This window comes from Kribbella sp. WER1, assembly GCF_054189145.1.
In genome coordinates, this window is record NZ_CM135186.1 from 7681287 (window position 1) to 7738157 (window position 56871).

Annotated in this window: 49 protein-coding genes and 1 pseudogene (2 of these 50 running past the window's edge); 34 read left to right on the forward strand and 16 right to left on the reverse strand. The window is 69.2% G+C overall.

Annotated features, from left to right (window positions below; translation table 11 throughout):
• The 13 genes from ACXJJ3_RS37595 to ACXJJ3_RS37655 all read left to right on the forward strand — a co-directional run.
• A protein-coding gene (locus ACXJJ3_RS37595) for a LacI family DNA-binding transcriptional regulator (RefSeq protein WP_458166699.1) crosses the window boundary here: on the forward strand, positions 1-479 show its end. The gene continues 508 nt to the left of window position 1, outside the view; 479 of the gene's 987 nt are visible here — the last part of the coding sequence; its start codon lies off the left edge, out of view; its stop codon occupies positions 477-479.
• The gene (locus ACXJJ3_RS37600) at positions 476-1393 is read left to right on the forward strand and encodes a carbohydrate ABC transporter permease (protein WP_458166701.1); all 918 of its coding nucleotides are present in this window, start codon (positions 476-478) and stop codon (positions 1391-1393) included. The genes ACXJJ3_RS37595 and ACXJJ3_RS37600 overlap by 4 nt, the downstream gene beginning before the upstream one ends.
• Positions 1390-2223, forward strand: a complete 834-nt coding sequence (locus ACXJJ3_RS37605) for a carbohydrate ABC transporter permease (RefSeq protein WP_458166703.1) — start codon at positions 1390-1392, stop codon at positions 2221-2223. The genes ACXJJ3_RS37600 and ACXJJ3_RS37605 overlap by 4 nt, the downstream gene beginning before the upstream one ends.
• A gap of 8 nt (positions 2224-2231) precedes the next feature.
• Positions 2232-3509 carry an ABC transporter substrate-binding protein gene (locus ACXJJ3_RS37610; protein WP_458166704.1) on the forward strand — a complete coding sequence of 426 codons (1278 nt, stop codon included), beginning with the start codon at positions 2232-2234 and terminating at the stop codon, positions 3507-3509.
• Entirely contained in the window at positions 3509-4645 is a 1137-nt protein-coding gene (locus ACXJJ3_RS37615) for an ADP-ribosylglycohydrolase family protein (protein ID WP_458166705.1), read from the forward strand. Before ACXJJ3_RS37610 ends, ACXJJ3_RS37615 begins: the two co-directional genes overlap by 1 nt.
• Positions 4642-5937, forward strand: coding sequence for an ADP-ribosylglycohydrolase family protein (locus ACXJJ3_RS37620; protein WP_458166706.1), 1296 nt, complete (start codon positions 4642-4644; stop codon positions 5935-5937). Before ACXJJ3_RS37615 ends, ACXJJ3_RS37620 begins: the two co-directional genes overlap by 4 nt.
• A 10-nt stretch (positions 5938-5947) precedes the next feature.
• Positions 5948-6820: a ribokinase gene (locus tag ACXJJ3_RS37625; protein ID WP_458166707.1), complete on the forward strand. Its 873-nt coding sequence runs from the start codon at positions 5948-5950 to the stop codon at positions 6818-6820.
• A complete protein-coding gene (locus tag ACXJJ3_RS37630) occupies positions 6817-8799 on the forward strand; it encodes an SUMF1/EgtB/PvdO family nonheme iron enzyme (protein ID WP_458166708.1) in 1983 nt (660 codons plus the stop codon). The genes ACXJJ3_RS37625 and ACXJJ3_RS37630 overlap by 4 nt, the downstream gene beginning before the upstream one ends.
• Positions 8796-9983, forward strand: a complete 1188-nt coding sequence (locus tag ACXJJ3_RS37635) for a CaiB/BaiF CoA transferase family protein (protein WP_458166709.1) — start codon at positions 8796-8798, stop codon at positions 9981-9983. The genes ACXJJ3_RS37630 and ACXJJ3_RS37635 overlap by 4 nt, the downstream gene beginning before the upstream one ends.
• A gap of 112 nt (positions 9984-10095) precedes the next feature.
• The gene (locus ACXJJ3_RS37640; protein ID WP_458166711.1) at positions 10096-10923 is read left to right on the forward strand and encodes an HpcH/HpaI aldolase/citrate lyase family protein; all 828 of its coding nucleotides are present in this window, start codon (positions 10096-10098) and stop codon (positions 10921-10923) included.
• Positions 10924-10933: 10 nt separating this feature from the next.
• Positions 10934-12526: a phytoene desaturase family protein gene (locus ACXJJ3_RS37645; RefSeq protein ID WP_458166712.1), complete on the forward strand. Its 1593-nt coding sequence runs from the start codon at positions 10934-10936 to the stop codon at positions 12524-12526.
• 20 nt (positions 12527-12546) lie between these two features.
• Complete coding sequence (locus tag ACXJJ3_RS37650) at positions 12547-12972, forward strand: TIGR03668 family PPOX class F420-dependent oxidoreductase (RefSeq protein WP_458166713.1); 426 nt, start codon at positions 12547-12549, stop codon at positions 12970-12972.
• A gap of 21 nt (positions 12973-12993) precedes the next feature.
• Positions 12994-14220, forward strand: a complete 1227-nt coding sequence (locus tag ACXJJ3_RS37655) for an RNA polymerase sigma factor (protein WP_458166714.1) — start codon at positions 12994-12996, stop codon at positions 14218-14220.
• On the opposite strand, the gene ACXJJ3_RS37660 is transcribed toward ACXJJ3_RS37655, so the two are convergent.
• The 3 genes from ACXJJ3_RS37660 to ACXJJ3_RS37670 all read right to left on the reverse strand — a co-directional run bounded on the left by ACXJJ3_RS37660 (position 14217) and on the right by ACXJJ3_RS37670 (position 17229).
• On the reverse strand, positions 14217-15179 hold the full coding sequence (locus ACXJJ3_RS37660) for a Gfo/Idh/MocA family protein (protein WP_458166715.1): 963 nt from the start codon (positions 15177-15179) through the stop codon (positions 14217-14219). The two genes, ACXJJ3_RS37655 and ACXJJ3_RS37660, sit on opposite strands and share 4 nt — an antisense overlap.
• Entirely contained in the window at positions 15176-16183 is a 1008-nt protein-coding gene (locus ACXJJ3_RS37665; RefSeq protein ID WP_458166717.1) for an alcohol dehydrogenase catalytic domain-containing protein, read from the reverse strand. Before ACXJJ3_RS37665 ends, ACXJJ3_RS37660 begins: the two co-directional genes overlap by 4 nt.
• A 62-nt stretch (positions 16184-16245) precedes the next feature.
• Positions 16246-17229, reverse strand: a complete 984-nt coding sequence (locus tag ACXJJ3_RS37670; protein WP_458166718.1) for a LacI family DNA-binding transcriptional regulator — start codon at positions 17227-17229, stop codon at positions 16246-16248.
• A 63-nt stretch (positions 17230-17292) separates the two neighbouring features.
• Between ACXJJ3_RS37670 and ACXJJ3_RS37675 the strand changes: the two genes are divergently transcribed.
• Both ACXJJ3_RS37675 and ACXJJ3_RS37680 read left to right on the forward strand, forming a co-directional pair.
• Positions 17293-18597: an acyl-CoA dehydrogenase family protein gene (locus ACXJJ3_RS37675; RefSeq protein ID WP_458166719.1), complete on the forward strand. Its 1305-nt coding sequence runs from the start codon at positions 17293-17295 to the stop codon at positions 18595-18597.
• The gene (locus ACXJJ3_RS37680) at positions 18597-19799 is read left to right on the forward strand and encodes an acyl-CoA dehydrogenase family protein (protein ID WP_458166720.1); all 1203 of its coding nucleotides are present in this window, start codon (positions 18597-18599) and stop codon (positions 19797-19799) included. Before ACXJJ3_RS37675 ends, ACXJJ3_RS37680 begins: the two co-directional genes overlap by 1 nt.
• Before the next feature lie 382 nt (positions 19800-20181).
• Here the strand turns inward: ACXJJ3_RS37680 and ACXJJ3_RS37685 are convergent, their stop codons facing one another.
• Positions 20182-21243: a cation diffusion facilitator family transporter gene (locus tag ACXJJ3_RS37685; RefSeq protein ID WP_458166721.1), complete on the reverse strand. Its 1062-nt coding sequence runs from the start codon at positions 21241-21243 to the stop codon at positions 20182-20184.
• 22 nt (positions 21244-21265) lie between these two features.
• Positions 21266-21652 carry an ArsR/SmtB family transcription factor gene (locus ACXJJ3_RS37690; protein WP_458166722.1) on the reverse strand — a complete coding sequence of 129 codons (387 nt, stop codon included), beginning with the start codon at positions 21650-21652 and terminating at the stop codon, positions 21266-21268.
• Positions 21653-21769: 117 nt separating this feature from the next.
• On the opposite strand from ACXJJ3_RS37690, the pseudogene ACXJJ3_RS37695 reads away from it, so the two are divergent.
• A pseudogene (locus ACXJJ3_RS37695) lies at positions 21770-21925 on the forward strand (PLP-dependent transferase); the annotation flags it as partial.
• A 60-nt stretch (positions 21926-21985) separates the two neighbouring features.
• Here ACXJJ3_RS37695 and ACXJJ3_RS37700 read toward each other — a convergent pair.
• Positions 21986-23941, reverse strand: a complete 1956-nt coding sequence (locus ACXJJ3_RS37700) for a heavy metal translocating P-type ATPase (protein WP_458166723.1) — start codon at positions 23939-23941, stop codon at positions 21986-21988.
• Positions 23942-24005: 64 nt separating this feature from the next.
• Here ACXJJ3_RS37700 and ACXJJ3_RS37705 point away from each other — a divergent pair, with 64 nt between their 5' ends.
• From ACXJJ3_RS37705 to ACXJJ3_RS37735, 7 genes are all read left to right on the forward strand, one after another.
• Entirely contained in the window at positions 24006-24356 is a 351-nt protein-coding gene (locus ACXJJ3_RS37705) for an ArsR/SmtB family transcription factor (protein ID WP_458166724.1), read from the forward strand.
• Positions 24357-24438: 82 nt separating this feature from the next.
• The gene (locus ACXJJ3_RS37710) at positions 24439-24822 is read left to right on the forward strand and encodes a hypothetical protein (protein ID WP_458166725.1); all 384 of its coding nucleotides are present in this window, start codon (positions 24439-24441) and stop codon (positions 24820-24822) included.
• A gap of 16 nt (positions 24823-24838) precedes the next feature.
• The gene (locus ACXJJ3_RS37715; protein WP_458166726.1) at positions 24839-25849 is read left to right on the forward strand and encodes a LacI family DNA-binding transcriptional regulator; all 1011 of its coding nucleotides are present in this window, start codon (positions 24839-24841) and stop codon (positions 25847-25849) included.
• Positions 25850-25968: 119 nt separating this feature from the next.
• Complete coding sequence (locus ACXJJ3_RS37720) at positions 25969-26901, forward strand: carbohydrate ABC transporter permease (RefSeq protein WP_458166727.1); 933 nt, start codon at positions 25969-25971, stop codon at positions 26899-26901.
• A 74-nt stretch (positions 26902-26975) separates the two neighbouring features.
• Positions 26976-27770, forward strand: a complete 795-nt coding sequence (locus ACXJJ3_RS37725) for a carbohydrate ABC transporter permease (RefSeq protein ID WP_458166728.1) — start codon at positions 26976-26978, stop codon at positions 27768-27770.
• Between the two features lie 75 nt (positions 27771-27845).
• The gene (locus ACXJJ3_RS37730; protein WP_458166729.1) at positions 27846-29267 is read left to right on the forward strand and encodes an ABC transporter substrate-binding protein; all 1422 of its coding nucleotides are present in this window, start codon (positions 27846-27848) and stop codon (positions 29265-29267) included.
• Positions 29264-32221, forward strand: coding sequence for a DUF5722 domain-containing protein (locus ACXJJ3_RS37735; RefSeq protein WP_458166730.1), 2958 nt, complete (start codon positions 29264-29266; stop codon positions 32219-32221). The genes ACXJJ3_RS37730 and ACXJJ3_RS37735 overlap by 4 nt, the downstream gene beginning before the upstream one ends.
• 21 nt (positions 32222-32242) lie before the next feature.
• On the opposite strand, the gene ACXJJ3_RS37740 is transcribed toward ACXJJ3_RS37735, so the two are convergent.
• Both ACXJJ3_RS37740 and ACXJJ3_RS37745 read right to left on the reverse strand, forming a co-directional pair.
• Complete coding sequence (locus ACXJJ3_RS37740; RefSeq protein ID WP_458166731.1) at positions 32243-33571, reverse strand: 6-phospho-beta-glucosidase; 1329 nt, start codon at positions 33569-33571, stop codon at positions 32243-32245.
• Positions 33568-34335 (reverse strand): DeoR/GlpR family DNA-binding transcription regulator, encoded by a 768-nt coding sequence (locus tag ACXJJ3_RS37745; RefSeq protein WP_458166732.1) that lies wholly within the window; start codon positions 34333-34335, stop codon positions 33568-33570. Before ACXJJ3_RS37745 ends, ACXJJ3_RS37740 begins: the two co-directional genes overlap by 4 nt.
• 105 nt (positions 34336-34440) lie before the next feature.
• Here ACXJJ3_RS37745 and ACXJJ3_RS37750 point away from each other — a divergent pair, with 105 nt between their 5' ends.
• From ACXJJ3_RS37750 to ACXJJ3_RS37770, 5 genes are read left to right on the forward strand one after another with little or no spacing between them, the layout of a single operon-like run.
• Positions 34441-35577, forward strand: a complete 1137-nt coding sequence (locus ACXJJ3_RS37750) for a carbohydrate kinase family protein (protein WP_458166733.1) — start codon at positions 34441-34443, stop codon at positions 35575-35577.
• Entirely contained in the window at positions 35574-36932 is a 1359-nt protein-coding gene (locus ACXJJ3_RS37755; protein ID WP_458166734.1) for an extracellular solute-binding protein, read from the forward strand. The genes ACXJJ3_RS37750 and ACXJJ3_RS37755 overlap by 4 nt, the downstream gene beginning before the upstream one ends.
• Positions 36904-37800 carry a carbohydrate ABC transporter permease gene (locus ACXJJ3_RS37760; RefSeq protein WP_458166735.1) on the forward strand — a complete coding sequence of 299 codons (897 nt, stop codon included), beginning with the start codon at positions 36904-36906 and terminating at the stop codon, positions 37798-37800. Before ACXJJ3_RS37755 ends, ACXJJ3_RS37760 begins: the two co-directional genes overlap by 29 nt.
• Positions 37797-38597, forward strand: coding sequence for a carbohydrate ABC transporter permease (locus tag ACXJJ3_RS37765; RefSeq protein ID WP_458166737.1), 801 nt, complete (start codon positions 37797-37799; stop codon positions 38595-38597). Before ACXJJ3_RS37760 ends, ACXJJ3_RS37765 begins: the two co-directional genes overlap by 4 nt.
• Before the next feature lie 49 nt (positions 38598-38646).
• Positions 38647-41646 carry a PIG-L family deacetylase gene (locus ACXJJ3_RS37770; protein WP_458166738.1) on the forward strand — a complete coding sequence of 1000 codons (3000 nt, stop codon included), beginning with the start codon at positions 38647-38649 and terminating at the stop codon, positions 41644-41646.
• 59 nt (positions 41647-41705) lie between these two features.
• Here the strand turns inward: ACXJJ3_RS37770 and ACXJJ3_RS37775 are convergent, their stop codons facing one another.
• The gene (locus tag ACXJJ3_RS37775; RefSeq protein ID WP_458166739.1) at positions 41706-43205 is read right to left on the reverse strand and encodes an LCP family protein; all 1500 of its coding nucleotides are present in this window, start codon (positions 43203-43205) and stop codon (positions 41706-41708) included.
• Between the two features lie 124 nt (positions 43206-43329).
• Here ACXJJ3_RS37775 and ACXJJ3_RS37780 point away from each other — a divergent pair, with 124 nt between their 5' ends.
• Positions 43330-44121, forward strand: a complete 792-nt coding sequence (locus ACXJJ3_RS37780; protein ID WP_458166740.1) for a GntR family transcriptional regulator — start codon at positions 43330-43332, stop codon at positions 44119-44121.
• Between the two features lie 13 nt (positions 44122-44134).
• Positions 44135-44881, forward strand: coding sequence for a sulfite exporter TauE/SafE family protein (locus ACXJJ3_RS37785; protein ID WP_458166741.1), 747 nt, complete (start codon positions 44135-44137; stop codon positions 44879-44881).
• 10 nt (positions 44882-44891) lie between these two features.
• On the opposite strand, the gene ACXJJ3_RS37790 is transcribed toward ACXJJ3_RS37785, so the two are convergent.
• Positions 44892-45614 (reverse strand): hypothetical protein, encoded by a 723-nt coding sequence (locus tag ACXJJ3_RS37790; RefSeq protein ID WP_458166743.1) that lies wholly within the window; start codon positions 45612-45614, stop codon positions 44892-44894.
• 120 nt (positions 45615-45734) lie between these two features.
• Here ACXJJ3_RS37790 and ACXJJ3_RS37795 point away from each other — a divergent pair, with 120 nt between their 5' ends.
• The gene (locus ACXJJ3_RS37795; protein WP_458166744.1) at positions 45735-46169 is read left to right on the forward strand and encodes a hypothetical protein; all 435 of its coding nucleotides are present in this window, start codon (positions 45735-45737) and stop codon (positions 46167-46169) included.
• A 102-nt stretch (positions 46170-46271) separates the two neighbouring features.
• Here ACXJJ3_RS37795 and ACXJJ3_RS37800 read toward each other — a convergent pair whose 3' ends face one another.
• The 3 genes from ACXJJ3_RS37800 to ACXJJ3_RS37810 form a co-directional block, all read right to left on the reverse strand.
• On the reverse strand, positions 46272-47090 hold the full coding sequence (locus ACXJJ3_RS37800; protein WP_458166745.1) for an aminoglycoside 6-adenylyltransferase: 819 nt from the start codon (positions 47088-47090) through the stop codon (positions 46272-46274).
• Positions 47091-47289: 199 nt separating this feature from the next.
• A complete protein-coding gene (locus tag ACXJJ3_RS37805; protein WP_458166746.1) occupies positions 47290-48825 on the reverse strand; it encodes a fibronectin type III domain-containing protein in 1536 nt (511 codons plus the stop codon).
• 88 nt (positions 48826-48913) lie between these two features.
• Entirely contained in the window at positions 48914-49567 is a 654-nt protein-coding gene (locus ACXJJ3_RS37810; RefSeq protein ID WP_458166747.1) for a hypothetical protein, read from the reverse strand.
• 90 nt (positions 49568-49657) lie between these two features.
• Here ACXJJ3_RS37810 and ACXJJ3_RS37815 point away from each other — a divergent pair, with 90 nt between their 5' ends.
• Entirely contained in the window at positions 49658-50839 is a 1182-nt protein-coding gene (locus ACXJJ3_RS37815; protein WP_458166748.1) for a HupE/UreJ family protein, read from the forward strand.
• Between the two features lies 1 nt (position 50840).
• Here the strand turns inward: ACXJJ3_RS37815 and ACXJJ3_RS37820 are convergent, their stop codons facing one another.
• Positions 50841-51500, reverse strand: coding sequence for a Type 1 glutamine amidotransferase-like domain-containing protein (locus ACXJJ3_RS37820; RefSeq protein WP_458166749.1), 660 nt, complete (start codon positions 51498-51500; stop codon positions 50841-50843).
• Between the two features lie 144 nt (positions 51501-51644).
• Here ACXJJ3_RS37820 and ACXJJ3_RS37825 point away from each other — a divergent pair, with 144 nt between their 5' ends.
• Complete coding sequence (locus ACXJJ3_RS37825; RefSeq protein WP_458166750.1) at positions 51645-54947, forward strand: S8 family serine peptidase; 3303 nt, start codon at positions 51645-51647, stop codon at positions 54945-54947.
• Positions 54948-54992: 45 nt separating this feature from the next.
• On the opposite strand, the gene ACXJJ3_RS37830 is transcribed toward ACXJJ3_RS37825, so the two are convergent.
• Positions 54993-55667, reverse strand: coding sequence for a class I SAM-dependent methyltransferase (locus ACXJJ3_RS37830; RefSeq protein WP_458166752.1), 675 nt, complete (start codon positions 55665-55667; stop codon positions 54993-54995).
• 92 nt (positions 55668-55759) lie between these two features.
• On the opposite strand from ACXJJ3_RS37830, the gene ACXJJ3_RS37835 reads away from it, so the two are divergent.
• Positions 55760-56611: a helix-turn-helix transcriptional regulator gene (locus ACXJJ3_RS37835; protein ID WP_458166753.1), complete on the forward strand. Its 852-nt coding sequence runs from the start codon at positions 55760-55762 to the stop codon at positions 56609-56611.
• Here the strand turns inward: ACXJJ3_RS37835 and ACXJJ3_RS37840 are convergent.
• On the reverse strand, positions 56595-56871 hold the final stretch of the coding sequence (locus tag ACXJJ3_RS37840) for an SDR family NAD(P)-dependent oxidoreductase (protein ID WP_458166754.1). It continues 644 nt past the right edge of the window; only the last 277 of its 921 coding nucleotides appear in the window; its start codon lies off the right edge, out of view; it ends in the stop codon at positions 56595-56597. The genes ACXJJ3_RS37835 and ACXJJ3_RS37840 overlap by 17 nt on opposite strands.

Consider the following 56871-nt stretch of genomic DNA (forward strand, 5'->3'; position numbering starts at 1 on the left):
ACCACCTGGTCGCTCGCGGCCGTACCCGCATAGCTTTCCTGAACGGACCAGCCGACACCGTCCCCGGAGCGGCGCGCGCGAAGGGCTTCGCCGAAGCGCTGAAAGCCCACAACCTCGAGCCGGTCACGGCTGTCGAGGCCCGCGACTTCACCTTCGCAGCCGGTCGAGCGGTCGGGGCCGAGGTGTTGCAGTCAAAGCCTGATGCGGTGGTGTGTGCGAACGATCTGCTCGCGGTGGGGTTGATGCACGAGCTGGCGGCGGCCGGGCTCGACGTACCGAGCGATGTTGCCGTGGTGGGGATGGACGACAGCGAGCTGGCCGAGCAGAGCTTCCCGCCGTTGACGAGTGTGAACCTGGGCTCCGCCGAACGTGGGCGGCGGGCCGCAGAGTTGCTGTTGGCAAGGATCGACGACAACGACCGGGCGCCGCGGCGGATCGTCGTACAGCCGTCGCTGAGTATCAGGAGGTCCACCCCGTGACGGTGTTGACCGCGCCGGCGCCGGTGAAGAGGAAGGCCGGAAAGCCCAAGCAGAACAGGGAAGCGATCCTGCTCTTCCTGCCCGCGCTGCTCCCGGTGCTGATCCTCAGCGTCTACCCGCTGATCCGCGGTATCGCGCTCGGCTTCACCGACGCCCGCGCCGGCCTGCACGTGCAGACGAACTTCGTCGGCTTCGAGAACTTCAGCAAGCTGCTGCACAACAACCTGTTCTGGGACTCGTTCCGGATCGGCGTGATCTGGACGCTGTCGGTGACGATCCTGCAGTTCGTCGCCGCGCTCGGCCTGGCGTTGCTGCTGAACACCGATCTCAAGTTCCGCGGTGTCGCCCGGACCCTCGCGCTGATCCCCTGGGCGATGCCGCCGGTGGTGGTCGCGATCATGTGGCGGCTGCTGCTGCACCCGACGAACGGCCCGGTCAACGAGATCCTGCAGCGGCTGCACCTCACCGACCACCCGATCAACTTCCTCGGCGACTTCAGTACGGCGCTGCCGGCGGTGATCGTGGTCGGGATCTGGGTCGGGATGCCGATGACCACGGTGACGCTGCTCGCCGGACTGCAGGGCATCGACCGCACGCTGTACGAGGCGGCCGCGGTCGACGGCGCCGGTGCGTGGAGCCAGTTCTGGAACATCACGCTCCCGCAGCTGAAGACCGTGATCGTCGCGATCACCAGCCTGGACATGATCTGGAACTTCAACTCGTTCGGCCTGGTGTACGTGCTGACGGCCGGCGGCCCGGGCGGCAAGACGATGCTGCCGATGCTGTTCGCGTACAACGAGGCCTTCCGCTACGGCAACTTCGGGATGGCCGCCGCGATGGGTGACGTGATGGTAGTCATCATCATCCTGTTCCTGTTCTTCTACCTGCGGAACCGTCTGCGGAGCGAAGCATGAGAACCCGACCGGCGACCCGCGCTCTCCAATACCTTGCCGTCCTGGTGTATCTGGCCTTCCTCGGCTTCCCGCTGCTCTGGCTGATCTCGAGCTCGCTGAAGTCGCCGCAGGAGTTCGCCAGCATCACGCCGTCGATCCTGCCGAAGCACGTCAACTTCTCGAACTACTCCGACGCGCTCAGCGAACAAGGCCTGGTCCGCGGTCTCGGCAACAGCCTGCAGATCTCGATCTACAGCACGATCCTGGTGCTGATCGTCGCGCTCCCGGTGTCGTACGCGCTGGCCCGCTTCCGCAGCCGGCTGCGGCCGCTGACCAACGGCTGGATCCTGGTCAGCCAGGTGTTCCCGGTGATCCTGATCGTGATCCCGCTGTTCATGATCCTGCGCCCGCTGCACCTGACCAACACGATCCCCGGCGTGGTGATCGTGTACATGGTCTGGTCGCTCCCGTTCGCGCTGTGGATGCTGCAGGGGTACGTCGCCGCCGTACCGCGTGAGCTGGAAGAGGCCGCGTCGGTGGACGGCGCGTCACGACTCCGGACGATCGTGTCGATCGTGATGCCGCTGCTGCGGCCGGGGCTGATCGCGACCGCGATGTTCACCTTCATCTCGGCGTGGAACGAGTTCTTCTTCGCCCTGGTGCTGCTGCAGGATCCGCAGCTCAAGACGCTTCCGCTGGTACTCGCCCGCTTCGTCGGTGCCGAGGGCCAGGTGCAGTTCGGCCCGCTCGCCGCCGCCTCTGTTCTGGCGACCGTGCCAAGTCTCGTGTTCTTCGCCTTCCTGCAGCGCCGGCTGACGTCCGGCCTGCTGAGCGGCGCAGTGAAAGGTTAGGAGAGGTAATGAAGAAGGTCATGACCGCGTTGTTCGCGGCGGGTGCACTGGTGGCGCTCGCGGCGTGTGGGGGCAACAGCGACAACAACAGCTCGGGCAGCTCCAACGAGAAGGTGACGCTCAAGTTCCAGAGCCTCGCCTTCCAGAAGACCACGGTCACCGCGACGAAGAAGATCGTCGCCGACTGGAACGCCGCGAACCCGAACATCCAGGTCGAGTACGTCCAGGGCAGCTGGGACTCGGTGCATGACCAGCTGGTCACCCAGTTCCAGGGCGGGACCGCGCCGGACATCATCCACGACGAGTCCGCCGACATCACCGGCTTCATCAACCAGGGCTACCTCGCGGACCTCTCGCCGTACCTGAGCAAAGAGACCAAGGACGCGGTCTCCCAGGGCGTCTGGGACACCACCTCCAAGGACGGCAAGATCTACGGCGCGCCGACGCTGCTGCAGTCGTACGTCGTGTTCGGCAACACCGCGATGCTCAAGGCCGCCGGGATCACCGCGACCGGTGACTCGCTCAGCTGGGACGACCTGGCCGCGGACGCGAAGAAGCTGACCGCGGGCGGCAAGTACGGCCTCGGCTGGGGCCTGAAGAGCCCGACCGCGACGATGCTGAATCTCGGGCTGAACTTCGACGCGAAGTACTTCGACGGCAGCGGCCAGGACGCGAAGGCGGTCGTCGGCGACGCGGAGCTCGAGGTCCCGAAGCGGATCCACGCGATGGCCTACGACGACAAGTCGATCGACCCGACGTCGCTGACCCAGGGCGGTACCGACGTACTGCCCGGCTTCTACGCCGGCAAGTACGGGATGATTGTTGCCGGCAACTACGTCGCGCAGCAGATCCTCGCCGAGGCGCCGAAGGGCTTCCAGTGGGAGGTGCTGCCGCCGCTGAAGGGCACCAGCACCAAGCAGGCCGCGAACCCGCAGACCCTGTCGGTGCCGGCCGAGGGCAAGCATGTCGAGCAGTCGGCGAAGTTCATCGACTACTTCATGAAGGCCGAAAACCTGGCCGCGGTCGGCCAGGGCGACCAGCTGATCCCGAGCACGCAGGCGGCCCGGGACGCGATCCAGAAGGCGACCGGCGGCAAGAACGGCTGGGAGCAGACGCTTGCCTCCGGCACCAAGCTGACCAAGGCGCCGTTCCAGAGCGTGGACAACTACCCGAAGTGGAAGGACCAGATCGCGACGCCGGCGTTCCAGGAGTTCCTGGCGAACAAGACCGATCTGCAGGCGTTGGGCAAGAAACTGAGCGACGGATGGGGTCAGGTCAACAACTGATGTCTCTTCTTGAAGAGAAAGCAGTAGGGGTCCTCGCCGGGGCCGCGGTCGGTGACGCGATCGGCGGCGCCGTCGAGGGCTGGACGCCGGAGGCGATCCGGGAGCGGCACGGCGGCTGGGTGACCGGCATCGTCGGCCCGTGGTACGACGACTGGCGCACCGCGCGCCCGATCGCGCCGTACCACAAGGGCGACGGGCACATCACCGACGACACGTTGATGACGCACGCGCTGGTCGAGGTGTACGACGAGCGCCGGGCGCACCTGGACGCGTACGCGGTCGCCGAGTCGCTGGTGCCGAAGATGCTGAACGGGACCCGCTGGGTCCCGGAGCTCGAGGCGGACGCGTTGCTGCTGCAGCGGGTGTTCCTGGCCGAGAAGTGGCTGGTCGCCCGCCTGCACTACGGGCACGTGGACCCGCGCGAGGCCGGCGTCGGCAACATCGTGAACTGCGGCGCCGCGATGTACATGGCGCCGGTCGGGATCGCCAACGCGGGCGATCCCGAGGGCGCGTACGCCGAGGCGCTGGACGTCGCGGGCGCGCACCAGTCGAGCTACGGGCGGGAGGCGGCCGGCGTGTTCGCGGCCGCCGTCGCCGCCGCGATGGCGCCGGGGGCGACCCCGGCGTCCGCCGTGGACGCCGCGCTCGGGCTGGCCAAGGACGGCACTCGGAGGGCCGTCGAGGCGGTCGCGGAAGCAGCCCAGGGGATCACCGACTGGGAGGAGGCGATCCCGGTCCTGCGGAAGGCGATCGAGCCGTACGACACCGTCGGGCCGAACTACCGCGAGCTGTCGATGGACGCTCGGCGGCCGAGCCGGACGAAGGCGATCGAGGAGCTGCCGGTGGCGCTCGGGTTCGTGCTCGTCTCCGAGGGGGACGTACGCCGGGCGGTCCTGGGCGGCACGAACTACGGGCGGGACGCGGACTCGATCGCGTCGATGGCCGGTGCCGTCGCGGGGGCTCTCCACGGTGTGAGTGGGGTGCCGCAGGATTGGGTGACGGAGATCGGTGCGGCGAGCAAGACGGATCTGCTCGCGCCCGGGCGGGTGATGGCGGCGGTGGCGCGGGACATCCGGGCGGCTGACGCGGACCGGTGGGCGCGGCGCAACGACGTACTGGAGAAGTTGACGCGATGAGATTGACGTGGGTGCAGCCGGAGGATCTGCTGCCGCACCAGTTGGTTCAGGCGCGGTCCGAGGGGATCGACGTCACGGACGTGCAGGCGCGCTGGCTGGCCGTCGGCGGTACGACGGACGCCCCGGTCTCCGGCGCGTCCGCCGAGCCGGCCGCGCCCGCGGTCCGGGCACTGGCCCGGGAACTGCTGGAGGTGCTCGACGCCCGGACAGGGGACTGGCGTGAGCCCACCATCCCGGACCTGCCGCTGCTCCCAGGGCAGGCCGATGCGGCCCGGACGCTGAACGCGTGGCTCGGACGGTGCGCCGGGAACCTGCTCGGGAAGCCGGTCGAGAAGATCCCGCGCGCGGGCATCCGGGAGATCCTGGAGAGCTCCGGCCAGTGGCCGCTGACGCGGTACATCACCGCGGCCGGCGTACCGGACGAGATCCAGCGGCGCTGGCCGTGGAACCGGCGGTCGAAGCCGACCAGCCTGCGCGAGGTGATCGACGGGATGCCCGAGGACGACGACATCAACTTCGCGATCCTCGCGCTGCTGATGATGGAGCGCTTCGGCCCCGGGATGACGACCGAGGACGTGGCCCAGAGCTGGCTCGGCGACCTGCCGGCCGGCCGGGTGTTCACCGCCGAACGTGTTGCCTACCGCAACCTTCTGGAAGGCGTCGAGCCGGCCCGCGCGGCGGTCGTCGGGAACCCGTTCCGGGAGTGGATCGGCGCCCAGATCCGGACCGACGCCTACGGTTGGGCGCATCCCGGCGACCGTACGTCGGCCGCGCGGCTCGCGCTCGTCGACGCCCGGCTCAGCCACACCGGTGCCGGTGTCGACGGCGCACTCTGGGTGGCCGCGATGTCGGCGGCGGCCCTGGTGCTGGACGACCCGGTCGCGGCGGCGACCGCCGGACTTGAGGTGGTGGACGAGCGGGGCGCGATCGCCCGCGCGGTCCGGTTCGGGCTGACGCTCGCCGACGCGGGGCTCGACGAAGCGCTGGACGCGTTGCACGCGGAGTACGGCGACCTGCATTGGGTACATGCGGTGAACAACACGGCACTCACCGCCTATGCGCTGACGGCTCCGGATTTCGGGACCGCGATCGGCCGCGCCGTGATGGGCGGCTGGGACACCGACTCGGCAGGTGCCACCGTGGGCGCGGTTTTTGGCGCCACGCGTGGGGTTCCGGCAGAGTGGTCGGAACCACTGGACAACCGGGTGGCCACCAGCCTTCCCGGAATGAACCAGATCGCGATCGACGAGCTGGCGCGGCGGACTGTGGAGGTGGCCCGGGGTGGAGCCTGAGGTAGTAGTTGTGGGTAGTGCGAATGTGGACCTGGTGCTGCCGGTGCAGCGGATCCCGCGGCCGGGGGAGACGGTGCTCGCGGGGCTGATGACCCGCGGCCCGGGCGGCAAGGGCGCGAACCAGGCGGTCGCGGCTGCGCGCGCCGGCGCCCGTACGGCGATGGTGGTCGCGCTCGGCGACGACGAGGGCGGCGCGCTGCTCCGGGACGCGCTGGACGGCGTGGACCTGGCGCTGGCGACCACGAGCAAGGCCCCGACCGGTACGGCGATCATCACCGTCGAGGAGAGCGGCGAGAACTCGATCGTCGTAGCGCCCGGTGCGAACGGCGAGCTGACGCTGTCCGGTGCCGCGCTGGCCGCGATCGGACAGGCGAAGGTCGTGCTCGCGCAGCTGGAGATCCCGTTCGCCACGGTCCAGGCGGCGGCCGCGGCGGCGCCGTACTTCATCCTGAACGCGGCGCCGGCGGCGGAGCTGTCCGACGAGCTGCTCGCCGAGGTCGACCTGCTGGTGGTGAACGAGACCGAGGCCGAGGCGATCGCCGGGCCGGACCGGTCCGCGCTGCTCCGGAAGGTGCCGGCCGCGGTGGTCACGCTGGGCGGGGCGGGCGCGGTGATCCTCACCCGCGACGTCGAGGAGATCGCGGTTCCCGGCGTACCTGTCGAGGTGGTTGACACCACGGCCGCCGGCGACACGTTCTGCGGCGTACTGGCAGGTGCTTTGGCTGCCGCGTCAGCTAACGACTCGGTCACGACAAGCGACCTGACGAACGCGGTCCGACGCGCTAACGTTGCTGCTTCATTAAGTGTTCAGGCTGCGGGGGCCATTCCCTCGGTGCCTCACGGGGATGCAATCGACGCGCGTTATGCGGAGGTATACCTGTGAACCCGCTCGAACCGCGGCCGATCGATCTACCGACCCTGGTGGAGCCGGCGGCCGACGTGTCCCTGCTGGACGACGCCAAGATCATCGGCGCGCCGCAGGACCCGGCCGAGCTGCCGCGCTGGCGCGCCACGCTCGCCGAGTGGAAGGCCGGTGCCCTCGAGCGGACCCGGTACGACGGCTCGCACTACACCGAACCCGGTCGCGAGTGGACCCAGACGGCGTACTCGGTGGCGCTCGTCTGGCTCTGGGACGACCTGCTGTACGACGTGGAGGCCGGGAAGTTCACGCCCCGGAAGTTCGTCGAGCACGCGGCCGCGGAGTTCGGCGGGCACGACGCGATCGTGCTCTGGCACGCGTACCCGGTGATCGGGATCGACGACCGCAACCAGTTCGACTTCTACCGCGACGTACCCGGGCTGCGGGAGCTGGTCGACGACCTGCACGAGCTCGGCCTCAAGGTGTTCTTCGACTACAACCCGTGGGACGTCGGCACCCGCCGGGCGGCCCGGTCGGACGCGGACGAGTTCGCCGCGCTGGTCAGCGACTACAACGTTGACGGCGTGTTCCTGGACACCCTGAAGGAGGGCGACCCGGCGTTCGCCCGGGCGCTCCGGGCGGCGAACCCGGCGATCGCGCTGGAGGGCGAGTCACGGTTGCCGCTGGCAAGGATCGGTGACCACGCGCTGTCCTGGGCGCAGTGGTTCGCCGACACGCACGCGCCCGGCGTACTGCGCGCGCACCTGTTCGAGCGCCGGCACATGATGCACCACACCCGCCGTTGGAACCGCGACCACAGCGACGAACTGCAGTCCGCCTGGGTGAACGGCGTCGGCATGCTGGTCTGGGAGTCGGTGTTCTCGGCCTGGGTCGGCTGGAACGCCCGGGACCGCGCGACGCTGCGCCGGATGGTCGCCGCGCAGCGCGCGTTCGCGCCGGTGCTGATCGACGGCGACTGGATCCAGCTCACCCCGGAGATCCCGGACAAGGCCCGTGCGCACGGCGTCTACGGGTCCCGGTTCGACCTCGCGGACATCACCTTCTGGACGTTGATCAACCGCGACGAGGACGACTTCGAGGGCATCGTGCTGCGCTCGGAGGACCAGGTCGGGGACTGGTACGACGTGACCTCCGGCGTACCGATCACCGCGGACGACGACGGCGTACACCTCGTCGTACCGGGGCGTGGTGTGGCCGGGATCGTCCGGGTCGGCGCGACCGCCGGCGCCTCCTGCCGGGCGACCGCGCGGAAGCTGGGGACGTTGCCGCGGGCGCATGTCGCCGAGTCCGCGTTCCCGATGCGGCCGGCCGCGCTGGTCGCCGTACCGTCGGTGGCTGGTGACGCGTCGATCGGTGCGGCGGTCGAGGTGCCGGCGGGGGATCGGAAGCTGACGGTGAAGCATCGGCGGCGGGAGACCGGGCTGTACGACACCGCGCCGTACGTGGAGGAGTGGAAGCCGCTCCCGCCCCGCCTGCACGACCTGCAGACCGTGACCCGCGAGGTCTCGCTGCCGGGGATCTCGGTGGCCGTGGCCGAAGTGACGAACGCTCAGTACTTCGAGTTCTTGAAGGCGACCGGTTATCGGCCCCTGGTGGCGAACCGGTTCCTCGAGCACTGGGTCGACGGCGCGCCTGAGCCGGGGACCGAGGACGAGCCGGTGACGTACGTCGAGCTGCCGGACGCGCGGGCGTACGCCGTTTGGCGCGGCGGCCGGCTGCCCACCGAGGACGAGTGGCAGGTCGCGGCCGGATCCGACGGGTTTACCCGCCTGGAGCCGCTGGTGTGGAACCTGACCGAGAGCGAGTACCGCGACGGGCGCAGCCGGTTCTGCATCCTCAAGGGCGGTTCGCACTACCGTGCCGAAGGCTCGGACTGGTACGCCGACGGCGGGCCGCAGGAGCCCGAGGTCAGCTTCAAGCTGGTGCTCACCGGCGGCGGGCTGAACCGCTCGGCGAACATCGGCTTCCGGTGCGCGGGATGAGACCTGCTGCTCTCGACGGTGTGAAGGTGCTGGAGGCGGCGACGCTGTTCGCGGGACCGCTGGCGGCGACCTTCCTCGGCGACTTCGGCGCCGACGTCACGAAGATCGAGCACCCCTCCCGGCCCGACGCCGCGCGGACCCACGGCGCGTCGAAGGACGGCGTCGGGCTGTGGTTCAAGACCCTCGGCCGGAACAAGCGGCTCGCGACGCTGGACCTGTCACGTGGCCGGCACGTGTTCCTGTCGTTGGTTCAGCAGAATGATGTCCTGGTCGAGAACTTCCGGCCCGGGACGCTGGAGCGCTGGGGGCTTGGACCCGACGTACTGCTGGAGGCCAACCCGCGGCTGGTGATCGCGCGGGTGACGGCGTTCGGGCAGGTCGGTCCGTGGTCGCGGCGGCCCGGGTTCGGGTCGCTGGCCGAGGCGATGAGCGGGTTCGCCGCGGTCACCGGTGAGCCGGACGGTCCGCCGACGCTGCCGCCGTTCGGGCTCGCGGACGGGATCACCGCGCTCGCCACGGCGTACGCGGTCCTGGTCGCGCTCCGGGAGCGGGACCGGTCCGGGGCGGGGCAGGTGATCGACATGGCGATCATCGAGCCGATCCTGATGATGCTCGGCGGCGGCATCACGGCGTACCAGCAGACCGGGTACGTGCAGCCGCGGCTCGGGAACCGGTCGTCGAACAACGCGCCGCGGAACGTGTACCGCACCGCGGACGGCCGGTGGGTCGCGGTGTCGACGAGTTCGCAGAGCATCGCCGAGCGGGTCGTGACGCTGGTCGGGCGCGCGGACCTGGTCGCGCAGCCGTGGTTCGCGACCGGGCGGGAGCGCGCGCAGCACGCCGACGAACTGGACGATGCGGTCGGGTCGTGGATCGCGGCGCGGCCGTTGGAGGTCGTGATGGCCGAGTTCGAGAAGGCCGAGGCCGCGGTCGGGCCGGTGCACGACATCCGCGGCATCGTGAGCGATCCGCAGTACGCCGCGCTCGGCACGATCGTCAGCGTCGACGACGACGAGCTCGGCGGACCGGTCGAGATGCAGAACGTGTTGTTCCGGCTGTCCGAGTCGCCGGGGGAGATCAAGTGGGCCGGGCGCCCGCACGGCGCGAACACCGACGAGGTGCTCGCCGCGATCGGCGTCACGCCCGACCAGCTCGCGGCACTGCGGGCCGCCGGAGTCGTGTGAGGCCCGCATCTGGCGGGTGGGCGTCCGAGACGCCGGGTTTGCGCCCGCGATCCGGGGCGCGAACCCGGCATCTCGGACGCAAGCCAGCCAACGGTTGAGAGGGGGAGTTCGGGTGTTGACCGCGTTGTACGTGCCGGCCAACCGGCCGGACCGGTTCGCGAAGGGCGTGGCCGCCGGGCCTGATCTGGTGGTGTTCGACCTGGAGGACGCGGTACCGGTCGCCGACAAGGCAGACGCCCGCGGCTGGGCGGTCGCGTGGGTGGCGGCGAACGCTTCGCGGCCGGTGGAGATCCGGGTGAACGCGTTGCACTCGCCGTGGATCGCGGACGACCTGGCCGCGATCTCCGCCGTACCGTCGGTCCGGCTGCGGGTGCCGAAGGTGGAGAGCGCGGCCGACGTGCACGCCGTACTGGAAAAGGTGCCGACGGCAAGGATCACGGCGCTGATCGAGTCGCCGCTCGGGGTGGAGCGCGCCTTCGAGATCGCGACCGCCGATCCACGGGTGGTGGCCGTCGCCCTCGGCGAAGCGGACCTCTCCAGTGCTCTGGGTGTCGACGGCCCGGCGGGGCTCGCCTGGTCGCGCGCGCGGCTCGTCTCCGCCTCCCGCGCCGCCGGCCTCGGCGCCCCGATGATGTCCGTCTACCCGAACGTCAACGACCTGGACGGGCTGCGGGTGACCTCGGAGGCGGGCCGGGCGCTCGGCTTCGTCGGCCGTACGGCGATCCACCCGCGGCAGCTGGCGACCATCGTGGCAGCGTTCACGCCCGCACCTGAGCAGGTCGCCGCCGCGCAGGAACTGCTGGAGGCCGTGGAGAAGGCCGACGTCGCGAACGGCGGCGTCTTGGTGCTGCCCGACGGCCGGATGGTCGATCCGGCGATGATCGGGCGCGCCCGCGAGGTCACCGCCCTGATGCACGAGATCGCCGCCAAGCAGAGCTAAGGTCGTAGGCATGCTGCCGCGCAGTGTTGATGCCGTCGTCATCGGTTCCGGGCCGAACGGGCTGGTGAGCGCGATCACGCTTGCCGACGCGGGCTGGGACGTCCTGGTGCTGGAGGCCGCCGGTACGTTCGGCGGCGCCGTGCAGTCGACCGAGGACGGCGGCTGGATCAGCGATCGTTTCAGTTCGAACTACCCGCTGGGTGTCGCGTCGCCGGTGATCCGGGCGCTGGAGCTGGAGAAGTTCGGGCTGCAGTGGTCGCACGCGCCGCTCCCGCTGGTGCACCTGCTCGACGAGGAAGGCGCTGCGGCCGCGATCCACCCGGACCCAGAGGACACCGCGAAGTCGCTCGGGGCGGAACACCCCGGCGACGGTGACGCCTGGCTGCGGCTGTACCAGCAGTACGTGTCGGTCCGCGAGCCGCTGCTGAACGCGCTGCTCACCACCTGGCCGCCGGTCGGCCCGGGGCTGAGGCTCGCCCGCAAGCTCGGCTCGGCGGGGGAGCTGCTGCGGTTCGCGCGGTTCATGGCGATGCCGATGCACCGGATGGGCCACGAGCTGTTCGCCGGCCGCCACGGTCCCGCGATCATCGCCGGCAACGCGCTGCACGCGGACGCCCCGCTGTCCGGCAGCGTCAGCGGCACGATGGGCTGGCTGCTCGCGATGATGGCGCAGGACGTCGGGTACCCGGTCGCGACCGGCGGCTCGTCCGCGTTCTCGGGCGCGCTCGTACGACGGGCCGAGCGGGCCGGGGCGTTGCTCGTGGCGGATATGCCGGTCGTCGGCGTGGACGTCGCCGGCGGTCGCGCCACCGCCGTACGGACCGCCTCCGGCGAGATCGTGACCGTCGAGCGGGCGGTGATCGCGGACACGTCCGCGCCGGTGCTCTACGGCGAGTTGTTGCCGGAGGCTCTCGTTCCGGGCGGCCTGCGGCGGGACCTGGACGAGCGGTTCGAGTGGGACTACCCGACCGTCAAGCTGAACTTCCGGCTCAGCGGGCCGATCCCGTGGAAGGCAGTCGAGGCGCGCTCGGCCGGCGTCGTCCACCTCGGCGGTACGGCGGACGACCTGGTGCACCTGTCCGCGGACCTGGACACCGGGCGGGTGCCGTCGCAGCCGTTCCTGCTGATCGGGCAGACCACGAAGGCGGACCCGTCCCGCTCACCGGTCGGCACCGAGGCGGTCTGGGCGTACGCGCACCTGCCGCGCGGGATCTCCGACGACGCGTCCGCGGAGAAGCTGGCCGGGCGGATGGAGCGCGCGATCGAGCGGTTCGCTCCCGGGTTCGGTGACCTCGTCGTCGGGCGGGACCTGCAGCGGCCGTCCGCGCTGGAAGCGGGGAACGCCGCGCTCGGGTTCGGGGCGCTCGGCGGCGGCACGATGCAGCTGCACCAGCAGCTCGTGTTCCGGCCGACGATCGGGCTCGGCAGCGCGCGGACCTTCGTCGACGGCCTGTACCTCGGCAGCTCGGCGATCCACCCGGGCGGCGGCGTCCACGGCGCCTGCGGTCACCTCGCGGCCCGGACCGCCCTGCGCGACGCCTCGCTGCTCGGCCCGCTCACCCGGAAGTTCCCGGCCGCCGCGCTCCGTCACCTCCAACGCTGACGCCGGCTGGGGGTCGTGGGGTGCGGTTGGACGAGGCGGTGTGCAGGGCGCGGGTCGCGGCGGGCCGGGTCGGCCGGCTGGCGACTGTCGACGCGGAGCTGCGGCCGCACCTCGTCCCGGTGACGTACGCCGTCCACGGCGACTCGTTGTTCGTCGCGGTCGATCAGAAGCCGAAGTCGACGACCGCGCTGAAACGGCTGCGAAACATCGCCGTACACGCAGAGGTCGCGCTGCTCGTGGACGAGTACGACGAGGACTGGACGCATCTGTGGTGGGTTCGGGTGGACGGTTCGGCGCGGGTCGTGGGCGAGGATCCGGCGGCGGTCGAGCTGCTGGCGGCGAAGTACCCGCAGTACGAGGCTGATCCGCCGCGCGGGCCGGTGATCGTGATCCGGGCCGACCGGTGGTCCGGGTGGGCGTATACGGCCGGTCGCGGTGCGGGCTAGGCGCGGGCTAGGCTCGGCGAGGTGAACGTGGAGGGGTTGTTGCGGGAGCTCGCGCCGCAGGTGCTGGGGTTCCTGGCGCGGCGGCACGGGCAGTTCGACCTGTGCGAGGACGCCGTACAGGAGGCGTTGCTGGCGGCGGCGACCCAGTGGCCGGTGGACGGCGTACCGGGGAATCCGCGGGGCTGGCTGATCACGGTCGCGACCCGGCGGCTGACGGACGCGTTCCGCAGCGAGAGCGCGCGGCGGCGGCGCGAGGATAACCTGGCGGCGATGGCCGGTCCGGAGGAACTGGTTGCCCCGGGCGCCGATGTGGACGCAGGCCCGGAGGCCGACGACACGTTGACGCTGTTGTTCCTGTGCTGTCATCCGGCGGTCACGCCCGCATCCCAGGTGGCGTTGACGTTGCGGGCCGTCGGCGGTCTGACGACGGCCGAGATCGCGCGGGCGTTCATGGTGCCGGAGGCAACGATGGCGCCGCGGATCAGCCGCGCGAAGAAGAGCATCAAGGCGGCCGGCAGCCGGTTCGAGCTGCCACCTGCGGCGGAGCAGGCCGAGCGGCTGCGCGTCGTACTGCAGGTCCTGTACCTGATCTTCAACGAGGGGTACACGGCCAGCTCGGGGGAGGAGCTGCAGCGCGTCGAGCTGACCGCCGAGGCGATCCGGCTGGCCCGGATGCTGCGGGCCGCGCTCCCGGACGACGGCGAGGTCGCGGGCCTGCTCGCGTTGATGCTGCTCACCGACTCGCGGCGGGCCGCGCGGACGACGGCCGACGGCGGCCTGGTCCCGATCGACGAGCAGGACCGCTCGCTGTGGGACCGCGCGCAGATCACCGAGGGTGCCGACCTGATCCTGCGCACGCTCCAGCAGGGCGCCGTCGGCCCGTACCAGTTACAGGCCGCGATCGCCGCCGTCCACGCCGAAGCACCGAGCACGGACGCGACCGACTGGCAGCAGATCCACGCGCTGTACCTGGTGCTGGAGAAGTTCGCGCCGAACCCGATGGTCACGCTGAACCGCGCGATCGCGCTCTCCCAGGTCGACGGCCCGCAGGCCGGCCTCGACCTGCTCGCGACCATCGAGGACGACAAGAACATCACCGAGACCCACCGCCTGGACGCCGTCCGCGCCCACCTCTACGAACGCCTCGGCGAGCCGCGCAAGGCCCACGAGCACTACCTGGCCGCCGCCCGCCGCACCACCAGCCTCCCCGAGCAGCGCTACCTGCAGTCCAAGGCCGACAACCTCTAGGTGGTGACGCGCCTACCGGTCGCGTGCGACTCGATCGCGGCGTGCGCCAACTCGAGCGCGCGGCGGCCGGCGCGCGCGTGGACGGGTGGTTCGGCGCCTTCGCGGAGGGCTTCGAGGAGCGCGTCGACGTGGCGGTCGAAGGTGCCGGCGAAGTTGCGGGACTCGTCGTCGAAGTACGTCGAGTGCCAGCGGCGTTCGACCGGGTCGCCCGGTTTGCTGAAGCTGAGCGAGCGGACCGTGTCGTGGATGACCAGCCGTCCCTCGGTGCCGTTGATCTCGAGGTGGTGCGTGTCCGGGTACGCGTACGACGAGTCGTAGCTGCCGAGCATCGTGCCGACCGCGCGGTTCGCGAAGTCGAGCGCCAGTGCGACCGTGCTGAACGCGCCGTACGTCTTGTCGGTCATGTGCGCGGACACCGCGGAGATCGGGCCCGCCAGGTGCTCGAGCATGTCGAAGCCGTGGCACTGCGTCTCGATCAGGTTCGCGTGCGGGGAGCCGCCGCGGTTCGCCTCGCCGCCGAAACGCCAGGTGGCGAAGACCAGGTCGCCGAGCTCACCGGCGTCGATCAGCGCCTTCGCGCGCTGCACGGGTTCGGCGTACCGATGGTTGAAGTTGATCGCGAAGAAGTTGCCGGCGGCCTCGTCGAGGAGGGTGTCGGCCTGGTCGAGGTCGAAGACCAGCGGTTTCTCGACGAGCAGCGGGATGCCTGTGTGGACGAGCTTGAGCGTGACGTCGAAGTGGTCCTCGTTCGGCAGGCACACCGTGATCAGCTCGGGCCGCTCGCGCTCCAGCATCAGGTCGAGATCGATGTACGGCGTGCTGCCGTACCGCTCGGCCCGCGCCTGGGTGCGCTCCGCGGTCCGCCCGACGACGGCGACCAGGTCGGTGTCGTCGCGGCGCGCGAAGATCCGGGCGTGGTGCTCGCCCCAGCCGCCGGCGCCGACCACCGCGACTCTCACGCGGCGCCCTCCTGGGTGATGACGACCTTGCCGGTCTCGCCGGCCATGAACAACCGGAACGCGTCCGCGATCTCGGCGACCGGGAAGCGGTGGCTGATCACCCGCGAGATCAGGTCCTGGTGTTCCGAGAGCAGCGCGAGGTTGCCGGCCATCTCGTCGTACCGGAAGTACTCGCTGCCGAGGACGGCGTGTTCCGGGCTGATCAGGTCGTCGGACGCGTTCAGCGTGACGCCCTCGCCGTGGCCGACGCAGATCAGCGCGCCGCGTTTGCCGAGGATGTCGAGCGCCGACCGCCGCGCCGACTCCTTGCCGGAGGCATCGAACGCGATATCCGGGCTCCCGGCTGATTGTAGATTGTTGACAATCAGCGGGATCGCGCCGAACGTCTCGGCGAAGTCCAGTCGCCAGCGGGACACGTCGGAGATGTAGACCGGTACGTCGGCGCCGTACGTGAGCTTGCTCATCACGGTCAGCCCGAGCCCGATCGGCCCGGCGCCGGCGATGTAGACGCTCTCGACGTCCTGGCGGACCAGCGCGGCACGGCCGAGCGCGTGGCTGCTCGTGCCCATCACGTCGAGCAGCATGGTGGCGTTGCCGATCTCGACGTCGTCGGTGATCGGGAAGAAGTTGGACTCGTGGACCAGCTCGTACGGGCCGTACCCGCCGTCGTGGGTGAAGCCCATGTCGGCGCGTTTCGCGAAGCACTGGTTGGTGGCGCCGTACCGGCAGCTGCGGCACTCGCCGCAGTAGTCCATCAGGAACACCGCGCCGCGGGTGCCGATCGGCGTGCTGGTTCCTTCGCCCGCCTGGAGGACCGTCCCGGCGGCCTCGTGACCGGGGACGACGGACGAGCCGTCGAAGTACTGGTGGCGGTCGGTGCCGCAGAGGGCGTTGGCCTGCACGGACAGCAGCAGCTGGCCGGGGCCGGGGTCGGAGTAGTCGTGAGCCGCGAACTCGATGTTTCCGGCTCCGGTGAACTTCGGGGCGAGAGCGGTGCGCGTCATGGTGCGCGAATTTACTACGTAGCAAATCCGCGCCACAAGAGGTCGCCGCGGGTTGATCCGGGTCAGCGGGTGGAGCTCTCCCGGATCCGGAGTTCGTACCCGGCCATCCGGTGCTCGGGGACGTGGTCCGCGGCGCGCTGCTCCGCGAGCAGGTCGAGCGCCGCGGCCGCGATCTCGTCGAGCAGCGGCGCCACCGTGCTCAGCGTCGGCGTCGACACACTCGACTCGACGATGTCGTCGAACCCGATCACCGACACGTCCCGCGGTACTTCGACGCCGCGCCGGCGCAGCGCCTGCAGGACGCCGAGCGCGGCCGAGTCGTTCATCGCGAATATGCCGTCCGGCCGCAGGTCGTCGTACGTCCGGGCGATGGCCGCGGCCGCAGCTGTGGTCGTCCAGTCGCACTCGACGATCAGGTCGGGGTCGAGCGCCGTGCCGTGCTTCTTGAGCGCGGCCTGGTACCCCTGACGGCGGAGCTGATACGACCGTCGCGGCCCGTGGTTCGCGCCGAGCAGCAGGATCCGTTGCCGGCCGGTGCCGAGCAGGTGCGTGACCGCGGCCTGCGCCGCCTCGCGATTCCGGATCCCGACGTGGTCGATCGTGCTGCCCGGCTCGCGGTCGCCGATCAGGACCACCGGGTGTGCGCCGCGCTGGTCGCCGCGGCCGAGCGCCACCGCGCTCATGATCACCCCGTCGGTGAGGATGTCGCCGCCGCCGCGGAGCAACTCGAGCTCGAGGTCCCGGCGGCCGCCCGTGGTCTCGACGAGGACCGTCGTACCGCGGTCCCGGGCGGCGCCGACGACCGCCTCGGCGAGGTCGGCGAAGTACCGCTCGCGGAAGCTCGGGACGGCCAGCGTGACGGTGCCGGTGCGGCCGGTGCGGAGCCGGCGGGCGGCGGTGTTCGGGCGGTACCCGAGCGCGTCGAGGCTGGCCTGGACGCGGGCGCGGGTCGCGGGGGAGACGTGCACGTAGTTGTTCACCACGTTCGAGACGGTGCGCTGCGAGACGCCTGCGTGCCGCGCCACGTCGGACATGCTGACCGCCATGGCGGCAGGTTATCAACCCGGGAAGGCGTGACCTGGGTTGTAACTTCGGTTTACAGTAGCGCCATGAGCGTTCATGAGCGGACACGCGGGCGGCGGGACGCGATCGGCGTCGGGGTCGCGCTGCTGAACCGGCTGGCGCAGTGGCGGGCGATCGACCGGCTCGGGCTCCGCAAGCCGGCCGAGCGGGCCGTGTTCGAGGCCACCAAGACCGGATTCCGGACGGCCGGCGCGCTGTCCCGGCGGTTCACCGCGGCGTCCAAGCTCGCCTCGCCGTCCCGGCTGCCCGCGGCGCGCGGGACCGGGCGGTTCGACCTGACGCCGACCGAGGACCAGCAGATGATGGTCGACGTCGTCCGCGAGTTCGCCGCCGACGTACTGCGGCCTGCTGCCGCCGCGGCCGACACCGCGTGTACGACGGACGCGAAGATCCTCGACTCGTCGGCCGAATTCGGGCTGAGCCTGATCGAGGTACCGGAGGATCTCGGCGGGATCGTCACCGAGCGCTCCACGATGACCGGCGTGCTCGTGGCCGAGGCGCTCGCGCACGGCGACATGGGCCAGGCCGTCGCGTGCCTCGCGCCGTCCGCGGTCAGTACGGCGATCTCGCTGTGGGGCGACGAGACGCAGCAGGCGACGTACCTCCCGTCCTTCACCGGGTCGTCCGTGCCGGCGGCCGCGTTGGCGCTGCTCGAACCGCGGGCGCTGTTCGATCCCTTCGAGCTGCGGACGCGATCCACCGGCGGGCTGCTGAACGGCGTGAAGTCGCTGGTACCGCGGGCCGCCGAGGCGGAGCTGTTCGTGATCGGCGCGCAGACCGACGCCGGGCCGCGGCTGTTCGTGGTCGAGCCGGACCACCCGGGCGTGACGATCGAGGCCGAGCCGTCGATGGGGCTGCGCGCGGCGTCGCTGTCGCGGGTGATCCTCACCGACGTACCGGCGGTGCCGCTCGGGACGACGGACGACTACCGCGAGTGCGTCCGGCTGTCGCGGCTCGGGTGGTGCGCGCTCTCCTTGGGTACGGCGCGGGCCGTGCTGGACTACGTGATCCCGTACGTGAATTCGCGTGAGGCCTTCGGTGAACCGATCAGCCATCGGCAGTCGGTGGCGTTCATGGTGGCGAACATCGGGATCGAGCTCGAGGGCATGAAGCTGGTCACGTACCGGGCCGGGTCGCGTGCGGCGCAAGGGCTACCGTTCGATCGGGAGGTGGCGCTGGCGCGGCACCTGTGCGCGGAGAAGGGCATGCAGATCGGGACGGACGGCGTACAACTGCTCGGTGGACACGGGTTCGTGAAGGAGCATCCGGTCGAACGCTGGTACCGCGACCTGCGGGCCATCGGCATCATGGAAGGCGCGGTGCTGGTCTGATGATCAACCTCGAAACCCCTCGCAAGTTCAAGGCGTTCGTCAACCAGGCGCACCAGGTCGCCGCCGAGATGCTGCGGCCGAACTCGCGACGCTACGACCTCGCCGAACACGAGTACCCGGTCGAGCTGGACATGCTCGCCGCGATGGTCGACGGACTAGGGGCCTCAGGCACCGGTTCGGGCGCGGGCGCCTCCGGGGTACGGCGTACCGCTGCCTCCGAGGACGGCGTCGTGAACGGGTCGAACCTGTCGTCGGTGCTGTCGATCATGGAGCTGTGCTGGGGTGACGTCGGTCTGCTGCTGTCGATGCCCCGCCAGGGCCTCGGCAACTCCGCGATCGCGTCCGTCGCCTCCGACGAGCAACTCCGGCGCTTCGACGGCGTCTGGGCGGCGATGGCGATCACCGAACCCGGCTGCGGTTCGGACTCCGCCAACATCCGCACCACCGCCCGCCTCGACGGCGACTCGTACGTGCTGGACGGCGAGAAGATCTTCGTCACGGCCGGCGGCCGCTGCGACGCCGTCGTCGTCTGGGCCACCCTCGACAAGACCCTCGGCCGGGCCGCGATCAAGTCCTTCGTGGTCATGAAGGACACCCCCGGCATGACCGTCGAACGCCTCGAACACAAACTCGGCATCCGCGCCTCCGACACCGCCACCATCCGCTTCGACAACTGCCGCGTCCCCGCCGCGAACCTCCTCGGCACCGCCGACATCGACAAAGGCTTCGCCGGCGTCATGCAAACCTTCGACAACACTCGCCCCCTGGTAGCCGCCATGGCCGTAGGCTGCGCCCGCGCCGCCCTCGAACTGACCCGCGACCTCCTGTCCGAAGCCGGCGTCCAGGTCGACTACGACCGCCCCACGTCCCTGCAATCCCATGCTGCGGCAACGTTCTTGGCGATGGAATCCGACTGGGAAGCCGCCTACCTCCTCACCCTCCAGGCCGCCTGGATGGCCGACAACGCCCACCCCAACTCCCTCCAGGCCTCCATAGCCAAAGCCAAAGCCGGCCGCACCGCCAACGACATAACCCTCCGCTGCGTAGCCCTCACCAACACCCTCGGCTACTCCGAACACCACCTCCTCGAAAAGTGGTCCCGAGACAGCAAGATCCTCGACATCTTCGAAGGCACCCAGCAAATCCAGCAACTAATCGTCGCCCGCCGCTTGCTCGGAAAGACGTCCGCCGAGCTCAAGTAGCCTTATTTACAAGATATCTGAGCTGCTCTGCATGGCTGCTCAGAGCAGGCTCGGACCGTCGTCGATGGCCTGTCGTGCCCGGTCGTACGAAGACGGGAACAGGTGGGTGTACATCTGCAGCGTGAACCCCGGATCGGCGTGCCCAAGGTACTCCGAGAGCTCCTTGATGTTCGCACCGTCCGCCAGCGTGATGCTGGCGTAGTAGTGCCACAGGGCGATCGAGCCTGCCGATGCGGTCTTGGTCAGTTCTTCAGGGCTCTTGAAGAAGCGAGGGGCCGAGTGCAGGTGGCTGTTCGGAGCTGGCGTTCGGTTGTCTGCGTGGTCGGTGTAGGGGGCGTGAGTTCGCGGCCGGTGTGAGGTGCACCGGCCGCGATTTGGTGGGCTACTTGTGGTGGTGGGAGACGAGGTCGTGGGCGGCAGCGGAGTCGTGGGGGAGGGGTTCGGGGTGGATGGTGGCAGAGCTGAGGCGGTGTACACCGTGGACCAGGTCGTGTTCGACCTGGTGGCTGATGTGGTGGGCGTCGATCAGCGAGCTGCTCGAGTCGACGGTGATGCGGGCCTCGGCGCGCAGTGCGTGGCCGATCCAGCGGAGGTGGACGGCGGAGACGTCGACGACGCCTGGGGTGGAGCGGATGACTTGTTCGGTCCGGTCGACGAGGGCGGGGTCGACGGCGTCCATCAGGCGGCGGTAGACCTCGCGGGCCGCGTCGCGGAGTACGAACAGGATCGCGATCGTGATCAGCAGGCCGATGATTGGGTCGGCCAACGGGAAGCCGAGCCAGGCGCCGATGGCGCTGAGGACGACGGCGAGGCTGGTGAAGCCGTCGGTGCGGGCGTGCAGACCGTCGGCGACCAGCGCGGCCGAGCCGATCCGTTTGCCGGTGCGGATCCGGTACTGCGCGACGACCTCGTTGCCGAGGAATCCGACGACGCCGGCGATGATGAGTACGCCGACGTGGCGGACGTCGGACGGGTGGATGAAGCGCATGACTGCTTCGTAGCCGGCGTACGCGGATGAGAGCGCGATGAGCACGACGACGATGATGCCGGCGAGGTCTTCGGCGCGGCCGAAGCCGTAGGTGTAGCTGCGGGTGGCGAGTCGCCGGCCGACGAGGAAGGCGACGGCCAGTGGGATCGCGGTGAGGGCGTCGGCGTAGTTGTGCAGGGTGTCGCCGAGGAGCGCGACCGAGTTCGTGTAGATGACGATGACGGTCTGGATGAGCGCGGTGACGATGAGGCCGGCGAAGCTGATCTTCAGGCAGCGCATGCCCTCTTTGCTGGCTTCGAGCGCGGAGTCGACCTTGTCGGCGCTGTCGTGCGAGTGCGGGACGAAGATCTCCTTGAGCTTCCCGAGGAACCCATCGTGATGGTCGTGGCCATGTCCGTGACCGGCCGGCTCGTGGTCGTCATGCGGGTGCTTGTGGTCGTGCCCTGTGGTGCTCATCGGCTCTTCGTCCTCTGATCTGTCAGGTGCCGGTGGCTGGGTCGATGTGGCCCACCGCGGCGTTGGGGCGGTGGTGTGGGGGGAAGCCGCCGCTGGAGTGCTCGGCGTGGTAGATCGCGTCCTCGACCAGTTGGGCGGCGTGCGAGTTCTCGATCCGGTAGAAGACCTGGTTGCCCTGCTTCCGGCTGCGTACCAAGCGCGCCAGCCGCAGTTTGGCCAGATGCTGGGAGACCCCGGCAGGCGACTTCCCGACCGTCTCCGCCAGTTCGTTGACCGACCGCTCGCCGTCGAGCATCGACCAGAGCAGCCGGACCCGCGTCGGGTCCGACAGCATCCGGAACACCTCGACCGCCAGCGCGACGTGGTCGTCGTCCGGGGTCTCTCGATGTGATTGCGTATCTACGCGCATATGCAGATACTAAGACTGTTGATCACCACCCGGCAAGAGGTTCCGACGAGGAGGACAGAGGGACGCCCTGTCCATTCCACGAGATTCCTGCCGAGGACCCGCCTGGTGGTCCCACCGATGGTCGTGGACAACACGTTCGCCACGCCGTACTGCGTTCAGCCGCTCGCGCTGGGCGCGGACGTCGTGGTGCACTCGGCAACCAAGTTCCTCAACGGGCATTCGGATGCGATCGCGGGCCTGCTGGCCGGTTCGTTCGATCTCGTGCGGGAAGTGCAGCGACGGGTCATCACGCTGGGCACGTGCCTCACCACGACATTGCGGAGCTTCACTGCCCTAGCCGACAGTCTGATCTGCCGTGCGCCACGCCCCGCGGGCGAGCAGGCGGAGGCCGTTGAGGCCGACGACCATCGTGGAGCCTTCGTGGCCGGCGACGCCGAGGGGGAGGGGAAGGATCCAGAGGATGTCCCAGATCACCAGGATCGTGATGATGGTTGCCGCGAAGACGAGGTTCGCCTTGACGAGTCGGTGGGCGCGGCGGGCCAGGCCGATGACCTTCGGCACGGTGGCGAGTTCATCGCGGACGACTACCGCGTCGGCGGTCTCGAGTGCCAGGTCCGAGCCGTTGCGGCCCATCGCGACGCCGAGTTCCGCGGCTGCCATCGCGGGTGCGTCGTTGACGCCGTCGCCGATGAGCATCACGCGTTGTCCGTCGGCCTGAAGTTCGCGGACCGCGGTCACCTTGTCCGCGGGCAGCAGCCCGGCTCGTACGTCGGTGATGCCCACCTCTTCGGCCAGCCTCTGTGCGGCCCGTTGGTTGTCACCGGTCAGCAGGATCGGGCTGCGGCCGGTCAGCTGACGCAGTGTGGCGACGGTCTCACGCGCCCCGGGGCGAACCCGGTCGGCCAGCCCGAGTACCCCGACCGGCAGGTCGTCGACGGTCACGACCACCGCCGTACGACCGGCCGCCTCGAGTTGTGTGACCAGCGTTGCGGCTTCGCTGTCGGCGATGTGACGCGGGGACTCGACGCGGACGACCTTGCCGTCGATCACCGCGGACACTCCTCGTCCCGGTGTCGAGGTGAAGTCTTCGCTGTGGGGCACCGTGAGTTCCGCCTCGTGCGCTGCCAGGACGACTGCCCGTGCGAGTGGGTGCTCGCTCGGCCGCTCCGCCGCGGCGGCAAGCGCCAGTACCTGCTCGGTGGTGATCCGGTCCGCGACGACCTCGATCTCTGCGACGCGTGGGGTTCCTTCGGTCAGGGTTCCGGTCTTGTCGAACGCGACGAGGCTCGTCGTACCGAACTTCTCCAACGCCACCGCGGACTTCACCAGGACGCCGTGACGCCCGGCGTTGGCGATCGTCGAGAGCAGCGGCGGCATCGTGGCCAGGACCACCGCACAGGGCGAGGCGACGATCATGAACGTCATCGCCCGCAGCAGCGTCGGCTCGAAAGCGGCACCGAGCGCCAGCGGGATCCCGAAGACCGCGAGGGTCGCGACGACGACCCCGACCGAATAGCGCTGCTCGACCTTCTCGATGAACAGCTGAGTGCGGGCCTTGGTCTGCGACGCCTCTTCGACCATGGTGACGATTCGTGCCACCACCGAGTCGCGGGCGGCCCGGTTGACCACGACCTTCAGCGCGCCGGTGCCGTTGAGGGTGCCCGCGAAGACCTCGTCCCCGCTGGTCTTCGCGACCGGCAGCGGTTCGCCGGTGATGGAGGCCTGGTCCACTTCGCTCAGCCCGTCGACGACCTCGCCGTCGGCGCCGACGCGTTCGCCCGGACGCACCAGCACGACGTCACCGACGACCAGGTCCGCGGTGTCGACGACCTGTTCGTCGCCGGAGGTGGTGATCCTGGTCGCCTGCTCGGGCGCGAGGTCGAGCAGCGCGCGCACCGAGTCCGCCGTACGCCTCGTGACGAAGGCTTCCAGAGCGCCGGAGGTCGAGAAGATCACGATCAGCAAGGCCCCGTCGAAGATCTGCCCGATCGACGCGGCGAGCAGCGCGGCGACGATCATCAGGATGTCGACGTCGAGCGACTTCTCCCGCAACGCCTGGAGCCCGGACCAGGCAGGCTCCCAGCCACCGGTGACGTAGCAGATCAGGTAGCAGGCCCACCAGACGGGAGCGGGCGTGCCGAGCGCCTGGAGGCCGGCGCCGATCAGGAAGAAGACCGTCGCCAGCGCGGCCCAGCGGACCTCGGGCATCGAGAGCAGCGTCCACACCTGGGACCGCCGGTCGGTGGTTTGGGGAAGCTCGCGGGCGGGTGCCGACAGCGTGGAGGTCATGCCGAAAACCGTAAAATATGAACATGTATTCATGCAAGTCTGCGTTTGGGGTATGCTTCCGGCCATGGGGCACGGAGCGGACGGGCGAGCGATCACGCCGGCGCGTCTGGACGCCGCATCGGCGAAGGCCGTTGCTGCGACCCTGCAGGCGCTCGCCACCCCGAGCCGGCTGCTGATCCTGGGCCGTCTGCGTGAAGGTCCCGCCACCGTCGGAGAGCTCACAGAGTCCGTCCAGATGGAGCAGTCCGCGGTCTCCCAGCAACTCCGCCTACTCCGAAACCTCGGCCTCGTCGAAGGCTCGCGTCAAGGCCGCAGTGTCGTCTACTCCCTGTACGACAACCACGTCGCCCAACTGCTCGACGAAGCCGTCTATCACGCCGAACACCTCCGCCTCGGCTCCTCCGACACACTGTGACCGTGGTCGAGACGCACTGAATCTAGTTGCTTCAGGCAAGCGGCTACGCCCGGTAGGGGCGAGAAGCTACATCTACCATCGGATGTCCGACAACGCCGGTGAGGGCGTCTCGCTCGGCCTGCATCGCACCGACGGTACGGCGAAGCCGGCGTGGAGCACCTATGCGCTTGCCAACCGCAACGACCTGACTCCGGCGCGGCTGTCCTGCGGCTTCGAGACGCTCCCGTACATCACACTGCGCCGTGGCTGCAGCCCGGCCGCCGGCAAGCACTTCGCATCCTCCCGGCTGCTGCCGAGCGGGGTGACCGAGGAGCAGACCTATCGGGTGCTGAGGCAACCGGCCGCGGGCACGGCGATGCCGCTGTACCGCTGCCGGCGAAACTCCGACAACGACCACCTGATCACCGTGCAGAGTAACTGTGAGGGCTACGTCCTGGAGTCGCTCCTCGGCTACGTCATGACCTAGACCGTACGATGCAAGAGTGCCTGCCAGTATTCGTGACGTCGCACGGGAAGCCGGGGTCTCCCTCGGTACGGCGTCGACGTACCTGAACAATCCGGAGCGCGTCGGAATGCAGACGGCGCGCCGGATCCAGAAGGCGATCGACGACCTCGGCTACATCCGGAACGAGGCTGCCCGGCAACTGCGCGCCGGGCAGAGCCGGATGCTGGCGATGCTGAGCATGGAACTGCGCAACCCGTTCTTCGGCGAGGTCGCCGAGGTGATCGAGCAGCGCGCGACGGACTTCGGGCTGTTCCTGATGTTGCTGTACGGCCACGGAGACGTCGACCGGGACCGGCGGTACGTCGACCTCGTCGTACAGCAACAGGTGTACGGAATGATTCTCGCCTCGGGCAGCGCCACGCCCGACGAGCTGGACCTGCTGGCCCGGCACAAGGTGCCGACCGTGCTGATGGACGGGCACGCTGACCGGCCGGGGTTCGCGTCGGTGGCGATCGACGACGTCACCGGTGCACGGCGCGCCGTCGAGCACCTGATCGAGCAGGGCTGCCGGCGGATCGCCGTCGTCGGCGGTGAACCGGCTCTGCCGCAGATTCAGGAACGCGTGCGTGGAGCCGAGCAGGCGGCCGCCGGGCGTCGCGGGGTGAGCCTGGAGATCGTGACGACCAAGGACCGCACCGTCGAGGCCGGCCGGGCAGCGGGGGAGGCCCTCGACCGGCGTCCGGTTCGGCGCCGGCCGGACGGGATCTTCGCCATCAACGACCTGGTCGCGATCGGGTTGGTGCAGTCGCTGGTGATCTCGGCCGGCTGGCGGATCCCGGAGCAGGTCGCGCTGGTCGGGTACGACGACATCGACTTCGCGTCGTCGACGACGGTGCCGTTGTCGAGTGTCCGCCGGCCGCGGGACGTCTTCGGCTGGGCGGCGGTCGACTTCGTGCGGCAACTGGCCGCCGCGAAGGTGCCCGGGCCGCCGCGGCACGTGGAGATCCAGCCCGAACTGATCGTCCGGGCCAGCTCGCGGCGTCACTGAAACGATTACAGCCCGGGGTGTTGCCGATCCCGGACGCCCGCAAGTTTCGCCCTTGACAGCGGGAAACCACTCCGCCACAGTTCCACTGAAACGTTTCGACCAGGTGATCGGAGGCTCGGATGCCGGTGTCATCGGGTGCGGCGAATCTCGCACCGCGGCGTCGATCGCGGCGCTGGCCGCTCGCGGTGTACGCGGCGCTCCTGCCCTTGCTGGCGACGCTCGCCGTCTTCCAGTACTACCCGGCGGCGAGCGGCATCTGGCACTCGTTCTTCGACTGGAAGCCGGCCGGGCATTCCGTCTTCGTTGGGCTGGGCAACTATCGGACGATGCTCGGCGACGGCCTGTGGTGGAGCTCGTTCCGCAACCTCGGCCTGATCTTCGTGTTCGGCGTGCTGATGTGGGCGATTCCGTTGCTCGCGGCGGAGCTGCTGATCTCACTGCGGAACCGCAGGGTGCAGTTCGTCTTCCGCACATTGCTGATCGTGCCGATGGCCTTCCCCGGTGTGGTGACCGCGCTGGTCTGGTCGTTCATGTACCACCCGAACAGCGGCGTCATCAACCAGGCCCTGAGCGCGATCGGCCTGCCCGGCCTGCGGCAGAACTGGGTCGGCAACCCGGACCTCGCGTTGCTCAGCCTGCTGTTCATCGGCTTCCCGCTCGTCGCCGGACTGCCGTTCCTGATCATCTACTCGAGTCTGAGCAATATTCCTTCGGAGATCTTCGAGGCTGCCGAGATCGACGGCGTGAACCGCTGGCGCCGGGTCTGGGCCATCGACATTCCGTTGCTCGCAGCACAGATCAAGCTGCTGTTCTTCCTGGCTGTCGTCTCCACCCTGCAGTACGGCTTCCTCGCCTACATCGTCACCTCCGGCGGCCCGGACGGCGCGACGACGGTGCCGGTGCTGCGGATGCTCGACGTTGCTTACCAGGGCGGTGACTGGGGGTACGCCGCCTCGCTGTCCACCACGTTGTTCGTGATCACGCTGGCGCTGTCGTGCGTGATCGTCTTCGTCCGCCGACGTACCGACCTGTCCGACGCGAAGGGGATGTGACGATGCTCGACACCCGGAGAGCGCGCACCGCCCGCCGTACCGGTCGGAGAAGAAGCGGACGGGGACAGGCCGGTGTGGTTGCCGGTCTCACGATCCTGGTGCTGCTCAGCCTCGGACCGTACGTGTTCATGCTGGGTACGTCGGTCAAGGACAACCTGCAGTTCGCGACGAACTACTGGTTGCCGGCCTGGCCGCTGCACCTGGAGAACTACTCGGCCGCCTGGCGGCAGATCAGTCCCTATCTGCTGACGTCGCTCGTCGTCGCGGCCGCGGCGATCGTCGGGATCCTGGTGCTGTCGTCGGTGGCCGGTTTCGTCCTGGCCCGGTACAGCTTCCCCGGACGGCGGTTCCTGTTCGCGATGATCGCGGCACTGATGATGGTGCCGAGCATCTCGAGCCTGATCCCGTTGTTCGTGATGATGCGCGACTTCGGGCTGCTCAACACGTACGCCGTACTGGTGATCCCGCACATCTCCGGCGGCGTCGTGCTCGGCACGATCCTGATGAAGACCTTCGTCGAAGGCATCCCGCAGTCGCTGTTCGATGCGGCCCGGACCGACGGCGCGGGCGGGGTCCGGATGTTCACCTCGATCATGCTGCCGCTCTCGCTGCCGGTCATCGGCACGGTCTCGCTGGTCACGATCAACGGTGTCTGGAACGACTTCTTCTGGCCGCTGCTGACGATCACCAAGGACCAGTACCGCACGGTGTCGGTCGGTCTGCTGTTCTTCCATGGTCAGTCCGGCACCGAGTACGGCCCGATGTTCGCCGGGTACACACTGGCGAGCCTGCCGCTGCTGATCCTGTTCGTCCTGCTCTCCAAGCATTTCCTGGCCGGGGTCCAAGGCGGCCTGCCGGGCAGTCACTGATCTAGAAGGGAAACCTCGATGGGAAGACTGCGTGCTTCGCGGCGCCGTGGTAGGGGCCCGGGTTGGGGCCGCGCGATGTCGGGCGCGGCGCTGGCCGGCCTGCTCGCGCTCACCGCGGCCTGCAACGGCTCGGGCGCCGGTGGCGGTGACCAGGTCACGATCACGATCGCCGGACCCAACCAGTGGAACACCGACCCGAAGAGTTTCGGGCCTGCCTGGGAGGACCTGATCAAGCGGTTCGAGGAGAAGGAACCGGGGATCAAGGTCGAGACGACCGTGCTGCCGATCCCGGACTTCGTCCAGACGCTGTCCACCCAGCTGACTGCCGGCACCGCACCGGAGCTCGTCTTCAACCAGGCCCCGCATCAGCCGGATCAGGTCGTGTCGCTGGACGAGTACCTGAACAAGCCGAACCCGTACGTCCCCGGCAACCAGAAGTGGATCGACATCTTCAACCCGGACCAGTTCGGCCCGAAGTCGGGAAAGGTCCGCAACGCCGCGGGGCATTACGAGTGGGTGCCGTTCAACCTGGTGACGATCGGCCTCTACTACAACGCCGATGCGTTCGCGAAGGCCGGCGTCCAGGCTCCGCTGACGACGTACGGAGACTTCCTGGCGGCCTGCCCGAAGCTGAAGGCCGCCGGCTACGCGCCGCTCGCGATGGACAACGGCTGGCTCGGTCAGGGGTGGACGTACAACGTCGTCATGGGCATGGTGATGGACAAGTACTACGCCAAGTGGAACCAGTTCGATGCCGACGGCAAGCCGGGCAAGGCGGCGCAGCTGACGCCGAAGTCGGTCGCCCATGCCGTCCTCACCGGCGAGCTGGATCCGGCCAGTACGCCCGAGGTCGCCGAAGGGCTGCGGCTGATCAAGAAGATGTTCGACGCCTGCGCAACCCCGAACTGGTCGGGGATCGCCGGTGGCGCGTCGTTCGTCGGGGGCGACGACTTCGTCGGCGGCCGGGCGGCGATCGCCTGGGGAACGAACTTCGCGGACTCGAGCCTCGACAAGGTGTCCTGGAAGCACGGCACGATGCCGTTCCCCACGATCACCAAGGCCGACAGCCCGCTGTCCGACGGAACCCCGGCGCGGTTCGGCGCGGAGACCGGCGGTACGTCGTACATGATCCCGTCCACCACCAAGGGCAAGGAGCTGGACGCGGCTGTGAAGTTCCTGCAGTTCGCGAGCAGCACGCAGGGCGGGCAGCCGTGGCTGGACAAGTCGGGTGGCATCCCGGCGACCACCGACGGCAAGGCGGCGCCTGGGCTGCAGGGGCTGATGAGCGGGGAGTGGTTCAATCACCCGCCGCGGGTCACGGGCCTGGACCTGCGGCCGAAGGCGCTGGCCGGCAAGCCCGTGTACGACGGCTACTTGCTCGGGACCAAGGACGAGGCGCAGACGCTGCAGACGCTGAAGGAGAACTGGACCACCGCGGCGCGTGAGTCGGCGAAAGACGCGGGCTGGACCGAGCCGTGGGCCAAGGAGGCGAAATGATGCCGATCAGACGCCTGATCACCGCGGCGGTGGTCACCGCCCTCGCTGCCGCGGCGCTTGTGACCACGCCCGCCGTCGCGGCGCCGGCCGGTATCACCGCGGTCCGGGCCACGGACCAGGCAATCCAGGTCACGGGCACTGCCGGACCCGGCACGGACGTGTCCGTCTACGCGCTCGGCACTGAGCAGGACGACTCTGCTTGGACGAGCGGTACGCCCGTGGCCACCGTACGGTCCGACGCGACCGGTGCCTTCGCCGCCACGGTATCGCGGGCAGGCGACACCGGGCGCTTGTACTACGACAAGTACGTCGCTGTGGCGGGCGGCTCGCTCGTGGGGACCGACCGGCAGGTCGACGAGCTGGCGATCACGCCGGCCAACGAGTACCCGTATCCGACCAGCCCGACGAAGAAGGGCCTGCAGGTCCAGCTGACCGCGGACGCCGAGGATCTCGGCGTCGGCCACGCAGCGATCAACGTGCCGTTCAACACGATGATGCAGGTCACCGACGCCGGCGCCGGCAAGTCGATCCCGTTCGTGTCCCAAGGACGGACGTACTACTTCGACTCCGCGGTGGTCGGCGGACTGGACCGGCAGATCAAGCCGTTGTCCGACAACAAGACCGTGGTCAATCTGATTCTGCTGCTGTACCGCGACGACCGGCCGAACTCGAGCTGGTCGGTGCTGAAGCATCCGGACGCCGACCTGCGCGGCGGCCCGGTATTCGCCTTCAACACCAAGACCGCGGAGGGGATCGCCTACTACACGGCCGCGGTCGAGTTCCTGGCCCAGCGCTACACCAGGACGGATCAGCGGTACGGCCGGGCCACCGGGTTCATCGTCGGCAACGAGATCGACGCGCCCTGGGACTGGCAGAACATGGGCGCGAAGCCGATCGACGAGTTCCTCCAGTACTACGAGCGCGCGCTGCGGATCACCTTCCTGGCAACGCGTGCGGCGTACGGCGAAGCGCGGACATACGTCTCGCTGACCCATGCCTGGGCCAAGGCGCTCGTCGACACACCGGGGCACTTCTATCCGGGCAAGGACGTGGTGGACAAGCTGAACGCGCTGACCAAGGCGCACGGCGACTACCCGTGGAACGTTGCCTACCACCCCTATCCGGACAACCTCACGAATCCACGCTTCTGGCAGGACGGCAACACCACCGGCGATCCTGACAGCACCCCGAAGATCACCTTGCGCAACATCGAGGTGCTGCCGCAGTACCTGTCCCGCCCCGCGCTCACGTACGGCGGTCAGCAGCGGCGGATCATCCTGTCCGAGCAGGGCTGCAACACGCAGAACACGACCCGCGCGGCCGAACTCGACCAGGCGGCCTGTTACGCGCTCGCCTACTACAAGGTCGCGTTCCTGCCGGGGATCGACGCCTTCATCCTGCACCGGCACGTCGACCATCGCTACGAGGGCGGGCTGCGGCTCGGGCTGTGGTGGTGGGACGACACCGTCGACGCGCCGGCCGCGCCGAAGACGCCGAAGCTGGTGTACGACGTCTTCCGCGACATCGACACCAGCCGATCGACGGCGGCGACGAAGTTCGCGCTGGACGTGATCGGGATCAAGGACTGGTCCGAGCTCGTACCGGGCTGGGATCCGGCCAAGCTCGCCGTCCGGTCGAACGCGCAGCCGGTCGGCGCCAGCCGGACCGCGAAGCCACGGCAGACAAGGACGCTGATGGACTTCACGTCCGGGACACAAGGCTGGCGGGTGTCCGATGCCGCGGATCAGGTGACGACGGTGGGCGGCGCGCTGCGCACCAGCTTCACCTGGGACCCCGGGTACGCCGCTCAACTCGCACAGCTGTGGCGCGGTACGGATGTCGTGCTGCCACAGCCGGTGGACACCGCCGGCGCGGCGGCGCTGTCGGTGAAGATCCGGATCCCTGCGGACTCGTCGGTCGGCACCCGGTTCGTGAAGATCAAGGCGTACGGCGAGGACGGCCGCGTGATCGAGGGCGCGACCCGGCTGGGTGACGGCGGCGACTGGCAGCAGGCGAGCATCGACCTGTCCGGCTGGACCGGCAGGATCAGCCGCATCAAGGTCTGGGTCCGGGGCAGCACCCAGGCGGCGTGGACCGGTCACTTCGATCTCGACGACGTACAACTGGCCGGTGTGCTGGCGGAGGCGGGGCGGGTCGGCAACGTGTCGATCGCGGCCGAGGCGCCGGCGGGTATCGGGGCCGGCCGGCCGGTGCGGGTCACGGTCCGCAACGACGATCTGCGTCCGGTCGGCGACCCGCTGGACGTCAAGCCGTGCGACGGGGTGACGCTCGACCCCGGTTCGTTCCCGGCCCAGGGGATCGCTCCGGGCGGTAGCAGGACGTTCGACGCGACGGTGGCCACGTCGAGGCCGGCGGATCCGTATCACCCGGACCTCTGCTTCCAGCTGGCCGGATTCGAGTACCGGATCGCGGTCACCGTGCCGCCGAAGCCGGTCCCGGTCGCGAAGCCGCTGTTCGACTTCGACGACGGCACCGTCCAGGGCTGGCAGGCCGGAACGGGGATGGCGTCGGTGTTGGCGACGGCATCCACCGCGAACGGTCCCGGCGTACCGCAGGCCGGCCCGTACATGCTCGACGGTGCCTCGCCGGTGACCTCGTCGCTGGCGCCGAAGACGATGTACGTCGACCTGGCCAAGCCGCTCGACCTGTCGGCGGCCAAGCGGGTCGTGGTCTGGGTCGACTCCTACGGCGGCGCACCCAACTCCACCGGCTACGAGGTGACCTTCACCCTGAAGTCAGGTTCGTCGGTGCAAACGATCACCCAGCCGTACAAGGCCGACCAGTGGAACCAGGTGAGCCTCGATGTCTCCGCCTGGGCGGGCCGATCGTCGGTCGACCACGTCGAGGTCACCATGCACGCGGTCGGTGGCGACTACCCCAACTGGGGCGCACACTTCCAGATCGACTCCCTCGGCTGGTTCGACTCCGTGTAGCCGGCCGCCTGCCACCCCTGCCTAGCGAAGGAGGTCAGCCAGGTCGGGGTGGCGGGCGCGGTAGTTGGTGAGGAGGGTGCGGGCGGTGCTGACGGAGTCGACGAGGGGGTGCAGGGCCAGGGCCTGCAGGGCGAGGCGGGGGGAGTGCTCGCGGGCCGCCTGGATGGTGAGTTGCTCGACGGCCTTGATCTGCTGGACGAGGCCGAGTTGGTGGCCGGCCAGTGGCGTGGCGGTGAGCGGATGCGGGCCGTCGGCGTCGACGGTGCAGGGAACCTCGACGACGGCGTCGGCGGGGAGTCCGGGGATCGCGGAACCGTTGCGGACGTTGAGGATCATCGTGCTGCGCTCGTTGCGGGCGATCGCGGCCATGATCGCGACCGCGACGCCTTCGTACCCGCCGCCCTCGACGTCGGCGGCGTCGCGGGTCTCCGACGTTCCGCGGCTCTCCTTCATGTACGTCGAGTCCCGCTCGGCGCGCACCGCCCGCCAGCGGGTCAGCGCGGACCCGGGATCGGTGGCGACCGCGTCGTAGAACGCGCGCTGCTGGTCGAGCAGGAACTCGCCCCGGGTCTCGGCACCGCCACGGATCGAGGCGACGGCGTCGCGGGTGAAGTAGTAGTAGTACAGGTACTCGTTCGGGATGCAGCCGAGCGTCTGGAGCCACTCGGGGCCGAACAGCCGGCCTTCCTCGATAGTGGTCAGCCGGGCGTCGTCGTGGATCAGGTCCGGCAGTACGTCGCGGCCGTCGTGCCCGAGTGCGTTCAGCCAGCCCAGGTGGTTCAGCCCGGCGTACTCGAGGGAGGTGCGGTCCGGGTCGTGGCCGAGCGCCCGGGCCGCGCGCCGGCCGAGGCCGATCGGGGAGTCGCAGATCCCGATCACCCGGCGCCCGAGGACCTGCTGCATGGCCTCGGTGATCATCCCGGCCGGGTTGGTGAAGTTGATGACCCACGCCTGCGGGCAGATCGCCGCGACGCGTTCCGCGACCTGAACGGCGGTCGGCACGGTGCGCAGACCGTACGCGAGCCCACCGGGGCCGGTGGTCTCCTGCCCGAGCAGGCCGAGGTCGAGCGCCACCCGCTCGTCGGCGGTCCGCCCTTCGAGGCCGCCGACCCGGATCGCCGAGAACACGAAGTCCGCGCCGTCCAGCGCGGCGTCGAGCGACGTGGTCACCTCGACGCGTGGCGCGTCCTCCTGTTCGGCGGCGAGTTGGCGCAGCACCTGGCCGATCGCTTCGAGCCGCTCGGGGAGTACGTCGTACAAGCACACCCGGTCGATGCTCCGGCCGGCCATCACCGCGCCGTACACGAGTGGTACCCGGAAGCCCCCGCCGCCCAGGATCGCCAGCTTCATGTGAGCAGTACCTCCACGCCGTTGTCGTTGCAGTTCTGGAGTGTTTCGGGGTCGGCGCCGGTGTTCGTGATCAGGGCGCCGAGATCCGCGGCCGCGCAGACCTTCAGCTTCCCGGTGCCGGGAAACTTGTTGCGGTCGGCAAGCAGTACGGCGTTGTCGGCGGCCGCGATCATCGCGCGCTTCACCGGTACCTCCACGACGGTGGTGTCCAGCACCACGCCGTCGCGCCGGACGCCGCTGGTGCCGAGGAACGCGATGTCGGCGTGGATCTGGCGCAGCGCGTCCTCGGTCAGCACGCCGACCAGCGAGTCGTACGCCCGGCGTACCCAGCCGCCGAGCAGGATCAGCTCGACCGTCGGATCGTCCCGCAGTACGTCGAGGACCGCGAGGCTGCTGGTCATCACGGTCACCTGCCGGCGGCGCAGCTCCTTGGCGAGCAGCTGGGTCGTGGTGCCGACATCGAGCAGGACCACGTCACCGTCGCGCACCAGCGTCGCCGCCCGCCGGGCGATCTCGCGCTTCTCCGGGGTCGCGTCGGCGGCCACCGAGGCGAACGGCCGATCGCGGTCGGCGTCCTCGCTGTCGCCGGCCGGGATCATCGCGCCGCCGTGCACCCGGGTGATCTGGCCGGCCTCGTCGAGGTCCTGAAGATCGCGCCGGATGGTCGCCGAGCTGACGCCGAGCCGATGGGCCAGATCGTCCACCGACAGAGCCCCGTCGATGCGCAGTCGTTGCACGATCTCGAGTTGCCGCTGATGTCGCACGCCTCGAACCATAGCAGGCAAATACGATCAGAAGTGAGCAAAGCCTGCACATTTATGATCGTAAATGCTTGCCAGAATGACTTTGTCAGGAGCAAGATGGCCGGCATGCCTGATACGAGCTACGACCCGCTCGCCGGTGTGCGCGGTCCGGGCGCTGCCGAGTTCGACGTGTTCCTGTGGGGCCCGGTGTTCCTCGACATCATCTTCACCGGCCTCCCGGAGCGGCCGGAGGGCGGCACCGAGGTCTGGGCGGAGGGGATGGGATCGTCGCCGGGCGGCATCGCCAACCTGGCCATCGCGGCCAGCCGGCTCGGGCTGCGGACGTCGCTGGCGGCGGCGTTCGGCGACGACGACTACGCGGACTTCTGCTGGCGCACCCTGTCCGAGCAGGAGCACGTCGACCTCGGCCGGTCGCGCCGGTTCGACAACTGGCACTCGCCGGTGACGATGTCGGTCGCGTACGACGGCGATCGGAGCATGGTGACGCACGGGCACCCGTCCCCGGTGCCGGCCAGCGAGATGATCGGGCGGCCGCCGCGCAGCAGCGCGGTGATCGTCGACCTCGGCGACGTCGAGCCGCTCGGTGATCCGGAGCGGCCGACCTGGGTCGACCTGGCCCGCAAGGACGGCGCACTGGTGTTCGCCGACGTCGGCTGGGACGGGACCGGAGCGTGGTCCCCGCGGGTCCTCGAGCAGCTCCAGTACTGCCACGCCTTCCTGCCGAACGCGGGCGAGGCGATGGCCTACACCCGCACCGAGTCCCCGCAGGACGCGCTGTACACACTGGCCGACCGGGTCCCGCTGGCGGTCGTCACGAACGGCGCGGAAGGTGCCCTGGGCATCGATTCCACCACCGGCGAGGAGGCCCGGGTGCCGGCCCTGCGGGTCCCGGCGCTGGATCCCACCGGAGCCGGCGACGTCTTCGGCGCGGGGCTGGTCCTCGGCACGCTGGCCGGCTGGGCGCTGGCCGACCGACTGGCGTTCGCCACCTTGTGCTCGGCGCTCGCGGTCCAGCAGTTCGGCGGCTCGCTGGCCGCGCCCGGCTGGGGCGACATCGCGGACTGGTGGCACGAACTGCAGAAGTCCGAGGACCAGAGCAGCTACAGCCGTTCGCTGCGGCGCAGGTACGAGTTCCTCGACGACATCGTCCCGAGCGTCCCGGTCGGCGCGGTCCGCCGCGCGGTCGCGACCATCGCCCGGAACGCCGACGTCACGCACACAGCCAAGGGAGTTTCCGCATGAAACGCAGTGCCCCGCTCAGTATCGTGGCCGGTCTCGGCCTGCTCGGTCTGGTTGCCGCCTGCACCCCTGGGTCGAACACTTCGGCACCGCCGCCGGCCACCGTGTCGTCGGTGCAGACCGACCCGTCCAAGCTGGGCGACGTGACGCTGCTGGTCTGGGACCAGGAGGTCCGGGGCGGTCAGGCGGAGCAGATGAAGCAGCTCAACGACGCGTTCCAGGCGAAGTACCCGAACATCAAGCTCAAGCGGGTCTCCCGGTCCTTCGACGACCTGAAGACGACGCTGCGGCTGGCGCTGAGCGGCAACGAGCCGCCCGACGTGGTGGAGGCGAACAACGGCCGTTCGGACATGGGCGAGTTCGTCAAGGCGAACCAGCTGATCCCGCTCGAGCCGTACGCGAAGGCGTACGGCTGGGACAAGCGGTACCCGGAGTCCGTGCGGCAGTACTCGTCGTACAGTGCCGACGGCAAGACGTTCGGGCAGGGCAACCTGTACGGGCTCCCGCAGGTCGGTGAGGTCGTCGGCATCTACTACAGCAAGAAGAAGCTCGCGGCCGCGGGCCTGCAGCCGCCGACGACCTGGGACGAGTTCCAGTCGTCGCTCGGCGCGCTGAAGGCCAAGGGCGAGGCGCCGCTGGTGCTCGGCAACCTGGAGAAGTGGCCGGCGATCCACGTGTTCGGCACGGTCCAGGGCCGGTCGACGCCGGCGGACCAGATCAAGCTGCTCGGCTTCGGCCGCAAGGGCGCGTCCTGGAAGAGCGCCGAGAACCTGAAGGCGGCGCAGACGCTGACCGACTGGGTGGGCAAGGGCTACTTCAACGAGGGCTTCAACGGCCAGGACTACGACCCGGCGTGGCAGGCATTTGCCAAGGGCAAGGGTACGTATCTGATCGCGGGCACCTGGTTGCAGGCGGACCTGGGCAAGGCGATGGGCTCGGACGTCGGCTTCATGCTGCCCCCGGGTACGTCGGCCGACGCGAAGCCGATCGCCACCGGCGGTACCGGGCTGCCGTTCGCGATCACCGCGAAGAGCAAGCACCCGGAAGCGGCCGCGGCGTACCTGAACTTCATCACCAGCACGGACGCGATGACGACGCTGGCGAAGACCGGCAACCTGCCGGTGGCCGACACGTCGAAGCAGCAGGTCGGCGACGGGCTGCAGAAGGACGTGTTCACGGCCTTCGGCAAGGTCGTCGAGTCCGACGGGCTGGTTCCGTACCTGGACTACGCGACGCCGACGATGCCGGACACGGTCGGCGCGGCCCTGCAGGACCTGCTGGCCGGAAAGGCCACGCCCGACCAGTTCGCCGACCGTCTCGAGAAGGACTATGGCGCGTTCGCCGAAGCCAACGGGTAACCCTCCCGGCGAACCCCGCAGGATCGCGTACCTGTACATCCTGCCGGGGTTCGCCGTCTACGCGGCCTTCCTGCTCTACCCGCTGCTGCGATCGGTGCAGCTGTCCTTCTACGACTGGGACGGGCTGACGCTCGGGAAGTGGGCCGGGCTCGCGAACTACCGCGAGATCGTCAGCGACGCCGGGCTGCGCGCCGCGTTCGGGCACGCGCTCGTACTGATGCTGTTCTTCGCGGTGATCCCGGTCTGCGTCGGGCTGGTACTGGCGTCGGTCCTGAACCGGGCGAAGGTCCGCGGCCTGACGTTCTTCCGGACCGTGGTCTTCCTGCCGCAGGTGATCGCGATGGTCGTGGTGGCGGTCGCCTGGCGCCGGATGTACGCGCCGGACGGCAGCATCAACGACCTGCTGCACGCGCTCGGGCTCGGCTCGTTGGCGCGGGGCTGGCTGGGTGACTACGCGCTCGCGCTGCCGGCGGTCGGCTTCATCGGCAGCTGGTTCGAGACGGGACTGGTGACGGTCCTGCTGCTGGCCGGGATGAGCCGGATCAGCGGCAGCCTGTACGAGGCGGCGCGGCTGGACGGCGCCGGCCCGGTGCAGGAGTTCTTCGCGGTCACACTGCCCTCGGTGCGCGGTGAGATCGCGGTCGCGCTGACGTTGACGGTGATCGCCGCGCTCCGGACGTTCGACCTGGTGTATGTGACGACGAGCGGCGGCCCGGGCAACTCGACGTCCGTACCGTCGTACGAGGTGTACCACCGCGCGTTCGAACTCGGCCGGGTCGGCTCGGCCGCCGCGGTCGGTGTCACGCTGACGGTCCTGATCCTGCTGATCTCGCTGGTGATCAACAAGATCGGGGAGGCGAGCCGATGATCTCCCGGGCCGAGAAGATGGCGAACTACGTCGTCCTGCTGGCGTTCGCCGCGTTCGCGCTGGCTCCGATCCTGACCGTGCTGAAGTCCGCGCTCGGCGCCAACGACGCCGGTGACAGCTCCGGCCTCGGGAACTTCGTCCAGGCCTGGAAGATCGGTCACTTCGGGACCTATCTGCGGATGAGCCTCGCGGTGTCGGTGTCCGTCGTACTGATCAGTCTGCTGCTGTCGATCCTGGCCGGATTCGCCTTCGGTACGATGCGCTTCCGCGGGTCCGGCTTGCTGTTCTACCTGTTCCTGCTCGGCATCATGATGCCGAGCGAGGCGATCGTCGTACCGCTGTACTTCGATCTGCGCACGCTCGGGCTCACCGACACGTTCTGGGCGGTCGCACTGCCCCAGATCGCGCAGTCCGTTGCCTTCGGCACCTTCTGGATGCGGACCTACTTCCGGGCCGCCGGCCGCGACCTGGTCGAGGCCGGCCGCCTCGACGGTGCGTCCACCCGGCGGATCCTCTGGCAGATCCTGGTCCCACTCGCCCGGCCGGCCGTCGTCACGATGACCGTGCTGGTCTTCATGTGGACCTGGAACGAGTTCCTGATCCCGCTGGTGATGGTCACCGACGAGAACCTGCGCACGGCGCCGTTGGGCCTCGCGTTCTTCCAGGGCCAGTACAGCCAGGGCTTCACCCTGCTCGCCGCGGGTGCGGTCATCGTCGCAACGCCGGTCGTCGTCCTCTATCTCTTCCTCCAGCGCCACTTCATCGCGGGCATGCTCGACGGCGCTGTCAGGGAGTAAGTACCACCGCTCGGGGATCCCCGCCCGCATCCGCCAAGGGAGAGAGCAAATGAAGCGTTACCGCGCAATGGTTGCCCTGCTGGCAGCCGCGGTCCTGATCCCGCTGGGCGGCCTGGCAGCAGTGCAGGCCGAGGCCAGTCCAACGACGAAGTACCTCGCCGACCGGGCGACGAAGATCGATGTGATGGGCGAGTGGGCCCATCCCGATGACGACACGAGTTTCATCGGGCCGTGCGGCGTCTGGCATCAGCAGTACGGCGTCAAGTGCGGCGTGATCATGGTGACCCGGGGCGAGGGCGGCGGGAACGCGGCCGGCACCGAGCTCGGGCCGGACCTCGGGCTCCGCCGGGAGAACGAGGACCGGGTCGCGCACTACCGGTCCGGGACGATCGACATCTTCAACCTGGACCGGGTCGACTTCTTCTACAACCAGAGTGCGCCGTTGACGCAGTACTTCTGGGACGAGCAGGAGACGCTCAGGAGAGTCACGCGGGTGATCCGGGAGACCCAGCCGGAGGTGTATATCGGTTTCACGCCGACGTTGGCGGCCGGGCATGGCAATCATCAGCAGGCGGGGCGGCTGATCTGGGAGGGCGTGCTCGCGGCGGCCGATCCGAACATGTTCCCGGAGCAGTTGAAGGGTCCGCATGCGCTGAGTACGTGGCAGGTGAAGAAGGTGTTCTCCGGCGGCAGTACGGCGGGCACCGGCGGTACGGCGACGTCCGCGAACTGTACGACCGGGTTCACCCCGTCCGGTCTGGACACCGTGGCGGGTGTGTGGACGGGGTACAACTCGCCGTACAAGTGGCCGGCCGGGAACTCGCAGGGGCAGCCCGCTGGTACGTCGAAGATCTGGCAGCAGGTGTCCGACGAGGGGCGTGCGGCGTACCCGACGCAGAGCCGGGTGATGTACAAGGGTGTCTCGACAGCGGCCTGTCCGCGGTTCGGCATGACCGAGTCGTTCGTGCCGTTCCAGCCGAACAGCAGTCCGGCGGCGGGGCGGGACGACGCGCTCCTGTTCGGGGCGACCGAACCTGATCCGGGTGGGCTGCCGCTCGGGACGTTGGAGTACCTGACGTTCTCCCGGTTCTACAACGTCGCCGGTGAACCGTTTCAGGCGACGCTGCACCTCAGGTCCGGCGCGGGTGCGCTGAAGCCCGGGAAGGTCGCGCTCACGGTGCCCGACGGCTGGACGGTCAGCGCGCCGCAGTCGGTCGGCCGGGTCAGCGGGACGCGCGAGACGACGGTGACCTTCACCGTCACCCCGAGCACGACTGCTCCGGTCAACCAGAACGCGAAGGTTTCCGCGCTCTACAGCACCGACGGCAAGACTGGCTACACGGACAACCTCGTGCGGATCGTGTCGCCGACCGAGGGCCGGTTCCAGCGCTGGGGGAACTGGAAGGAGTACGACGACTGGCTCGCGAACACCGCGCCGCAGGCGACACGGCTCGGGCGGTCGCCGGCGATCCAGTCGATGGGGATCGGCAAGACCATCGACCTACCGGTCGTCGTCCACAACTGGTCGAACGAGCCGCAGAGTGGTGCGGTCAGCCTCGCCCTGCCGGCGAACTTCACCGCCGACGCGACCTCGAAGCCGTACAGCAACCTGGCTGCGGGCGCCGAGACGACGGTGACCTTCAAGGTGACCAACACCGACACGACGTTGCCGCAGACGCAGAACGTGTCGATTCCGATCACAACGACATACAGCGCCCCGGCAGGCACCGGCAACGAGGTGCTGACGCTGTCGCTGGTGCCGACCACGACAATCTCCAAGGCCGACACGACGCCGACCGTGGACGGTGTGGCCTCGCCTGGTGAGTACCCGGGGCCGACGCTCGATCTCGGGCGGATCTGGCAGGGCGCCGGCACCTGTACGGGCGTCGACGACTGCGGTGTTTCGTCCACCGGGGAAGGCAGTACGGCGAAGGTGAGCTGGTCCGACGACGCGTTGTACTTCTTCATTCACATCCGCGACGACTACCAGTCGTACGCCGTGACGCCGGCCGAATGTGTCGGGCACTGGCAGGCGGACTCGGTGGAGATCCTGCTGGACCCGCGCGGTACGGCGTCGCAGAGCCTGAAGGACACTGCGAACACGTTCAAGCTCGGTATTTTCCCGTTCAGCCAGAGTGGCGGGCCGTGCTGGGAGCGCGATGCGGATAACCATCAGGGGTATTCGAGTGGTGCCCTGGATACCGGTAACGCGCCGGGTGTGCAGGTCGCGTCGACGGCGAAGTGGGTGGGCAGTAACGAGACGACGGTGCCGCACGGGTACGCCGGTGGTGGGTACGACCTCGAGGTGAAGATCCCGCTGGCGGATCTGCCCGCGGCCGTCGATCCGTCGCATCTTGGGCTGAACATCACGCCGTACGACAATGACGACACCTCGGCGCCTGGGACGACGACGCTGCGGCATATCGACATGAGTACCCGGCTCGGCTGGTCGGCGCTCGGGTCGGTGCAGTCCGACCCGTACCGCTGGGGGATCGCGACACTGCCTGGGTACACGCCGCCCGCGGGCCGTCCGACCACGCCTGCTCCGCCGGACGTGTCGAACCCGAACCTGAACGGAGCCCTCTCGCCGCAGACGATCGCGCAGTCCGCGCGCAACGGCGTACCGATCTCCGGACGGGTCCCGGCGCCGGCCTCCAACTCGCTGAAGGTGAAGCGGGTGGCCGTCGGACAGTCGTCCGTGGACGTCGACCTGACCGCCAGCGGGTCCGGCAGCGCCCAGCTGTACCTGTGGACCGGCCTGATCGGCGCGATCCCCGTCTGGACGACCTCGTGTACGTCGGATCCCGCGCCGGACTACGGGTTCACGCCGTGCGCGATCACCGACGGGGCGACACCGCCGTGGTCACCGGACATGAGCGGCCACGTCGTCAACCACAAGGGTGCCGCGATCACCCCGCAGACCAAGCGGCTCTCGATCCCGATCACCCCGGCCCAGCGCAGCACGCTGCTCCGCGACGGCCGGCTGCTGATCTCCTACCAAACCACCAACGACGAGGTCCAGGCGCTGGACCTGAACCTCACCCGCTGATTGCTGGGAGGCCCGCTGCCCGCAGCGGGCCTCCCAGCCCGCTGCGCCCTGGAAATCAGCTACTTCACGCAGGGGATGCCGCCGCCTGAGAGGTTGGTGAGGGTGGTGGGGGCGGGGCCTGAGCGGCCGCCTCCGGTGGCGTCGACTGCTTTGGGCGCGGCCGTTGGTTCGGTGGTTTGGTGCGCGGGGGGCTGCGAGAAGTCCTGGCCGATGACGACCTTGAGGCTGCCGGGCGGCAAGGACGGGTCGGAGGCGGTCGGCAGGTTGCCGAGTAGTGCGGTGAGTTGGGCGGCTCTGGCGGTTTCGCCCGGGTGATAGAGCACCTCTGAGGTGGACGTGCGGCTCGAGTTGCCGGCGCTGCCGGTGGCGTAGCCGAAGGTCTTCAAGTCGGTGAGCAGGCTGCGGGCAAGGCCGGCGCGTCCGGATCCGTTCACTGCGATGACCGTCGTACCGGCCGCTGAAGGAGAGGCCGTGGGCTTGGCGGATCCGGGATTGAGGATGTGCTGGACCATGGCCCGGATGGCCACCGGGTCGACCACGTTGATCGACTGGCCGGCGGCGTCCTGGCCGAAACTCTTGACCGGCAAGGTGTAGAAGTGCAGATGGCTGCCGGACAGGTGCGCCGCCATCGTTGCGAGGGACAGCGGGCTGAGGCCGGCGTCGATGACCATGTTCTGCTTGGCCACGTCGATGATCCCGGACAGTTTGGACGGATTGAGCAGAACGCTGGTGGCCTTGAGCCGGGCGAGCAGCGAGACGATGAAGGCCTGCTGCCGGCGTGAGCGGTCCAGGTCGGTGAAGGCGAGATCGGGGTGGACGGTGTCGCGGCGCTGCCGGACGAACGCGACCGCCTGCGCCGCGTCGATCTGCTGACGTCCGGCATGGAAGTTCGCGCCGGAGTACTTGTCCTGGGTGTCGGCCTTCACACAGACCGTGATCGGCTGCACGACCTGGGCGATCTGGAAGAACGCGACCATCGTCACCTCGACGAAGTGATTGATGGTGACACCAAGGAACTGTTCGACGGTCTTGATCTCTTCGATCCGCCCGGCGTCCCTGCTCTTCTGGTACGCCGCCTGCCCGGTCGCTCCTCGTGATGCCTGCGCCACCGCGAGTCCGTAGGCCTCCTTGATCTTGGCGTGGCACTGCTTGTCCGGGCATCCGGGGAGGGCGACGTAGTCGTCGCGCGGAATCGAGACGGCGGTCGCGGCGGAACCGTCGGCCGGGATGTGCACGTACATCAACACGTTCGAGTTGAGGCCGCCCGTCGACTGGTCGCCGGTGTGCAACGCCCGGTAGATGTCGGCCGGCAACGGCTTGCCGTTCTCGTCCAGCCGGCTGTCCAGGCCCATCACCAGCAGATCGGTGTCGTGCCCGGAGTGCGTACCCGCCAGCGCCTGTGACCGGCGTACGCCGTGATCCAGCGTGAGGTAGCTGATACCGGCGTACGCGATCACCCCGATGACCGCGAGTACGGTCAGCGCCGCGATCCCGACGACGATCCGGCGGCGCACATGCGTCGCTTTCGTGGGCCGTGATCGCTTACGGTCACCCGCCATGACACCGTCTCATTCGCACCGTCCTCACACTGAACGACGCCGACACGGCCGAACTGGTTGACCCGATCCGGCGACGCCGTGACTGCAGTGGCGGAACTCTGGCGGAACTTGTAGCGTGGTCGCCATGGCATCCGGGAGAGGTACGACGACCGGCCGGCGGATCCCGGCGGACTGGACGTCGGCGCATCCGCGGTCGCAGCGGGCCGAGCGTCTCGCGGGCGAGCTGCGGGACCAGATTCTGGCCGGGCGGTTCGGGGAGGGGGAGCGGCTGGAGGAATCGGTTCTCGGCGCGCGTCATGCGGCTTCGCGAAACACGGTCCGCGAGGCCCTGGAGCTGCTGCGGCGTGACGGGCTGATCGAGCGCAGGCGCGGTGCCGGTACGACGGTGCGCGCGCCGAAGTACGGTCATGGCCTGGATCGGCTGACCGGGCTGGCCGAAGCGCTCGCCGGGTACGGGACGGTCCGCAACCGGGTGCTCGCCGCGCAAAGGTTGCCTGCGGCACCTGATCACGTCGTCGACCGGCTTGAGCTCGAACCGCGGTCCGAAGTCGTCCGGCTGGAACGGTTGCGGTTCGTGAACGACGAACCGTTGTCGTACGACGTCTCGTACCTCCCGGTCGACATCGGGACACCCCTGCTGGACGCCGATCTGGTCACCAACGACGTCTTCGGGCTGATCGAACGGACGACCGGGAGATCTCTGGGACGGGCCGAGCTCACGGTGCATGCGACGAACGCCGAGCCGGACGTGGCGGCGTACCTCGGGCTGCCCGCGGGGGCGGCGATCTTCACGATCGAGCGGCTGACCCGGATGGCCGACGACCGGCCGGTCGATGCCGAGGTACTGCAGATCCGCGCCGATCGCTTCGCGCTCGAAGCCGTCGTGCACCGTGACCGGCGGACAGACGTCCGTTGACAGGAGTGACGGAATGAGCGGGCTGACCGCGATCCTGCTCGCGCTCCTCGGGCTGGCCGGCGGGATCGGAATCACCGCGATCGGCCCGGGCGGCGTGCTGCCCACCGTCGGTCTGGTCGCTCTCACCACGCTCTCTCCCGCCCAGGTGGCCGGAACCGCGATCGTGACGCATGTGGCGACCGGTGCCGTCGGTACGGCGGCTTACGTCCGGTCGGGGGAGCTGCGCTCGCCGCACGTCCGGACGACCGCTCGCCTGTTGGCCGTCACCGCGTTGATCGGAACCGTGGGCGGGATCATGATCAACTCGCTGCTCCCGCCGCGCGGGTTCAGCGTGCTGCTCGGCGTCCTGGTCGCGGTCGCCGCCGGTCTCGTTCTCGTCCGCGGCCGGCGCCGTCGGGTGCGGGGACATCCGCCGCGAGCCGTCGTACTCGTCATCGGTCTCTTCGTGGCCGTGACCGCCGGGGTCGTCGGGATCGGCGGGCCGATGCTCACCGTCCCGCTGCTCGTCGCGGCGGGGTGCGAGGTACTGGAAGCGCTGGCCGCGGCTCAGGCGCAATCAGTTGTGATCGCTTCGGTCGGCACGATCGGCTATCTCGCGCAGGGCAGCATCGACTGGTTCCTCGCGACGCTGATCGGTATCCCCGAACTGGCGGGAGTTCTGATCGGCTGGCGAATCGCGCGCTCACTGCCCACCCGGACGTTGAGAGGCGCGATGGTGGTCGCGTTGTTCGCGCTTGCGCCGTACTTGGCCCTGCACTGAACGGCGCGCTTCACAGCCAGCCGCGGCGAGTCGCCTCTGCACCGGCCTGGAAGCGGCTGTGTACTCCCAGGCCCTTCAGGAACTCCGCGACCCGGCGGCTGTAGGTTCGCGACGAGAGACCGAGCCGCGGCGCCACGACCTCGTCGGGTTCGCCCGACGCCAGCGCAGGGACGATCGCGGCGAGGTGTGGCGGCGGCAGATCTCGATGGAGGCGCCGCGCATCGGATCCCGCCTCCCAGGACTGCTGATGGACGGCCAGCAGCACGCTGACGACCTGTGGGTCGTGAATGATCTGGAATCCGCCGGCCAGAACGGTCGAGTTGAGGGGCAGCAGCGCCGTCCGCCGATCGATGATCAGCATCTTGGACGGTACGGCGTCGACCACCCGGGCCTCACCGCCCGCGCGGTAGATGATCGTGCCGCGCGCCTGATCCGCGAGCAGACCCGCTCGCGAGGTGACCTGGCGGACCCGGGCACCGCGTTCGACGGCGGCGCGCAGAGCGGCCGGTCCGCGCTGCTGGATCGACTCCGGGACGCCGGCGGCGAGCAGGTAGTTCGTGTCGTCGAAGCTGGCAATCTCGGAGCGCGCCTGGGCGAGCAGTTCCGTGAGGACGTCCCACAACGCCGACTGCGACCCTTCCACAGCACGCGCCGGGCTGGTGACGCCGAGACGAACCCGGTGCCTGCCGAGCTGCGCGGCACGCATCCGCTGTTTCGCCGGATCAAGCGTCACCCTCCCATTCTCCTCGGGGACGGGGCCAACTCTCAGGTTGGCGACTTCTCGCCAATGGGCTCGGCGACGCCGGCGGAGGACAGAAACTGACGCCGTTCTGATCTGACCAGGGAGGATTCCATGAAACTGACATTCCTACCGGCGATTGCCGCGGCTGCCGTAGCGGCTGCGGTTGTCCTTGCGCCGGCGACAGCGCAGGCCGCGCCGTCGCCCGCTCGCCCGGCATCCGAAGTGACCACGTCTCGCCCAGCGGCCGCTGCGGGGATCAGCGCCTCCTGGTCGCACGGGTGCAACGGATCGGTCTGCATCTACGCGCGGTACACGGGAACTGGCTGGGAGGCCTACGGCCAGGCCAACGGCGGATTCTACGGGCACATCGACGTGTTCGGCCCGGACCACGTCACTCATCACTCGGGGCCGGATCGTCCGTGGAACGCCGGCAACCAGACCACGCACTTCACCGGCCGGGGCGCCGGGTCGGTCTGTGCCCAAGCCTGGAAACTGGAGACCACCGGACGCTACTCCAGCATCGGCCTGCCCTGCGTCACCCCCTGACAGTAGCGATACTGGCTGAGACGCTGCCGCAGAAATAGGACCGCTGCCACGTCCAGAGCACGTGCTGGTTGCCACCGGCAACCAGCACGTGCTCCGTTGGGCTCAGCGGGTTGCTTCGCTGAGCCAGTCGCCCAGGATCGGTTCTGTGTGCTCGGCGACCCTGGCGACGAACTCGGCGGGCCAGTCGACGCCCGTGCGTTCACACAGGATGCGCGCCACAGGAACGAAGTGTTTGGCGCAATAATGCTGTACGGCGAGGTTCGACGCTTCGGTTGCTTCGATACCCGGTATGCCGGCTATGACGGAGTAGTGGTCCTCGGGCAGCAGGCGCCGCAGGTACAGTGCACCACCGCGATCCTCGACCGCCACGAGCTCCTGGAATGCCTGAATCAGCATAGTGCGCAGGAGAGCCGAACCTGAGGCGCCGACAGCGAAGTCCGATCTCCCGAGGACGATCGGCACCATCGAGAGCACCCGGAAGAACTCGGGCACGAGCTTGCGCACTGTGTCGGGCGACGGCTCGGTGAGCGGCAGTCGCTCAGGCAATCGCTTGTAGACACCTGTGTGGTCGAAGAGGACCTTGACAGTGCTCTGCGAGCGATTCGTGATCGCGGCCTCGGTCGTTGCCGTGACGTCGTACCGGACCCAGTCAGTGGTGATCTGGTTGAAGAGCTTCGATCTGCCGAAGTCGAAGCGCATCTCGTAGACGAGCGGCGTGACCGAGCCGCGCATCGTGGTCCAGCGGGAAGCGACCTCGTCCAGCCGCCCCTCGGCGGCGACGAGAAGGAAGTCCACGTCGCTGTAGTCGTCGTCGGCTCCGCGTCCGATGCTGCCTGTCACCAGCAGGGCATCGATGCCGTCGTCGTGAGCGAGTGCGTGCTGGATGAGGTGGATCAATTCGCGCTGCGCCGAGCTTGTCATCGGTTCACCGGCCCTTCACCAGTCAGCTGGCATTCACCAGCGACGGAACGCTAGCGCAATGCCGATACGCGCCCCACAGCCCCTACACGATGCTCGGTACGGCGGCCATCAGGTCGGTGACGCCAGTACCCCTTCGTCAGCAGCGTGTGCAGCGGGCCCGGAGGCAACGCCTCCAGGCCCGCTTGAACGCTGCGCTGGGTCAGCGCTGAGAGTGCTGGGTGTAGAGCTGACGGTCGATCAGGGAGCCGATCGGGGCGACCGGGACGTTCTCCTGGACGCCGGTGACCTTCTTGGTGACCGGGTCGACGATCGTGGTGTTCGCCGGGTCGCCGCACCACTTGACGTTGTTGCGCGCGACGGCCGGGTTGGCGGCGAGGTCCTTGCAGTCGCCGGCCCGGATGCCGCTGAGCTCGAGCTTGTCGGCCTTGACGTCGACGCGGATGTAGGAACGGACGTGTTCCTGGTTCTCGGACGCGTTCGCCCAGTGGCGCTTGCGGCCGGCGCTGTCGTCGAGCGGGTCGGCGCCGTACGTCGGGTCGCTCGGCGCGGTCAGGTCGTAGTACTTCGACCCCGAAGCGGAGTTGGCGGTGACGTAGATGACGCCGCCGGGACCGAGGTCGACCTTGGGCTGGTCCGGGGTCTCCGCAGCGTTGGCCTTGGCGCCGTTCTTGATCTCGTAGCTGCGCGAGTACGAGTGGTCGTGGCCCTGGAGCACCAGGTCGACGCCCAGCTTCGAGAACTCCGTGGTGAAGTCCGTCCGGCGGACCTTGTTGTCGCTGTCGTTCGCGTGCGCGGCCGGCGAGTAGATCGAGTGGTGGTAGACGAGCGTCGTCCACTTGGTGCCCGCGCCGTGCTTGGCGATGACGTCCTTGACGTAGGCCACGTGCGCCGGATCCGAGCCGCTGTTGTAGGCGTTGGAGTTGATGTCGATGAACAGCACGCCCTTGTACGTGAACCAGTAGTCACCGCCGGCCGCGGTCGCGGTGTTGCCGCCGGGGTAAAAGGCGGCGTTGTTGTCGGTGTTCGGGGTGAAGTTGTGCTGCAGGATCGCCTGGCCGCCGGACTCGTGGTTGCCGATCGTCGACGCCCACGCGACCTGCTTGAGGACGTTGCTGCTGTCGGCGAAGTTGTTCCAGTGGTCCTCGTTGTTGGCGCTCTCGACCTGGTCGCCACCGGAGACCAGGAGCTCGGCGTCGGCGTCGTGCTGCCGGGTGTAGTCCAGCGTCGCGGCCCAGCCCTTGCCGTCGGCCACCGCATCGCCGGAGGACCCGATCTGCGGGTCGCCGAAGAACAGGAACGAGAACGGCTGGCCCTTGCCGAAGTTGCCGGTCCTGAAGGTGTACTTCGGCGACCAGGCGCCGTCCGCGCCGACCTTGTAGGTGTAGGTGGTGTTGGGCTTGAGGCCTGCGAGCGTGGCGCGCGCGTTGCGGGCGGTCGTGGTGCCGACCCAGTTCTGCTTCGCGGTCGCGTCGACAACCTTCGCGTCGGCGTTGAACTCGCCCGCGCTGAGCTTCTTGGTCTCCTCGACGACGACCTTCTGATCGACGTCGCCCGGGGCGTACCAGGCGAGGTTGCGGGACGTCTCGTCGGAGCCGACGCCGAGCAGGATGTCGTACGGCGCGGCGCTGGAGCCGGCGTAGGCGGTGGCGGCCAACGCGCCACAGGCCAACGTGGTGAGGCTGATCGATGCGACGACGCCGCGGCGGGTGCGCGGCTTGAACACGCTGAGTCTCATCAGTTCGTCTTTCTCCGGATACATAAGCGGAGCCGCAGCGTCGCAGCGACTGATGAACAGCTGAGAAACCTCTGCTTGCGCGAATCGGTCAGTCGAGCCCGACGACGATGCCGGTGTGGTTGCTCAGCACGGCCGCGGCGCCGGCCCGGATCGCCCGCGCCGCCCGCTCCGGGGTGAACGACTTCGGGTCGTACGCCGACGCCGCGCCGAGGCCCTCGCCGCGGAACGACGCGCCGGTCCAGTCGGCGGCGGTCACGTTGTGCGTGGGTTCGGCGAGCTCGGCCCCGACGACCAGGAAGTTCTGCTGCAGATGGGCGGCGGTGATCGTCGCCAGCGCGTCGACGAGCCCGTTGCCCGCGGAGACGACGAGATCGGTCTTGAGGTCGATCGCGGCGGTGACCTTGGCGATGATCTCGTCGTGGCCGGTGACCACGATGTGCTGCAGGCGTACGCCCTCGGCGCGCGCCCACTCATCGACCGCCTTGACCAGCGTCGTCGTCTGCGGATCAGCGCCCATCGAGACCAGTACCGCCCGGTAGTTCTTTGGGGCGTGGACGTGGTCCCACGATCCGGGAGCCGGGGTGATCGTGCCTTCGGGCGGCGGCGGGTCGGCCTCGTTGTAGAAGTCCGTACCGACCGTCGCCCGGGCAGTCGCGGCGGCCGGAGCATCGCCACCGCATCCGGTGAGTAACGAGACGAACACCGCGGTCGTGACGAGAGCGGCGGCAAGACGGGAACGCATGCCCACTTCCTACCTGATTCCGGCTCCTACCAAGGTCTGTTCGCGGTGTGTTCGTGGACCGTTCATCAGCCTGCGGAAGCTTCCCGTGTCATGCGAATCCGTGTCGTCCTCGGTGCCCTCATCAGCATTGTCCTGCTGACGTTGCCTGCATCTGCCCACGGGTTCAGCTCGACCACGTACGTCGACGTCAAGGCGGGAGAGCAGCCCGGTCACGTGCGTACGGAGCTCGACGTCGAGTACGACCTGTTCATCGTCTCGGTCGCGGACCTGGAGCACGACGACCCGCTCTACAAGGCCGGCATGCCCGCGTGGAACGACGGCGACCTCCCGGCGCAGCAGAAGGCCTTGAACAGCCACCGGACGACCGCGGTCAAGTACCTCACCGATCGGTTCGCGCTCGTGGGCTGCGTCCCCCGCCAGGTCGGCGACTTCGCCGTACACCTGCGCGACGTGCCCTACGCGAAGGTCGTTCTCGACTGGACCTGCCCCGCGCAGGAGCACGACGTTCGTCACGTCGTGCGGAGTTCGCTGTTCGCCGACGACGAGGGGTACGTCAAGGGCGCGGAGACGATCGTCACCTACCGGTTGGGTGATCGGTCGGGCAGCGCCGTACTCGACCGGAACAACCCGTCGTTCTCGATCCAGCAGAGCCTCGCGCAGCGCTTCTGGGAGTTCTTCCGGCTCGGTGCCGAACACCTGTACACCGGCCTCGACCACATCCTGTTCCTGCTCGCGCTGATCGCCGGCTCCCGCCGATTGCGGGAGGTCGTACTCGCCGCGACCTCCTTCACCCTCGCGCATTCGGTGACCTTCGTCCTCGCGGCACTCGGCGCCGTACGAGCCCCCGCAGCGGTCGTCGAGCCGCTAATCGCGTTGTCGATCGCCGTGGTCGCTGCCTGGCACTTGTGGCGGCTCGTCACCCGCCGGCTGCACGCGTCCGACATCGAGACCCGCAGCCGCGGCCACTTCGCGTTGGACAAAGCCGGCTGGATCAGGCTCGGCGTCGTGTTCGCGTTCGGCCTGATCCACGGTCTCGGCTTTGCGAGCGCGCTCGGCATCGACGAGGCGTTCTCGTGGAGCCTGCTGTGGTCGCTGTTCGTGTTCAACGTCGGCATCGAGTTCGTGCAGCTGGTGATCATCGCGCTGGTGTTCCCGGTGCTCGCCGTACTTCGTCACCGCGCGCCCGCGGCCGGTAACTGGGCGACAGGCCTCGTCGCCGCCGGGGTCGCGATCGTGGGGCTGGTGTGGTTCGTCCAGCGGTTGGTCGCCTAGCTCAATCGAACAGCTTCCAGTGGCCCTCGGAGACGACAGTGACCTCGCCGTCGATGACGGTGATCGCGGTCTGGTCGTCGATGGCGTAGCCAGGCCCGTCGATTGCGGCGGCCCAGCGCTCCGCCTCGGCGAGGCTGAAGTCCGGCATGTTCGGGTGGTCGAGGTGCGGAAGGATGCTGAAGTCGACCAGCCCGAGCGCCTGGACGCTGCCCGTGGGCGGCTCCCAGTCACTCATGACCTGATCCAGGTGGGGCGCTGCCACGAGGCTCCCGGCGCTCACCCCGACCCACACGGTGTGCTCCAGCGAAGGCAGGACGTCGGCCACGCCGGACTGCTGCAGCCAATGCGCCAGGTACAGCGGATCGCCACCGCTCACCAGAAGTGCGTCGGTTTCCCGGAGGACGGGGATCCATTGCGCCGCGTCGAGGCTGGGGAGCGCGGTGAGCTCGAGCAGGCCGAGCGACTTCCAGCCGATCTCGCACAGCGGAGTCATCGCGTGCCCGGAGACGATCCGCCAGGCGGCACCGGGTCCTCCCGCCGGGTACGCCGCTGTCGGGATCACCAGTGCGTTGGCCTCGGCGACGGGCTTGCCCAGCATCTCGACGAGCGTGTCGGCGATGCTCGCGTTCTTGATGCCTGCGGAGGTGAGGAGAAGCTTCATGTCTCTTCTACGATCTCGTCTTCCCGGATTCGACAACAGCACCGTAATCGATCCGGCGCGAGGCGCGCGTCCGGCGCGGACTGTGGCGGCTGCAACCTTTCGACTCGTCGTGCATCTAACGAGGTGACGACTGGAGGAATTTGCATGCACAAACGACATCTGTCGAACCTGGGCGGGTTGCTGCTGGCAACGGGTCTGGTGACCGGGATGGTCGCCGTTCCGGGCACGGCTCCACCCGCGAGCGCTACGCCGGTACCTGCGGCACCGAAGACGGCAGCGCTGCCACCCGGGCAGGTGACGCTGCTGACCGGTGACCGGGTCACGATCGGCGAACACGGCGCCGTCCGTACCGTCCGCGGCGCCGGCCGGACGGTGGCGTTCCAGCAGCGGCGGATCGGCGACAAGTTGTATGTGATCCCGTCCGACGTTGCGCCCGCCGTCGCGGCCGGCAAACTGGACCGCGCCCTGTTCGATGTCGCCGGGCTGATCCGCCAAGGGCTCGACGACCGGAAGACCAAGGACGTCCCGTTGCTCGTCACGTACGACGGGAAGTCGAAGGCGCGGGCCTTCGCGGCAGCCAAGGTCGAGCGGTCGTTGCCGGCGATCAACAGCGTCGCGCTCAAGGTCGACAAGCGCGACGCCGCGACGTTCCTGCCGCAGGCCACTGGCGCCGGGGTCGAGAAGGTCTGGCTGGACGCCAGGTACCGCCCGACCCTGGACAAGTCTGTCCCGCAGATCGGTGCGCCGGCTGCCTGGCAGGCCGGTTTCACCGGCAAGGGCGTGACGGTCGCGGTTCTCGATACCGGGATCGACGCGCAGCACGCGGACCTGAAGACGCAGGTTGCCGGCGCGCACAACTTCACCGACGAGGCCGCCGGTGATCTGGTCGGTCACGGCACCCACGTGGCGAGCACGATCGCCGGCACCGGCGCCGCCTCGGGCGGCAAGTACCGCGGTGTCGCGCCGGACGCCCGGCTGTACGACGGCAAGGTCTGCACGGTCTTCGACTGCCAGATGTCCGCGATCCTCGCCGGGATGGAGTGGGCCGCGACCGAGGTCAAGGCGAAGGTCGTGAACATGAGTATCGGTGGCGATCCGGGGCCGGGCACCGATCCGGTCGAGGCAGCGATCGCCAGGCTCACCGCCCAGACCGGCACGCTGTTCGTGGTGGCCGCGGGCAACAGCGGCGACGGGCCGGGGACGATCGAGTCGCCCGGCCGGGCGGCTGCCGCACTCACCGTCGGCGCCGTCGACAAGCAGGACCAGTTGGCGGGCTTCTCCAGCCGGGGACCGCTGACGGACGGCACGATCAAGCCCGACCTGACCGCTCCCGGTGTGGCGATCGTCACCGCTCGGGCCGCCGGATCGGACCTCGGCGACCCGGTCGGCGACGACTACATGTCGTTGGACGGTACGTCGATGGCGACCCCGCATGCCGCCGGCGCCGCCGCGCTCCTGCTCCAGCAGCACCCGGACTGGCAGGCGGGCCGGCTGAAGTCCCAGCTGGTGTCGTCGGCGAAGACGCTCCCGGGCCAGACCGGCGACGAACAGGGTGCCGGCCGGCTCGACGTGGCGAACGCCGTCGTGAACCCGGTCGTGGCCGAGACCGGCTCGCTCTGGTTCGGTACGGCGGTCTGGCCGCACGACGACGACCAGCCGATCACCAAGAACCTCGTCTACCGCAACGACGGCGACAAGCCGGTCGACCTCACCCTCAACGCGACGCTGCTCGGCCAGGACCACCAGCCGGCGCCGGACGGTATGGTGGAACTCGGGACCACGACGCTCACCGTCCCGGCCCACGGCACGGCGAATCTGCCGGTCACGATGAACACCCGCTCCGGACCTGACGGCCGTTACAGCGGCGAGGTGATCGCCAGGTCGGGCGACCGTACGATCAGCGCGGCGATCGCGGTCGACAAGGAAGTCGAGAGCTACAACCTGACCGTCAAGCACATCGGTCCGGACGGGAAGCCGGCGCCGACCGCCACGACCAGCGTCCTCGACGACAACTACCAGACGCGCACCCTGCAGGACCCGAGCGGAACGGTGACGGTCCGCGTCCCTAAGGCCAAGTACGAACTGGAGAACGGGCTGGTCGTGCCGCGCGGTGACCGCTCGGACACCTACCTGATGATCCAGCCGTATCTCGACCTGACGACCGACACGACCGTCGTCATGGACGCCCGGCTCGCCAAGCCCTTCCGGATCACCGCCCGCCCGGCTGGCGCCGCCGTGGTCTCGGGCGCCATCGGGCTCTGGATGAACGACTGGCGAGGATCGACGGAGTACGACTTCACCGGGCAGGCCGGGCTGTCCGGACTGTTCACCGCGCACATCGGCCCGACGCACCCGGGGGACACCGGGTACGTCTCGACCATGTGGGCCCGGCAGGGCACGGACGGCGGCTTCGCGAACTCGCCGTACCTGCTGAACCAGACCGACCAGACGCCGGACCGGTTCCCGACCGGCTTCGCCCGGGTCCTCGACCCGGCGTCGATGATCCGTGTCGACCAGGCGCTCCTGGCCACGTCGAACCGGCAGGCCGAGGTGGCAGACACCGACGGGTACGGCGCGTCCGCGCAGCTCGACTACGCGCTGCCGGCCCACCGCCAGGTGTTCCACGACCCCCAGCCCGATCGACTGGTCCGGCCGGGGTACACCACGGTCAGCGAGTTCGAGCCCGGCGCCGAACGGGTCTACCGGACGGAGGTCGACCACCTGAACCAGCGGTACCGGGCGGGGCAGCGGTACCGGGAGCGGTACAACGCCGCCGTCTTCGCGCCGTCCAGCGGGCTGGCTCTCCGCCAAGGCGGTTCCCTTCAGTTCCGGCTGCGGTCGTTGGTGGACCCGGAGGGCATTGCCGGTGGCGGCGTGTGGCAGGACGGCACCAGCGACAGCCAGGACACCAAGCTGTACCAGGACGGAAAGCTGGTGCAGGAGAACCCGGGCAACTTCGGGTACCTGGACGCGGAGGGTCTGCCGTCGGCGGCGACGACGTACAAGCTGGTCACCACCGTCGACCGGCACACGATCTCGCGGCTCAGCAGCAAGGTCGACTACGCGTGGACGTTCCGGTCGGCGGCGGTCGGCGACGTCCAGTGGCTGGCGCCGCTCGCCGTCGGCTACGCACCGGAGGTCGACGACCACAACGTGACTCCGCGGCGGCCGGTGACCGTGCTGCCGGTGACGATCCGCCCGCCCTGGAAGGACCATGATCCCGACGAGTCGGTACTGCCCGGGATCCAGCGGGTCTCGATCGAGTACCAGGGAGCGGCCGGTGCGGCCTGGTTGCCGGCCAAGGTGGTTCGGAAGGCGCCCGGGAAGTACGTCGCTGCGTTCCCGACACCGGCCGGTACGTCGGTGTCACTGCGGGCGACGGTGGTCGATGCCGAAGGCAACACGACTGTACAGACGGTGACCGACGCGATGCTGCTGGCCAAGTAGTCGTTGAGGCCGGCACCGCATTGGTGCCGGCCTCAACGGGTTCTGCTAGTCGGGATTGGTCCAGGCGATGGTGTGGCGGAAGCCGAGTTGGTGGCGCATGTGGGCGCCCGGCATGGCCGTGTTGACGAGGGCTTGGAGTTCGTCGAAGGTCAGGGTGGGGTCCTGGACGGGAAAGGGCGGGTCTTGTGGGGCTGCTGGGCTCGGCCACGGGTGTTTGATGTAGCCGATGATCGGGTTGGTGACGACGGATGCCAGGTCCCAGGCGTGATCGCGGAGGTTCTGTGGGGCGGCGAGGCCGACGGCGAGGAAACGACCTCCGGGCGCGAGGCGTCGGCGTACGTCGTTCAGCGCCTCGGCGACGTCGAGGTGGTGGAGCACCGCGACCATCGTGATGAGGTCGAACGGGCCGGGAAGGTCGGTCCAGTCGTCGGTGCTGACGGTGACGTTGCTCAGGCCGCTGCAGCGGTGCGCGGACTGTTCGCGCATGGTGGCGTCCGCGTCGGCTCCGTAGACAGTCGCGAAGCGCGGTGCCAAGGCGGCCAGGAGCTCGCCGCGACCGCAGCCGACATCGAGCGCGGCGCGCCGTTGCTCGGGAAGGTTCGCGAGGATCCAGCTGTGGAAATGATCGTTGTGACTCCACGGATGCCGCGCGTTCAACGCCTCCAGTTGCGCGGCCACGGTCCCGTTCGCGAACGTCTGCGCCCATCGTCGTAAGGCCATGCGAGCCATTCTGCACGACGTGCGCCCGTCGCATACGAGCCTAGGACTGGTGGGGCTAGGACAAGGCGGGAGGGAACGCGCAGACTGGACGGGTGGACAGTTGGGAGTTCGGCCGGATGGTTCGGCGGTGCCGGGATCAGATCGCGCCCGGCGCGGTCGGCGTACCGGCCGGGAGCCGGCGCCGGGCGACCGGGCTGCGGCGTGAGGAGTTGGCTGCGCTGGCGGGGATCTCGGCCGACTACCTGACCCGGCTCGAGCAGGGGCGGGCGACGTCGCCGTCGGCGCAGGTCGTGGAGTCGCTCGCGCGGGCCTTGCGGCTTGCCGATGCGGATCGCGGCCTGCTGTACGAGTTGGCCGGTCACGTCGCGCCGGGTCCGGACGTCGTACCGTCGCGCTTGTCCGGGAGCGTGCAGCGCCTGCTCGACCGCTTGGCGGATACGCCGGTGGTCGTGTACGACGCGGCGTGGACGCTCCTCGTCGCGAATTCGCCGTACGACGCGCTGATGGGGGAGACGACGTGCCTGCGCGGGCTGGAGCGGAACGCGGTGTGGCGCAACTTCGTCGGGCCGGCGAACCGGGTCGTCCATACGCCGAGCGAGCGGGCCGAGTTCGAGGCCGGGCTGGCGGCTGACCTGCGGCGTACCGCGAGCCGGTATCCGGCGGACTCCTCGCTGACACACCTGATCGAGGAGCTGACGGCGCGCAGCCCGCGGTTCGCGGAGCTGTGGACGTCGCCGGAGCCCGACCGGATGCACGAGCCGACGAAGCAGAAGGTCGTCGACCACCCCGCGGCGGGACGCATCACCGTCGACTGCGACGTGTTGTTCGTCGCGACCGACGACGTGCGCATCATGGTCTACACCGCCGAGCCGGGCACGGAGGACGCCGAACGGCTGGCCCTCGCGATCGTGCTCGGCGCCCACGAGTTCAGCCGGCCACGCTGAGCAGCTGGTCAGTTGCCTCCCACAACCTTTCTTCGCGGGAGCGGTCGTGAGCGACAGGTTCCACCTCCCGCTCCTGATCGACCACCACGAACGCGCCGTTCCGTAGGTGCGCCCAACGGTCGTCGAGGACGATCGAGGCCAGCGCCGGGCCGGACGTCGCGGGCTTCGAGACTCCGGGGAGGCGACCGACCGCGCGGGCGATCCGCTGCAGCGCGGGGCTTGCCTCGCGGCCCAGGCCGGTGCCGGGCATGAAGCCGGGT

Excerpts from the sequence above, each read along its gene's own strand:
- ACXJJ3_RS37605 (WP_458166703.1), top strand. The coding sequence starts at position 1,390 with ATGAGAACCCGACCGGCGACCCGCGCTCTCCAATACCTTGCCGTCCTG.
- ACXJJ3_RS37610 (WP_458166704.1), top strand. The coding sequence starts at position 2,232 with ATGAAGAAGGTCATGACCGCGTTGTTCGCGGCGGGTGCACTGGTGGCG.
- ACXJJ3_RS37615 (WP_458166705.1), top strand. The coding sequence starts at position 3,509 with ATGTCTCTTCTTGAAGAGAAAGCAGTAGGGGTCCTCGCCGGGGCCGCG.
- ACXJJ3_RS37620 (WP_458166706.1), top strand. The coding sequence starts at position 4,642 with ATGAGATTGACGTGGGTGCAGCCGGAGGATCTGCTGCCGCACCAGTTG.
- ACXJJ3_RS37635 (WP_458166709.1), top strand. The coding sequence starts at position 8,796 with ATGAGACCTGCTGCTCTCGACGGTGTGAAGGTGCTGGAGGCGGCGACG.
- ACXJJ3_RS37645 (WP_458166712.1), top strand. The coding sequence starts at position 10,934 with ATGCTGCCGCGCAGTGTTGATGCCGTCGTCATCGGTTCCGGGCCGAAC.
- ACXJJ3_RS37665 (WP_458166717.1), bottom strand. The coding sequence starts at position 16,183 with ATGACGCGCACCGCTCTCGCCCCGAAGTTCACCGGAGCCGGAAACATC.
- ACXJJ3_RS37670 (WP_458166718.1), bottom strand. The coding sequence starts at position 17,229 with ATGGCGGTCAGCATGTCCGACGTGGCGCGGCACGCAGGCGTCTCGCAG.
- ACXJJ3_RS37675 (WP_458166719.1), top strand. The coding sequence starts at position 17,293 with ATGAGCGTTCATGAGCGGACACGCGGGCGGCGGGACGCGATCGGCGTC.
- ACXJJ3_RS37680 (WP_458166720.1), top strand. The coding sequence starts at position 18,597 with ATGATCAACCTCGAAACCCCTCGCAAGTTCAAGGCGTTCGTCAACCAG.
- ACXJJ3_RS37685 (WP_458166721.1), bottom strand. The coding sequence starts at position 21,243 with ATGAGCACCACAGGGCACGACCACAAGCACCCGCATGACGACCACGAG.
- ACXJJ3_RS37690 (WP_458166722.1), bottom strand. The coding sequence starts at position 21,652 with ATGCGCGTAGATACGCAATCACATCGAGAGACCCCGGACGACGACCAC.
- ACXJJ3_RS37700 (WP_458166723.1), bottom strand. The coding sequence starts at position 23,941 with ATGACCTCCACGCTGTCGGCACCCGCCCGCGAGCTTCCCCAAACCACC.
- ACXJJ3_RS37705 (WP_458166724.1), top strand. The coding sequence starts at position 24,006 with ATGGGGCACGGAGCGGACGGGCGAGCGATCACGCCGGCGCGTCTGGAC.
- ACXJJ3_RS37710 (WP_458166725.1), top strand. The coding sequence starts at position 24,439 with ATGTCCGACAACGCCGGTGAGGGCGTCTCGCTCGGCCTGCATCGCACC.
- ACXJJ3_RS37720 (WP_458166727.1), top strand. The coding sequence starts at position 25,969 with ATGCCGGTGTCATCGGGTGCGGCGAATCTCGCACCGCGGCGTCGATCG.
- ACXJJ3_RS37730 (WP_458166729.1), top strand. The coding sequence starts at position 27,846 with ATGTCGGGCGCGGCGCTGGCCGGCCTGCTCGCGCTCACCGCGGCCTGC.
- ACXJJ3_RS37735 (WP_458166730.1), top strand. The coding sequence starts at position 29,264 with ATGATGCCGATCAGACGCCTGATCACCGCGGCGGTGGTCACCGCCCTC.
- ACXJJ3_RS37740 (WP_458166731.1), bottom strand. The coding sequence starts at position 33,571 with ATGAAGCTGGCGATCCTGGGCGGCGGGGGCTTCCGGGTACCACTCGTG.
- ACXJJ3_RS37750 (WP_458166733.1), top strand. The coding sequence starts at position 34,441 with ATGCCTGATACGAGCTACGACCCGCTCGCCGGTGTGCGCGGTCCGGGC.
- ACXJJ3_RS37755 (WP_458166734.1), top strand. The coding sequence starts at position 35,574 with ATGAAACGCAGTGCCCCGCTCAGTATCGTGGCCGGTCTCGGCCTGCTC.
- ACXJJ3_RS37760 (WP_458166735.1), top strand. The coding sequence starts at position 36,904 with ATGGCGCGTTCGCCGAAGCCAACGGGTAACCCTCCCGGCGAACCCCGC.
- ACXJJ3_RS37765 (WP_458166737.1), top strand. The coding sequence starts at position 37,797 with ATGATCTCCCGGGCCGAGAAGATGGCGAACTACGTCGTCCTGCTGGCG.
- ACXJJ3_RS37770 (WP_458166738.1), top strand. The coding sequence starts at position 38,647 with ATGAAGCGTTACCGCGCAATGGTTGCCCTGCTGGCAGCCGCGGTCCTG.
- ACXJJ3_RS37775 (WP_458166739.1), bottom strand. The coding sequence starts at position 43,205 with ATGGCGGGTGACCGTAAGCGATCACGGCCCACGAAAGCGACGCATGTG.
- ACXJJ3_RS37780 (WP_458166740.1), top strand. The coding sequence starts at position 43,330 with ATGGCATCCGGGAGAGGTACGACGACCGGCCGGCGGATCCCGGCGGAC.
- ACXJJ3_RS37785 (WP_458166741.1), top strand. The coding sequence starts at position 44,135 with ATGAGCGGGCTGACCGCGATCCTGCTCGCGCTCCTCGGGCTGGCCGGC.
- ACXJJ3_RS37795 (WP_458166744.1), top strand. The coding sequence starts at position 45,735 with ATGAAACTGACATTCCTACCGGCGATTGCCGCGGCTGCCGTAGCGGCT.
- ACXJJ3_RS37800 (WP_458166745.1), bottom strand. The coding sequence starts at position 47,090 with ATGACAAGCTCGGCGCAGCGCGAATTGATCCACCTCATCCAGCACGCA.
- ACXJJ3_RS37805 (WP_458166746.1), bottom strand. The coding sequence starts at position 48,825 with ATGAGACTCAGCGTGTTCAAGCCGCGCACCCGCCGCGGCGTCGTCGCA.
- ACXJJ3_RS37810 (WP_458166747.1), bottom strand. The coding sequence starts at position 49,567 with ATGCGTTCCCGTCTTGCCGCCGCTCTCGTCACGACCGCGGTGTTCGTC.
- ACXJJ3_RS37815 (WP_458166748.1), top strand. The coding sequence starts at position 49,658 with ATGCGAATCCGTGTCGTCCTCGGTGCCCTCATCAGCATTGTCCTGCTG.
- ACXJJ3_RS37820 (WP_458166749.1), bottom strand. The coding sequence starts at position 51,500 with ATGAAGCTTCTCCTCACCTCCGCAGGCATCAAGAACGCGAGCATCGCC.
- ACXJJ3_RS37825 (WP_458166750.1), top strand. The coding sequence starts at position 51,645 with ATGCACAAACGACATCTGTCGAACCTGGGCGGGTTGCTGCTGGCAACG.
- ACXJJ3_RS37830 (WP_458166752.1), bottom strand. The coding sequence starts at position 55,667 with ATGGCCTTACGACGATGGGCGCAGACGTTCGCGAACGGGACCGTGGCC.